Source organism: bacterium, assembly GCA_019912885.1.
Taxonomy (GTDB): Bacteria; Lernaellota; Lernaellaia; order JACKCT01; family JACKCT01; genus JAIOHV01.
Genome location: JAIOHV010000184.1, coordinates 1 through 41661, shown reverse-complemented (window position 1 = coordinate 41661; position 41661 = coordinate 1). Strand labels below are relative to the sequence as shown.

Genomic DNA, 41661 nt, shown 5'->3' with positions numbered 1-41661 from the left:
GGGAAGCGTGGTCGTCGTGCTCCCGCCCGTTGTCGTTGTGGTGCCCGGAAGCGTGGTCGTCGTGCTCCCGCCCGTTGTCGTCGTGGTGCCCGGAAGCGTGGTCGTCGTCGTTGATCCGCCGGTTGTTGTCGTGGTGCCCGGAAGCGTGGTCGTCGTGCTGCCGCCGGTTGTCGTCGTCGTACCGGAGGTTGAGGTTGTGGTGCCGCCACCCGTGGTCGTGGTCGTGCCGGGAATCGTTGTCGTGGTGGTCGTCGAGCCGTCCGTATCGTCGTCACCGGTGTCGTCGTCACCCGTGTCGTCGTCGAATTCGGTGTCGTCGTCGGCGTCGTCGTCGGAATCCGCGTCGTCGTCCGTATCCGGATCAGGCGCGTCGTCGTCGTCGTCGCCGCCGTCATTGCGGCCCGGTTCGTCCGACGAGCCTTCCTCGCCGCCGCCGCCGCACGACGAGCCAAGGGCCACAAACGCCGCCACGAGCAAAGCGACAATCGCCAGCGCACGGTTTTTCCGGAACATTTCCCCCAACCCTCACATAAAGATGCAAAGCACCGATTTTTTGGGCGACGGGATCATATCATTGCCGCAATTTGGCCACAATGTCGCCGGCCGTCTTGTGCGAGCGCTTTTTTCCCCTCGTCCTCCGGCCCGGCCCCGACTGGCGGCGCGCGGGATCTGTCGCGCTTCATCGATTTTTCTGGTCATTTGAACGATGAAAAACATACAATATCGTCAAATTCGTGACCCGCGCTGGAGTCTGGAATGCGAATCGTACAACGGCGGCATCTACCGATCCTGTCGATCATCGCGGCGCTGACGCTTCTCCCGATGTTGACGGGTTGTTCATGCGCCGAAAACGAACCGATGCGCTCCGTGTCCGACAACGATGATGTGGTTCCGCGGACGTTCAATGACGACGAGGAACCGTCCGAAGATGAAGATAATGGTGAAATCTACGATGACGACGAACCCTCGGACGCGGAGGTTCTCTGGTTCGACGACGCCCCGCTGAGCGCCGATCTGTTGACCTTCGACCTCGTCGCGGGCGGCGCGATCGGTTATTGGGGCACGTCGGCCGTTGTCGACTCCGAAGATCGCCTGGTCGTCGCCGCGATTCACGGCCGCACGCTCTATCTGTTCTATCCCGACGACGAGCGCCCTTACGAACGCGTGGTGGGCATGGCCGAATATCCCCATCTGGCGATTGGATATCTCGACGACGCTCCGCGCCTGGTCTACCACGATCCGCTCCGCCGTCAGGCCGGATTTGCGGTTCGGAAAGACGGGGTCTGGTCGATTTCAACCATTTCCGGCGCGGATCGTTGCTCCGCGATCGTTCAGACCAACCGAACGCACGCCGCCTGCACCGCGGGCGATGAGGTGCGCGTCTATACGCTCGAAAACGTCGAATGGACTTACGAGGTCATCGAGTCCTACGCCGGCGATCTGTGGCCCGCTCCCGCGTTGACCTTCGATTCGGTCGGCGCCCTCCATCTCGCGTATATGTACGGCGCCGACGAACTTTACACGTTGCGTTACGCGACGAATTTCCTCGGCGAATGGAACGTGGAGACGGTCGATACGCGCGAAAAACTTTCCGCCGTCGCCATCGCCATAAACTCGCACGACCAACCCGGCGTCGCGTATCTCGGCGAAAACGGTGGCGAGAGTATTCTGAGTTCCCAGGTTCACTTCGCGCGACGCGACGGTCGCGGCATTTGGGCGCGATACACGATCCAGGACGCCGATCACGCTCCGTTCATTTCGATGGCGTTTCTGTCGGAGGATCGCGCGTCCATCGTGTATTCGAACTATTACAGCGATCTTGAAATGATCTGGCAAACGGATGACGGCGAGGGCGACCCCTTCTTCCGTCCGTGGGACGCTAGCAGAATTCATCCGGCTCTCGGCACAGTCTGGCCAAACGTCGTCGTGGACAGCGAAAAACAAGCTCGCGTCGTTTATTCGTCCTATGAGCAATTATGGCAAAGTGACGTCGCGCACTGGGGCTTTGGTGAAGCCACACTCATCCAGCCGTCGCCGACAACGGCGCTCGAAAGCGGCATCGCCGTCACTCCTTCGGGCGATCCGCGAGTCGCGTTCGAGGGATTTCTCCAGGCGACGCCCGCGTGGTCGGCCGAATACATCCGCATATATTCGGCGTCGGAAAACGCGGAGGAGCTGTCCGGTTGGGAGCGAGACGTCGTCGTGGAAAGTCCGTGCGGAATCGTGGACCCGGATCTGGCCATCGGACCAGACGGCGCCGAACATATCAGTTTCGGAGAATGCGTTGCCGCAGGCGAAATCAAGCTGGCTTACGCCACCGACCGCACCGGCGATTGGGTCGTACACCGGGACGAGGAACGTGGAGATCAAACCGCCATTGCGGTCGGACCGGGCGGAACGCCTCATATTGCTTACGCGCGCGGCCGCGAATACCAACGTATTGATCTGAGATACGCCGCCGGAAGCGCCCGCGGCGGCCTCGATTTGTTCCCCGTGTTTTTGGATGCGGCGCCGTTGGGTCCCGGCGCCATCGACGTCGATCAAAGCGGAAATCCGCATATCTGTCATGAATCGTACCCCTATGGCGTATTGTCACACGCCTGGTTGCAACGCGGACACTGGCAATCCGAAACCGTGGCGGACACCTATTCCTGGTGGTGCACCCTACGCATCGACGCGAACGATCACGTTCACGTGCTCTACGAGAACGACGTCCAGAAACTGGTTTACGCGAACGACGCAAGCGGAACATGGGTCAGCGAGCCGGTCAGTGATCTACGCGAATGGGGCGACTTCGTTCTCGACGATCGAGGCATGGCGCACATCGCGGCGTTTCACTGGCCGACGCGGGAGATCAACTACGTGACGAACGCCTCGGGATCATGGACGCGGCGCCTCATCGATCGCGGAGACGGGCTTTCGGGATATATCTCGCTTGCGATCGCGCCGGACGGGATGCTGCACGCCTCGTGGGCCGGGTACGGAGGCATATGGCACACGGCATGGCCGGCCGACCGGATCGTGCCGCCGGAAATGGTCACGGAATGAGCGAAATCAAGATCCGAAAAGCGACCGACGACGACCTCGAGCGCCTGGGCGTTTCCGATTGGGCGACTTGGACCTGCAAACCCAGCACGTTCGATTGGGAATACCGCGACAAGGAAACCTGCTACGTGTTGGAGGGCGAGGTCCGCGTGAAGACCGGCGCCGGGGAGGTCTCGTTCGGCGCGGGCGATATCGTCACGTTCACGAAAGGTTTGCGCTGCGTGTGGACCGTCATCAAGCCGGTGCGGAAGGTCTACAGGTTCAACGTGCCGGGGGAGTAAGGCCACCGGCGAGCGGCTTCCGGCTCGAATTCGCTCCATCCCAAGACGGGTTACTTGCGATGACCTTCCAGCCTTCCAGTCTTCCAGTCTTCCAGTCTTTCAGTCTTTCAGCCTACCTGTAGTTGTTCCGAATCTCCTCCGCGCGACGTACCACCTCCTCGCCGACATCCTCCGGCAGGTGCGCGAGCGTCTCGCTGACCTGCTCCGGACTACGGAATCCGACGATGGCGCTTGTCACCTCCGGGCGACGCAGCACCCACGCGACGGCGATGGCCTGCACCGTCACGCCGGTCTCGCGCGCGAGCGCGCGCAGTTCGTCCACCATCGTCAGGTTCTGTTCGAGCCTTTCACCGTAGTTGACGTTTTTCGTGCGCCGCCAGTCTGTCGGGTCCAGACTCTCCACCTTCTCGCGCGAAAAACTTTCGGTCAGTACGCCGCACGCGAGCGGCGAATACGCCACGACGCCCATGCCGTTCTCACCGCAATACGGCAATATCTCGTCCTGCACGCCGGGGGCGAGCATGCTGTAGGGCGGTTGCAGGCTCGCGATTTTGCCGATCCGCGCGACGCGGCTCATCTGCGCGACGTTGAAGTTCGACACACCCCCGAAACGCACCTTTCCCTCCTTCACCAGGTCGCACACGGCGCGCCATCCCTCCTCGATGTCCTCGTCCGGGTCCGGCCAATGAATCTGGTAGAGGTCGATGCGCTCGAATCCCAGGCGCGAAAGGCTCGCCTCGCATTCGCGTTTCACCGAGTCGTATTTCATGCCGCCACGAACCTTGCGATTCTCATCCCACTGCAGCGCGCATTTGGTCGCCACGAAGGGGTTGTCGCCGCGCTCGCGCACCGCGCGGCCGACGATCGTTTCCGAATGCCCGAGGCCGTACACCGCGGCCGTGTCGATCCAGTTGATTCCCGAATCCAGCGCCTTGTGGATCGCCGCGATCGATGCCGCGTCGTCCTGCTCGCCCCACGTGAACTCCCAGTTACCGCCGCCGATCGCCCAGGCGCCAAATCCGATTTCCGTCAATTCGATGCCCGAATCGCCAAGCTTGCGCGTGCGCATGTCGTCTCCTTAAAGAATCCGGGGTTGAAGGCGCAACAGGCCCGCGAGTATAAACGACTCTTGGCGCGGCGGTGTGCCGCGCGTCACGGAGGGATCGCATGAAACTGCGCGCCGAATACAACTCGATCCGGCTGCGTTTGTCGCCGAAAGAGGCCGAGGTGCTTGCGGCCGGCATTCGCGTGGACGGCATGGTCTGCTTCGGCCCGCGCGAGGCGGATCGCCTGACCTTCACCGCGGACCGCGGCGGCGACGCGCCGCTGGCGATCGATTACGTGCCGGGCAAGGTGCACGTTTTCGTCTCCGCCGCCGAATGCGAACGCCTCGCGAATAAGGACGGCGCGTCCGTATCCGTCGACCACGACGCCGGGGAAGGCACCACGCTTCGCGTTATCCTCGAGCGGGACCTGCACGGCTGATGGCAAAATATCCCCGCATCTATTCCTGGAACGTGAACGGCATGCGGGCGTGCGTCTCGAAGGGCTTTTGCGAGTGGATGGAACGCACCCGAGGCGACATCGTCGCGATGCAAGAGGTGCGCGCCGGCGCCGACAGAATTCCCGAAGCGGTCCTTTCTTTCGACGGCTATCGCACGCACTTCTACCCGGCCCAGCGCGCGGGCTATAGCGGCGTCGGGCTGATGTCGCGCCGCGCGCCGGACGAGATCGTCACCTCGATCGGCGAGACGCGGTTCGACGCCGAAGGCCGCGTGCAGATGGCGCGTTTCGGCAAGCTGCTTATCGTCAACGTGTACGTCCCGAACGGCAACGGCAAGGACCGCGATCTTTCGCGCATTCCGTACAAGCTCGATTTTTCGCGCAGGCTGTTCGATGTGCTTGAACCCGAGCGGCGCGCTGGCGGTCGAATCCTCGTCATGGGCGATTTCAACACGGCGCACGAGGAGATCGACATCGCGCGCCCAAAGGACAACGTGAAAAACAGCGGCTTTCGCCCGGAGGAGCGCGCGGAGTTTGGCCGCTGGCTCGAAGGCGGCTGGATCGACACGTTCCGCGCGTTCGAGAAAAACGGCGGGCACTACACGTGGTGGAGCCAACGATTCGGCGTGCGCGAGAAGAATATCGGCTGGCGCATCGACTACATCCTCGCGTCGCCCGCCGCGATGGAGTTCGTAAAACGCGCCGAAATTCATGCACACGACAAGGGTTCGGACCACTGCCCGATCAGCGTGGCCGTCGTACCGGGAATCTTCAAGTAGGCTGGAAGGCTGGGAGACGGGAAGGCTGAAAGGTCGTCGCAATTCCGGGATGTGCGCGTGCCCGACTCAATCCTCAATCCTCGATCCTCGATCCTCTCCTTTTCTATCCGCGAAATCCGCGTAATCTGCGGACGAAACCCGCGATTCGTTCGGAGGCTCCATGCGTTACGCCGTTTTGACCATCAGCGACAAAGGCTCCATCGGCGAGCGGGAGGACACTTCCGGTCCCGCGCTGCGCGAGATCATGAACGCCTCCGGCTGGACGTGCGCGTACCACGGCATCATCCCGGACGACATCTCGCGCATCGAGTCCGAATTGCGGCGCCTGGCCGACAACGAAGATGTCGGACTCATCCTCACCACGGGGGGTACAGGCCTGGCCCCGCGCGACGTGACGCCCGAGGCGACGATGGCCGTGGCCGATCGCGAAGCCCCCGGATTTGCCGAGGCGATGCGCATGACGACGTTCGCGAAGGTGCCCGCGGCGATCCTCTCGCGTGGTGTGTCCGCCGTGCGCGGCCGGACGCTCATCGTCAACCTGCCGGGCAGCAAAAAGGGCGCGACCGAATGCCTGGAGGTGATCGAAACGGTGCTCCCGCACGCCGTTCGCCACCTGCGCGGGGAAACCGATCGGCACGACAACGCACCGGCGTGCGTGGACAAATGACAATGTCGAATGGGAAATTTGGAATGGGGAATGGAACACACCGGCGTCTTCACGCGGAGACGCGAATGCGCCGACGACGAAACGGGCCGCGGATTTCGCGCCATGAGCAACGGCGAACCCACGCAAACGCATTGGGACTCAATCCTCTATCCTCTATACTCCATCCTCTTTTGCGATTTGCGATTCCACTATTTTCTATTTCCTGTTTCCTGTTTCCTGTTTCGCTAGCATCCGCAAGCGAAACCCCCTGGGTCCAGTCCGACACCATCGCCGTCAGTCCGCGCCCCTTGGTGACGATCGACGTCGCGGGCGACGTGGAAGTGGTCGCGGGCGACGCGGCCGAGGTGCGCGTGCGTTCGCTGGCGCGTAAGCGCGGCGAGACGAAGGGCGGCAAGCCGGCCGCATCCTTGTCGCCAACAGCGGAGGGCGCGAAGATTTCCGTGCGCGATCTTTCCACGTCGAAGTGGGACGTGCGCGTGGAGATTCGCGTGCCAAAGGACGCGACCCTCGAGTTGCGCATCGACTCCGGCCGCCTGTCCGCGCGCGGCCTTACGGGCGACGTGCGCGGCGAGATCGACGGCGGCGCGCTTGCCCTGGCGCAGCACGAGGGCGGCGTGGACATCCGTCTCGATGAGGGCGCCGTCGCGCTCGAGGATTATCGCGGCGAACAAAAGCCGGTGAAGATCGTCGGCGACGAGGGACGCGTCACGGTTTCGCTTGCGGGCGTCACCGCGGGGATGGGGCTGATCAAGCTCGACAAGGGCGACGTTTCGCTATCCCTCGAACGCAAGACGAAAATCGCGATTTCGGCCGCCGTCACCACGAAGGGTGCGGTTTCGACCGATCAACCGATATCGCGCCCGGACCCGACGGCGGCCGTCTTCACGGCGAACAAGGGCCGCTACCTCTGGGATCTCAAGGTCGAGGAAGGCCGCATCGACCTGAAGCTGCCGAAGCCGTAAAAAAAAGGCTGAAAGACGGGGAGTCTGAAAGGCTGGAAGGTCATCGCAAGGAGCCGCGGATTTATGCGACGACCTTTCGGACTTTCAGCCTTTCAGCCTTCCGGTCTATTCCTGCGATGTTCAGAAACGGAGAGAGAGGGATTCGAACCCTCGGTACGGCTCAACACCGCACACACGATTTCCAGTCGTGCACCTTCGGCCGCTCGGTCATCTCTCCAAACACGTTTATCCCTGGGAACGCCGAACCCCAGTTCGGCATTCGTTTCTCCTGGGAGCGCCGAACCCCAGTTCGGCAAATAAAAAATCGGAGAGAGAGGGATTCGAACCCCCGGTACGGTAAACCGTACAACGGCTTTCGAGGCCGCCGCAATCGACCACTCTGCCATCTCTCCGTGGTCTTCGGCTCGCGGGCGCGCGCGCCGCGTGCGCCGTTCGATTTTCAAGTCAGGGCGTTGCCACCCGCTCCCTTACGGTCGCGGCTCCGACGTCCTGTCGCGTTTCGCGCGAAAAAATTCCGTCAACAACTCGCCGCACTCCTCGGCCAGCACGCCGCCCGTTACCTCCGGGCGATGGTTCAGCCGCGGATCGGCCAGAATATCATACAAGCTCGTCACCGCACCCGCCTTCGCGTCCGTCGCGCCGTACACCACGCGGTCGATCCGTGAGAGCACGATCGCCCCGGCGCACATCACGCACGGCTCGAGCGTGACATACAGCGTGAGCCCCGACAGCCGCCACGCGCCGGTCGCCCTCGCCGCCTCGCGGATAGCCAAAAGTTCGGCGTGCGCCAGCGGATCGCGATCCGTTTCGCGCCGGTTATGCGCCGTCGCGATAACCTCGTCGCCGGCCGCGATGACGCACCCGATCGGCACCTCGTCAAGCGCAAGCGACGCCTTCGCGGCCTCGATCGCCGCGCGCATCATGCGCGTATCGCGCGCCGCGGTATCGTCGGCCATCATCGCGCGGGGATTTCTAGCAACGGGCATCCGATGGGTCAAGGAGGAATGTGGAATTGCGAATTGCGAATGGGGAATGCCGTCGCAAGAGGCGGTATGCGATTTCGTTCGCAATTCGGTCAAACGATTGCGGCAAACAGATCATATTCGGTCGAGTCCTCGACCTTCGCCGGGACAATATCGCCAAGGCGGATGTCCGTACCCTCCGGCGCGTGGAGATACGTCACGCCGTCGATCTCCGGCGCCTGGGCGATGGTGCGCCCGACGTGCGTGTAGCGGTCGTCGCCCGTCGCGGCGAGCTCTTCCTCGACAATCACCGGCAGCGTTAAGCCGCGCCGCGACGCGAGGATTTCGCGCGAGATGCCCTGCTGCAGCGTCATCAGCCGGTCCATGCGCTCGTTCGCGATTTCCTCGTCCACCTGCCCGTCGAAGCGATACGCCGGCGTATTCTCCTCGCGGCTGTACGGAAACACGCCCAGGTTGTCGAAGCGCTGCTCCCGCACGAAATCCATCAGTTCCTCGAAATCCGCTTCGGTTTCGCGCGGCGAGCCGACGATGAACGTCGTGCGGATCGCGATATCCGGCATCGCGACGCGCAGCTTCGCCAGCAGACGCTCGTGCCCCGCGCGGTCGAGGTGCCGGTTCATCGTCGCCAGCATCGGATCGCTGATGTGCTGAAACGGGATGTCGATGTACGGCACGACCGCCGGAATCTCCGCCATCGCCTCGATCATCGCGTCGTCCAGATGCGCGGGATGCGCGTAGAGCAGGCGAATCCAGCGGATGCCGTCCACGGCCGCAAGGCGCCGCAACAGCTCCGGCAGCCGCTTTTCGCCGTAGATATCAAGCCCGTAGGAGGTCAGATCCTGCGCGACGAGCGACAACTCCACGGAACCGTTTTCGGCCAGATAGTCCGCCTCGGCGACCAGGTCGTCGATCGACACGGAACGGTGCGCGCCGCGGATGCGCGGGATGACGCAGAACGTACAGCCATTGTCGCACCCGTCGGAAATCTTGAGGTACGAGCGCCAAGGCGGACCCGCGATGAGGCGCTCTCCGGCGACCGGCTCGTTGAGCGCGCGCGAACTGAACTCCCAGCGCCGCGTGCGGTCCGTGAACCACGTGCGGACCATTTGCGGCAGCCCGGTCATCTCGCGCACGCCGACGATCAGGTCGAGCTCGTCCATCTCGCCGACGAGCTCCTCGCGGTAGCGATCCGGCAGGCAGCCCGCCGCGACGACCATGCGCGTCTCGCCGCGCTTTTTCGCTTCGATCTCCTCGAGCAGCGTGTCGACGGACTGCTGCGCCGACGGGCCGATGAAGCCGCAAGTCGTCACCACGACCGCGTCCGCGGGACCGTCGGACACGAGCCGCCACCCTTCGCGGGCGAAATTGCCGGCGACGCGTTCCGTATCCACAAGGTTTTTCGCGCACCCGAGCGCCACGATGCGCACGCTCCCGCGCGCCCCCGGCGCGGCCGGGTTGCCGTTGTCGGCGATATCCATAGCCATGATGGTTCCCGCGCGGGCGTGGAAATCGCCCGCGAAAAAAGGCCGTGAATTATCGGAAATGCCGCCGGCGTATGCAAGGCCGGGTTTGTTTTATGCGGTACACGGAAAACACGATGAAAACACGGAGGACACGGCGGATGCCGAATATTCGCGGCCGTGCCTACGCGTCCATTCGGCCCATCCTGTCCATTTTGTCCATTGAAACCGGATCAGGAACGGGAATAGGTCCGCGGGCGGCTAATCTTTGTAAAACACGAAATAAATGATCGCGATCGAGGACGCCAGGAAACCGAACGTAAAAACGACGATCGGTACCAGTTCGTTGAACTCGAAGTCGCCGAGCGTGCTGATCGATTCGGTGTGCGTGCCCCAACTGTAGTGGTAGCTCAGCGCGTATCCCCAAAAAGCCAGGGCCAGCGTGATGACCTTCGACGAACGCACCCACATCCCGAACGCGACCATCAGCGCCGTCGCGGCAAGGACGAAGGGATTGGTCATGATCGCCAGGACGTTTTTCGCCGCCCACGCCGCCTCGAGCCCCGCGAGGTTCCTGGCGAAAAAGCCCGTGTCCGTCGCCTCGGCGGCGCGCACGACGAGCGACAGGAAGATGGTGTCGATTGTCATCAAGGTTACGTTCTCTTTAGCCGATCGAAACGGGTTTGAAAACGCCACAGTATCGGCATGCAGGCGTACCTTACCTTCGATTCACTTTTTTCGCACGAAAGCCGCGAAAAGTGATAGGGTTTGGCGCCTTTCAACTTGAACCTGGACGGTCGACCGGAGACTCTTCCCGGCCGACCGCCCCCCGAATGGGAGATTTCCATGCTGGAGCATCGGTTCTTTCTGGTCTTCCTTCTGGCTTTCGCCGTTGCCCTGGCCGGCGGTTGCGGGTGCGGCGATGACGATGACGATGACGATGACGATGACGACGACGCGGGCGATGACGATGACGACGACGATGCCGGCGACGACGACGACGCGGACGATGACGACGCGGACGACGACGACGCGGACGACGATGACGCGGATGACGACGACGCGGATGACGACGACGCGGACGACGATGTGGCCGACGACTGGTTCCCGCCGCCGGACGGATGGTCCGCTGTCTATGAGGTCTTCGAGTACCTCGGCAACACCTATGATTTTACCGCCACGGTGATCGGTGAGGAGATGATCGAAACCGAGCCGTTCACGCGCATCGATATGGGCAACTTTGGCGGGGCGGACAAGGTCGGCCTTCGCGGCTGGTTCGATTTTTCGACGCCATTCCAGATCGGCTTCCGCCGAGGCGAGGTCTACTGGACGAATCAGGTAAAAGGCGGCGGAGGAGACACGGAACCCGACGGCGAATTCGACATGACCGATCCGCCGTATATCCTCGGAAGCGCCACGCTGAACGATCCGCAGGTGGACGAGGGATCCGGCACCTGGACGATCTTTGGCGACACGACGGCCTACACGATGGAGTTGACGACGACGACGCTCGATCTGGACGCCAGCGTTGACGTGCCTTTCGGCACCGTGGACGGGTGCGTCAAATTGCAGGTGGACAGTTTCGAAACGTTCGACGCCTACCCGGACTCGAACATCACGGCGATTTTCTACATTCACCCCCAGTATGGATTCGTGAAGATGGAAAGCGCCAGCTCGTTCGCGTTCGCGGGTTTCGCGCCGCAGCTCAAGGAAATCCTGACGCGCTGACAGCAACGCCTGAAAAGAAAAGACGGGGCTCCGGCGACGGGGCTCCGTTTTTTTTCGTGCGGCCCCAGGACAAGCCCCGGCCCCTTGCGAGCGCACCGGCCGGCGTGTATATAAACCCGTCCGTTTTTCCACGCGCGCGCACCGGGGCTCATGCTTTTCGACTCGTTCATCGGGATGTTCTCCCAGGACATGGCCATCGACCTGGGAACGGCCAACACGCTCGTCTTTCTGAAAGGGCGCGGCATCGCCTTTTCCGAGCCGTCCGTCGTCGCCGTGACGAAGGATTACCGCGGGATGAAGCGCGTCCTTTCGGTCGGGAAAGAAGCGAAAATGATGGTCGGACGCACGCCCGGCCACATCGTCGCCATCCGCCCCATGCGCGAGGGCGTCATCGCGGATTTCGAGGTGACGCGCGAGATGCTGCGCTACTTCATCCGCAAGGCGCACAACCGCAAGACCCTCGTCCGCCCGCGCATCATCATCTCCGTGCCCTACGGCATCACCGAGGTCGAAAAGCGCGCGGTGAAGGAATCGGCGATGAGCGCCGGCGCCCGCGAGGTTTATCTCGTCGAGGAGCCGATGGCCGCGGCGATCGGCGCGGGCCTGCCGATCACCGAACCCTCCGGCAACATGATCGTCGATATCGGCGGCGGCACGACGGAGGTCGCGGTCATTTCGCTGGCCGGCATCGTGCTTAGCCAGTCGGTGCGCGTGGCCGGCGACAAGATGGACGAGGCGATCATCCAGTACCTGAAAAGGAAGTATAATCTCTTCATCGGCGAAGGCACGGCCGAGCGCATCAAGCTGACGATCGGCACGGCGTATCACACCGACGAACTGATGACGATGGAGGTCAAGGGGCGCGACATGGTCGCGGGCGTCCCGCGGACGATCGAGATCAACTCCGACGAGATCCGCGACTCGATGATCGAGCCGATCAACGCCATCGTGCAGGCCGTGCGGCAGGCGCTCGAGCGCACGCCGCCCGAGCTCGCTAGCGACATCGTCGACAAGGGCATCGTGCTCGCCGGCGGCGGCGCGCTTTTGCGTCATGTGGACGTGTTGCTGCGCGAGGAGACGGGGCTGCCCATCACGATCTGCGACGATCCGCTGTCGGCCGTCGTGCTCGGCGCCGGCAAGATGCTCGAGGAAATCGACCTGCTGCGGCAGGTCGCGCTACAGACTTAGGGCGCGCGACGCCTTGGGCGTCGCGCCCGGGCGATTCGCCCGAAACGGACGCGATGCGGGGTTTTCTTTCCCAACACCGGGCCTTTCTGCTGGCCGTTCTGCTGGTGCTGCTTGGCTTGCACCTGGCCACGTCCTCGCTCGACAAGGGCGAGGACACCGGCCAGATTGGCCGCATCATCCTTGACGTCTACACCCCCGTGCACGCCGCGATCGCCTGGCCGATCGAGCGCGTTGCCGATTATCTCGAGGAATACGTCTTCATCTTCGGCGCGGGCCGCGAAAACAAGCTCCTGCGCGACCGCGTCGAGGAGCTGACGCTCGAGGTCGCCCGGCTGCGCGAGGCCGAGCGCGAGAACGACCGCCTGCGCACCCTCGTCGCGTTCCGCGAGGAGCGGGCGAAGGAGGCGATCGTCGCCAAGGTCATCGCCCGCAACGTTTCGCAAGAATTTCGCACCGCGATCGTCAACAAGGGCCGCAACGACGGCGTCGAACGCAACATGATCGCCTACACGCCGAACGGCCTTGTCGGCCACGTCACCGAGGCGACGGCGCGCGCCGCGAAGATCCTGCTGATCGTTGACGGAACGTCCGTCGTGGACGCGGTGGCGCAATCGACCCGCGCGTCGGGCCTCGTGCGCGGCCGGGGCGCCGCGACGTGCGTCATGGAATTCGTGCAACGGACGGACTCGGTCGAAATCGGCGATTCGGTCGTCAGCTCCGGCGTCGGCGGCGTTTTCCCGTCCGGCTTTGTCATCGGCGCCGTGACGTCGATCGACAACGAATCCAACGACATGTTCCAGAACGTCGAGATCACGCCCGCGGTCAATTTCGCGGACATCGAGGAAATCCTCATCGCGCCCGGCATACCCGCCCCGCCGCCGGAACTCGCGGAGACCGTGCGATGAGCGGTTGTTCTGTCGCGCGAACCGCAGGCGGCCTCTGATGCAGGCGCTTCTCTTCCTCGTCGCCGGCGTCGTGCTTCTCGTGCTGGAAAACCTCTGGCGCGTGCGCTGGCCGATCGCCGAAACGGCGCCCGCGCTGGCCGCGCTCGCCGTGACGTTTATCGCCATCTCCGGCCGCGCGGGCCGGGCGCTGGTGTTCGCGTTTTTGTTCGGGCTTGCGCTTGACGCGCTTGGCGGCATCATGCCGGGCATGCACGCGGTGATTCTCGTCGTCATGGCCTATGCGATTTCCGAAGGCGGAAAGTATTTCTACCTGCGCAGCATTCCCTATCAGACGATCGCCATCGTGCTGATGTCCGCCGCGCTCGTGTTCGGCCGGCGCGCGTTCGTGCTGCTTTTCGAGTGGGGCGAGGCGCCCGGCGGTCTTTTCGCCGCGTTCCTGACGATGACGGCGCTGAATCTCGCGGCGGGGCTTCCGCTTTTCCACCTGCTCGCCGGCCTGGACGAGCGGACAAGCCGCGACCGGCACGAACCCGCGCTGACGCTGCAACCCTGGTAACGCGCATGTGGGAAGCGACCGATTTCGCGGACAGCCCAAGCCGGCCGATGACCGGGTTTCTCATCGCGATCATCATCGGGTTTGTCGTGCTGCTTTCGCGCCTATGGTACCTGCAGGTGATCCAGGGCGACGCGCTCGAGGCGAAATCCGTCCGCCAGCAGATCCGCGAGATCCGCATCCCCGCCGCGCGCGGCATCATCTACGACCGGCGCCACCGCATCCTCGCCGAAAACCGGCCGAGCTATAATGTTTTCTATCACCCCGAAATGCTGCCCGCGGACGAGCGCGTGCCGTTTTTGCAGGCGATGTGCGAGGAGCTCGGCGTCGATTTCGAGGTCGCGCGACGACGCCTTGAGACCGGCCACAACCGCCAGCCGATCAAGATCAAGGCCGACATCGACCGCGCGGAGGTCGCCCGCATCAAGACGCAGGCGATGGCCTACGGGCCGAAGTATCCTCTCGATATCGAGGTCGAGACGACGCGCGTCTATCCGCCGGATGTCGTCGCCGGCCACGTGCTTGGCTACACGGACGAGATCGATCAGGACCGCCTGGACCTGCCGCGCTACGCCGACTATCGCCCCGGCGACCTTGTCGGCAAGACGGGCGTGGAGGAAGGCTACGAGGAATACCTGGCCGGCGTGTACGGCCGGCACCGCGTGGAGGTGAACGCGCGCGGTGCCGCGATCCGCGAACTGGAGGTCGAAAAGGGCCTGCCCGGGCGCGATCTCGTGCTGAACATCGACGCCGACCTCATGAAGGCCGCGGCCGAGGCGATGGAAGGCCGCGCCGGCGCGATCGTTGCGATCGATCCGCGAAACGGCGCGGTGCGCGCCGCGCTCTCCACACCGGGATTCGCGCCGGATCTGTTCTCGAGCCCCATCTCGCGCGAGACGTGGCAGGGGTTGCTCAATGATCCGAAAAAACCGCTCGCCAACAAGTTCCTGCGCGGCATGTACCCGCCCGGCTCGACCTTCAAGGTCGTCACCGCGCTCGCGGCGCTCGAAAACGGCGTCATGACGCCCTGGGACGTTGCCTACTGTCAGGGGTGGTGGAAGTTCGGCGGGAGACGATTCCGGTGCCACAACGAAAAAGGCCACGGCTTCGTCAATCTGCAATACGGCATCGTCCACTCCTGCGACGTGTATTTTTATCGCATGGCGTATCAGGTCGGCATCGACACCATCGCGGAGATGGCCAATCGCCTGGGCCTCGGCGTGCCCGTGGGCATCGACATCGTCGGCGAAAAGACCGGCCTCGTCCCGACGCGCGCGTGGAAAAAGCGCGTGCACAATGTCGAATGGTATCCCGGCGACACGCTGTCCGCGGGCATCGGCCAGGGCTCCGTGCTCACGACGCCGCTGCAAATGGCCGTCGCCTACGCCGCGATCGCCAACGGCGGCACCGTCTTTGCTCCGCGCGTCGTGAACTACGTCGAGGATCCCTACGGCGAGCCGCTCCAGATGCAGGATCCCGTCGTCATGCGCCAGCTCAACTTCAAGGAACGCAATATCCGCGCGGTGCAGGACGCGCTCGCGGGCGTCGTCAACGACTGGGGCGGCACGGGCAAACGCGCGAAAATGAAAAAGGTGCGCGTCGCCGGAAAGACCGGCACCGCGCAGGTCCGCAACATGAAAGCGCGCACGCACTGGAGCCTTCTGCCTTACGAGGCGCGCGACCACGCGTGGTTCGTGGGTTACGCGCCGGCGGAAGACCCGGAGCTTGTGGTGTCGGTCATCGCCGAGCACAGCGGCCACGGCGGCGTGTACGCGGCGCCTGTCGTCAAGGCGGTGCTCGAGCGCTATTTCGAAACGCGCGACATGCCCGACGCGCGCGACGTGGACGAACCCGCGACGACCGTCGCCGCGGCGCATTGATGGGGCTTCTCGCCGCCAAGCCGCGCTCGCCGTATCGCCTCGCGGGCCAGGCTTACAGCGCGCGCGTCGGACGGGGCGTGCGCGGGCGATTCGATTTCGCCATCGCCGCGGTCGTCGCCATCCTCGTCGGCATGGGATTGATGACGCTCTACTCCGCGGTCATGGGCCTTCCCGGCAAGGAGGCTCTCTTCGCGACGCAACTTCGCTGGGTCGCCGTCTGCGCCGCGATGATGTTCTTCGTGTACCTCATCGACTACCACGTCTATTCCGCGGCGGCGTATTCGATCTTCGCGGTCAATGCGCTTCTTCTGGCCCTGACGCTCCTTGTCGGGCAGGAGGTGAAAGGCGCGTCGCGCTGGCTCGGAATCGGCTCGTTCACGTTCCAGCCGTCGGAGCTATCGAAGATCACCCTCGTGCTGGCGCTCGCGCACTACTTCGCGAACACGCCGCGCGTGTCGGGCTATCGCCTTGTCGATCTGCTTCCGCCGCTTGGCATCACGCTCGTCCCGACGGTCCTCATCCTGCTTGAGCCCGATCTCGGCACGGCCGTCTTGCATCTGGCGATCTTCGCCGCGATCTGCCTGTTTGTCGGCGTGCGCAAAAAATCGCTCGTCGGCGCGTTCGTGTCCGGCGTGCTCGCCCTGCCCGTCCTGTGGTTTTTCGTGTTCCACGACTACCAGCGCGCGCGCATCCTGACGCTGTTCAACCCCGAGGCCGATCCGCTCGGCACGGGCTACCACATCCGCCAGTCGCTCATCGCCGTCGGCAGCGGCAAGATGTTCGGCAAGGGGTTCCTCGATGGCTCGCAAACCAAGCTGCAATTCCTCCCCGAAACGCACACCGATTTCATCTTCTCCGTTGTCGCGGAGGAATGGGGTTTCCTCGGCTGCCTCATTGTACTCGCCCTGTTTTTCACGCTCGTCATCTGGGGCGTGAACGTCGCCGCGTCCTCCAAGGACCGCTTCGGCTCCATCGCCGCGTTCGGCCTCGTCTCGATCCTCTTCTGGCACGTCATCATCAACGTCGGCATGGTCCTGAACCTCCTGCCCGTCGTCGGCGTCATCCTCCCGTTCTTCTCCTACGGCCGAACGTCCGTGTTCGTCATGCTGTGCGTCGTGACGATGCTGCTGAATATCAATGGGAGGAGGTATGTGTTTGAGTAGCTGCCTTGGGTCCGCCGGGCGCCAGCTCGGCCTGCGATTCCCTGGGAACGCCGAACACTAGTTCGGCATAAAAAACATCCGATGCCGAACTGGTGTTCGGCGTTCCCAGGATCGGCGCGAGCGGCAAAATCCGCCCGCCCACGCGTCAAAACGCCGTCATTCCCTGCGCTGGCCGATTTGAAGTCAACTGCGCAACTAATTGATATCGCTTCGTTTTATCGTAGTACCACTCGGCCAAGAAAATTGGCCGAAAAATTGAAAGGGAATACGTCCGGACAACCATCGTTGGGAGCGGACGTATGCGTTCTGCGCGGATTCAACGGATTTTCTTTTCGCTTGCCATCGCCGCGGCGGCGGTGTTTTCGGCGTGGGTCGCCCTCGCGGCGGCGCCAAACGTCTGGTCGATGCGGGCGATTTCCGACGAGCCCTATTTCTGGTCGTGGCGGCCTTGCGGCGCGTCGGTCACCAGTGGCGGCACGCTTTTCGTCGCGTACGCCGGCGACGCGGTTTATCTCGCCTCGATATCGGCGTCCGATGTCGAAATCGTCACCGTGGACGAGACCTCCGGCGCGACCGGCGCGGTCGCCATCGCGGCGACGGGCGACGGCGCTCTCGCGATCGCATACGCGGTACGCGACGAGATTCGCGTGGCGCTCGTGGACGAATCCGCCATCACGGTGGCGACCGTCGCTTCCGCCGTCGATCCCACGGGCGACGTTTCCATCGCGTCCGACGCGGCGGGGCTGCACGTCGCGTATTTCGACGGCGGCTCGTCCGCGATTTTGTACCACGCGGCGGCAAGCGGCCTTGCGTTTAGCGGGGCGACGACGATCGCGGCGGGCGCGGGCCCGTTCGCGCGCCTTTTCATCGAAAAGAGCGGCTACCTCGCCGTCGCGTATGGCGACGCCGCGGGCGTGCAGCTTCGACGCAAGGTCGCCGGAAACTTCCTGTCGCCGGAGCTTGTCGGCATTGCGTCAAACGGCGTTGGCGCGCTCGATGCCGTCAGCGAATTCGCGGTCGCGGATCACGTCGCGTATCTCGACGGCGACGATCTCGTCCACGCGCAATCCGGCCCGTCCGGCTTCACGCAAACGCGCTTTGACGACACGCCCGCGCAAGCGCCGATCGACCTGGCGCTTCTCGACGGCGCACCGCGCGTTCTCTACCACAGCGCGCTGACGACGCGCCTGCGGCTTTATTCCGACCAGTGGTACGACGCGCTGTTTTCCGCGCCCGGGCGCACGCCCGCCGGGGTGCTGGCGTACGACGAAAACGGCGAGCGCATCATCGTGCGCGTCGTCGAGGCGGAAAAGGCGCATCGCCTGACGGTGCTGTTTCAGGGCAACGAAACGATCATCGACACGGGCCGCGCGGCGGGGCGCAATCCGTCCATCGACGTGTTGCCCGATGGGCGCGTCGCCGCGGCATACGTCGCCGTGTCCGCGCCGGACGGATACGAGCGCCTGATGCTCGCGCTCGATGACGGCGACGCGGTGACGGAGCGCGAGATCTTCGATTTTCTCGGCGGCTCCGGCGACGTGCATATCGCGTCGCGCGCGGACGGCGAACTGCTCATTGCGCATACCTCCGTGCCGGCGCTCGGCTCGCGTCGCGTGCTGCGCCAGAAGGGCATGCCCGACGATCCGCTCGACGTGACGGAGGTTTTCAAGACGAGCTGCGCCGGCAACGGGCCGTTCGTGAAGTCGGCCATCGGTCCGGACGCGGACTGGATCGTGTACGCTTACACCTGCGGCCTCGCCGACCTGGGCGCGATCGAATACGGATTTTCCGAGGGCAAGGGCCTCATCGCCGAGGCGGGTGTGAACCTGAAAAAGGATATCGCCGTCGCGATCGACGCGAACGGCTACCCCTGGGTCGCCTACGTCGATCCGGCGACCAATCCGCCGACGCTGCGCGTCGCCGCGCACACGGGCGCGTCCTGGACCGTGTACGATCTTGCGGCCGGGTGGTTTGACGCGCCGGGCGCGGCTTTTGACGCCGCCGGGCGCTTTCACGTCGCGGCGAACGAGACGGGTTTCGGTATACGCGGTTACGCGCTCGACGACGCCGACGTGTCCGCGCAACCGGTCGTCGCCGGCGCGTTCGCGGGGCCGGTCACGATGGTCCCGGGCCGCAACGGCCACCCGGTTGTCGCCTTCCGCACCGTGGGGCAAAGCGTGCGTTTCGCGTTTCGCGACGTGGCCGGATGGCGCACGACCAACGTGGAGGTTGACGCGCGCTCGGTGGACCGCGTCGCGCTTGCCGTGGACGCGGACGGCTTTCCCGTGATCGCGTTCTACGATCTGTGGGACAAGGACATCGTCTCGGCGTCGCCGGACCCGTGCCGCGATTTCGACGGCGACGGGCACCTGCACGATTCCTGCGCGGGCGGCGACGATCCCAACGACCTTCGTTCGGATATTTACGACGGCGCGCCGGAGCTTTGCGACTCGGTCGACAACGACGGCGACGGCCAGATCGACGAGGGTTGCCCGTCGGGCGATGACGACGACGATGACACGGGCGACGACGACGCGGCGGACGACGATGTCGCGGATGACGATGGATCGGACGACGACGCGGCGGACGACGACACGTCGGATGACGACGCGACGGATGATGACGCATCCGACGACGATGCGACCGATGACGACGCAGCCGATGACGACACGGACGCGGACGACGACGTGACCGACGCGGCGACAAGCGCGGATGGCAGCGGTATCGCCGCGCCCGGCGACGAGGCCGCGTGCGGCTGCGGGTGCTGAGGGGAGCGGTCAGCGGTCAGCCGTCGGCCGTCAGCCGTCAGTTGTCAGCCGCCAACCGTGAACAGCTGAAAGCTGATTGCTGATCGCTGAAAGCCAACGGCTTCAGGGCACAATCGTCAACAGCACGGAATCGGCGCCTTCCGTGCGCGCGCCGCACACATCCTCGAGACCGACGAACACGCGGTGCTCGCCTTCGGTCAGGCGGATGTTGAACCCCAGAATGAACTGGTCGGGATCCTCCGACACCGCGCCTTGGCAGGCGACGATGCTGGGGATGTACGCGGCGGGCTTGTAATCGTCGATGGCCTGCGGATCGACCGCGGCGAAAATCTTGCCGCCGGCGAGGTTGCAGTCGTCGTCGCGATAGTCCATGCCGATGCCGATCGTCTCGTTGACCTCAAACACCGAGCCCGGCGGAAAGGCGTGAATCTCGTCGCCGATCTTCTTGATGATCCAGAGTTTCACGATTTGCGGTCGCTCGTTGCCGCGGCAGACGGCAAGGCTCTCGTCCTCCGGTTCGCCCTCGCCTTCCTCCTCGCACGACGCAATCGCAAATACGGCAGCGGCAAGCGCAAGCACGAGAACAAGGCGCACAAACCTGGCCGTGAAATGTCGAATGGATGGAAGCATCGGGGGATATTCTAGGTAAGCGCCGGTACGGCGACAACCGGTCTTCGCGGACTTTTCGATAATTTGCCCGGTCCCGCCCGCGGACGGAAATCGACGCGAAACCCCTTTCGCGGCGCGCTCAAACCAGTAGAATGCGCCTTGATGCCCAAATCCTTTCGATCCGTGCCGCTTCTCGCGCTTCTCGCCGCCCTGTCGCTTCTTGCCGCGGGATGCGGCTGCGGCGACGACGATGACGACGGCGGCGGCGCGCCCATCGACGACGACACCGGGACGGATGACGACACGGACGGCACGGGCCCATCCGACGACGATAGCGACGACGACGATAACGATGACGACGACGACGACGACGATTTTGAGTTCGACGACGACGCGGACGACGATGACGACGACGACGCCGACGACGACACGAGCGATCCCACCGTCGAGAGCCTGATCGCCTCCGGCAAGGACTGGCTTTCCATCGGCGAGGGCGACAAGGCGCGTCTCGACTTTCTCGCCGCGTACGCCCTTGACCCGGCGCACCCCGAGACGAGCTTCGGCGTGGTGATGTCGAACGCCGTTCACGAATTCGACGTGTTCGGCATCATCTACGACTACGTGCTGTCCGTGCTCGATTACGGCGGCCCGGTCGCGGCCGAGGAAGACAATCTGCTCGACACCGTGCTGCAGATCGTCGCCGACGGCCTGGTCGTCGATCGCGCGGCGGAGCTTGCCGATTATGCCGGCATCGCGCTCGCGCTTGGCGATCCGCAATTCACGCACGACGGCATCCCGATCTTCCTGCACTTCGAGCATGTCGCCACGCTTTCGACGCAGTTCGACTCCGGCGAGCTGCACGCGGCGCATGCGTTCGCGGCGCTGTTCTCCGGCGTGTTCCGCCACCTGACCGCGATATCGCTCGACACCGACGTGTCCGCAGTCTTTGTCATCATGGACATTCTCGACAGCGGCCTGCCCGACGACGAGAAACTCGGCGCCATCGTCGACCTTCTGATCGATATGCTGACCAACGACGCCTTTCCGGATTTCCTGACGCTGCCGCCGGCGAATGTTCCGGACTTTCAGCTCGCCGGCCTGACGCTCGGCGACGGCTTCGGCGCGTTTGCGGCGATGGCCGACGCGATCCGCGTGGAGACCGACAACCCCGAGGACGACGTGTTGTCGTATTTCGACGCCAACGGATCGTTCACATGGGACGACGGCGAACCGTTCGTGTTGCCGTCATACGGCGCGTTGTCCGACGACGAGATGCTTCTGTTCGAGGGACTGGTCGAGATGTCGCGCGACCTGCGCGACGCCTTCTGGGACGACACCGCCAAGGACGTCGATCCGGCGAACGACAATCCGTTCCCGCTCGCGGACCTCAACCCGATTCTGCGCTACTTCGGCCTGCCGCCAGTCATTCCCGACTGGGCCATCACGCGCATCGACATCGGCGACTTCTACGCCGACCCCGGCTACGACGGAATCAAGCAGCTTCTGCTCGACGTTCTATTGGCGCTGGATCAGACGCTGCCCTAGTGTCGAATTCCGAGTGTCGAGTGACGAGTGGTCGTCGCAACAAGCCTCAGCGTGACTTCGCTGTTTTTCGGGAAGTGACGACAATCTTTAGTATCTCCGATGTCTCGTTCACCAGGTCCGCAATTCGTTCGTCTTTAACGAAACCACTTTTTATCAAGAGTTCCATCCAGAACAGCGATTCGTCACACTCTTCCTCGACGATGCCCAACTTGAAAATGAAATCGTTCTTCGATTTCGCGCGGCATGCCGCGCGATAGTTCGCCGCCACCGACGTACCCGAACGCAATAGTTGCCGGGCCATGACATCCGCCGAGCGGGACTTCGGGAGTGATTCGGCAAGGCGAACGATGCGCAACGCCATCGCCGATGTTCGCTCGCGGAGATTGTCGTGTTTCATGGACCACGTCCTTGAAATTTCTAGTCGCTCGCCCGTTCGACACTCGACACTCGACACTCGTAATTCGTCACTGACGTGGGTGCGCCTTTCGCGACACCGCCGTGCCCGCCATCGCCGGCTGGCTGAGGCGCTCCACGAGCCGGCGTCCGCGCGCATAGATGCGTCCCACGGGCGAAAGCGAAAATGGCGTTTCCAGAAGTTGCAAGATCGCGCCGTCGGGATCGCGAACGAACGCAGCGCGGTGGCCGGGCCGATCGCTCGCCGGCTCCGTGAGAACCTCGCCGCCAAGATGCGCCACGCGGCCGAGCGCGTCGTCCAGATCGTCCACGCTAAGCGCGACGAACTGAATCCCGAGGCGGTCGAAATCGTCGCGGATCGGGTCCTTGCCGCCGGAGGCGAACCAATAGAGCGTCAACCGCCCGGTGCGCCCCGCGCGCAGGTCCGCGCGCACGACCTCCACGCCCGCGAGGCCGAAAACCCGATGCACGATGCGCGGATCGAGCGTCTCGGAACGCAGAAGGCGAAGCCCGAACGCGCCGCGATAGAACTCGACGCTGCGCGCGAGATCCGACACCGTCAGCGCCGCGTGGTCGACACCGGTCACCGCCATAGGGGGGAAGCCTCCTTGCGGCGCATTATAGGAAGGGCGCGCGCGCGCGTCACCCGGCGGCGGATGGATTGGAAAGCTGGAAGTCGCACAGTCTGGAAGTCTGGAAGTCCGAACGGCTGAAAGGTCATCGCAAGATCACGGCGGCGCGTCCTCGCACGAAAAAAGCGAACGCCGTGACCCCGCGCGTGCCCGATGGACACGATGGACTTGATGGACAGGATGGACAAAATGGACTGCGCGAACGCAGATCCGCGCGCCCATTGCGATGGCCTTCGAGCGTTTCAGCCTTTCAGCCTTCCAGCCTTCCAGCGTCCCAGCCTTCTCCGTCACACCGCGAGGCCCGCGGCCTTGTCCTTGTCGCGGCAGCATTTCTTGTACTTTTTCCCGGAGCCGCACGGGCACGGATCGTTCGGGCCAACCTTCGCCGCCGCGCGCCGCACGGTGACGCCCTTGGATTTTTCCGGCGTCGCTTCGCGCGCTTGCTGCCGTACCAGCGCCTCGCGCCCGTAACTGAGAGGCCGGGCCGGCGCGCGCCGCCGCCGCTGAAACATTTGTTCGTCCGGCTCTTTCACCTCGAAGCGCAAAATCTTTTCGAGCGCCTGTTCGCGGATGCGGTTGCCCATATCCTCGAACATGTCGAAACCTTCCTTCTTGTACGCGAGCAGCGGATTGATCTGGCCATAACCGCGCAGCCCGATGCCGTCGCGCAGATGGTCCATATTGAGCAGATGGTCCTTCCAGTTGACGTCGATCGTCGTCAACAGGAAGAAGCGCTCCGCGTCGCGCATGATCGTCTCGCCGACTTCCCTTTCCTTGGCCTGGTAGGCCGCCTTTACCGCGGCGATGGCATCCTCGCGCACGGCCTCGGGCGTCATGCCAAGGCGCGCCTCCTCGTCGTAGGCCGGAAGCTCCGCGCCAAAGCGCGAGCGGAACACCTCGCGCAATTCCTCCCACGGCCATTCCTCGGGATATGTCTTCTCGTCGATGAACTCCGCCACCTGGCCTGACGCGATGTCCTCGATCGCGCCGAGATACTCCTCGGCGAGATCCTCGCCGGTCAATACGCGCCGGCGCTGCTCATATACGACCTCGCGCTGTTTGTTCATGACGTCGTCGTATTCGAGAAGGCGCTTGCGGATGTCGAAATTGTGGCCCTCGACCTTCTTTTGCGCGTTTTCGATCGCCTTGCTGATCCACGGGTGGAAGATCGGCTCGTCTTCCTTCACGCCGAGGCGCGCGAGCATGCTGTCCATGCGCTCGGAGCCGAAGATGCGCATCAGGTCGTCGTCGAGCGCCAGATAAAACACCGACGCGCCCGGATCCCCCTGGCGCCCGGAACGGCCGCGAAGCTGGTTGTCGATTCGGCGCGACTCATGGCGCTCCGTGCCGATCACGTAAAGCCCGCCGAGTTTCAGCACCTCTTCGCGTTCGGCGTCGCAGAGCTTTTTCTTCTCCGCCAGGATCGCCTTGTACTCGCCGGAATCCTCGTCGAGGACCGCGCCGTCGTCGTGATCCTTGCGCCACTGGCTGATCGCCATGAACTTCGCGTTGCCGCCAAGCACGATGTCCGTGCCGCGGCCGGCCATGTTCGTCGCCAGCGTCACCGCGCCCTTGCGCCCCGCCTGCGCGACGATCTCCGCCTCGCGCCCGTGGTTCTTGGCGTTCAGAATTTCGTGGGGCACCCCCGCGCGTTTGAGCATCAGGGAGAGCATCTCGTTTTTCTCGATGCTGATGGTGCCGACGAGCATCGGCTGACCCTTTTCGTTCGTCTCCTTGATGTGACGCACCACCGCGTTGAATTTCTCCTTGGCGCTGCGGTAGATCGTGTCCGCCTCGTCCTCGCGGATCATCGGCATGTGCGTCGGAACGACAACGACATCCAGGTCGTAGATTTTCTTGAACTCCACCGCCTCCGTGTCCGCCGTGCCGGTCATGCCCGAGAGCTTGTCGTACATGCGGAAGAAATTCTGGAACGTGATCGAGGCGAGGGTCTGCGTTTCGTTCTCGATCGTGACGCCCTCCTTCGCCTCCAGCGCCTGGTGCAGGCCGTCGGAGTAGCGCCGACCGGGCATGAGACGGCCGGTGAACTCGTCGACGATGATGACCTCGCCGTCCTTGACCACGTAATCCTTGTCGCGCGCGAAAAGCGTGTGCGCCTTCAGCGCCTGCTGCACGTGGTGAAGCGTCTCGATCTGGTCCGGGTCGTAGATGTTCTCGACGCCGAGCGCGCTTTGCACGCGCTCGACTCCGGACTCGGTGAGAATCGAGGAGCGGTGCTTCTCGTCGACGGTGTAATCCTCGTCCTTGCCAAGGCGCGGGATGACGCGGTCGATGACGTAATATTTGTCGGTCGAATCCTCCGTCGCGCCGGAGATGATGAGCGGCGTGCGCGCTTCGTCCACCAGAATCGAATCGACCTCGTCCACCACGGCGAAATGGAATCCGCGCTGCACGAACGACGTGGGATTCAGCTTCATGTTGTCGCGCAGATAGTCGAATCCCAGCTCGTTGTTGGTGGCGTAAGTGACGTCGCACGCGTACGCCTCGCGCCGCTCCACGTCGGAAAGACCGTGATAGATCGTGCCGACGGTGAGCCCGAGAAAGCGGTAAACGCGCCCCATCCACTCCGCGTCGCGGCGGGCGAGGTAGTCGTTGACCGTCACGACGTGCACGCCCTCGCCGGTCAGCGCGTTGAGATAGACGGGCAGCGTGGCGACAAGCGTCTTGCCCTCGCCGGTTTTCATCTCGGCGATCCGGCCCTCGTGCAGGACGAGGCCGCCGATGAGCTGCACGTCGAACGGCCGCATGCCGAGCGCGCGTTTGGCCGCCTCGCGCACGACGGCGAACGCCTCGGGCAGGATGTCCTCGACGGTTTCGCCCCGGGTCAGGCGCTCGCGAAACTCGTCCGTCTTTTTTTGAAGCCGCTCGTCGGAAAGGGACTGGATATCCGGCTCGAGCGTGCCGATCTGCTCGGCGATCTTGCGGAGCCGCTTGATCTCGCGATCGTTTTTCGTGCCGAAGATCGAGGAAATGATGGAAGCCATGGTCGAATCCGCCTCGTTGAGGTCGCGTCGGGTTTTGGGTTGTCGAACGGAGTGCGCGCCGCGATCCGCGACGGACGGCTACGGGCCTTGCGGACTCGCGGGCGCGATTTCGGCGAGGTACGCCGGCAGGTATCCGTGCGGGTTGACGGGGATATCCATGACGCGCACCTCGTAGTGCAGGTGCGGGCCCGTGGACCGGCCCGTGCTTCCGACAAGGCCAAGCGGCGTGCCGCGCTCGACGGGCGCGCCTTCGGTCGCCAGCGTCTGCGCCAGATGCCCGTAATGCGTCGTGACGCCGCCGCCGTGATCGACGACGATGTAGTTGCCGAATCCCGGATGATGGCCGACGAAAATCGCGCGTCCGGCGGCCGGTGCATTGATGACGGTGCCGATCGGCGCGGCGATATCGAGCCCTTCGTGCATTCCGATCTCGCCCGTGAACGGGCTGGAGCGCACGCCGAACTCGCTGGTCACCCATCCGCGCACCGGCCACATCGACGGGCGATCAGCAATCTCACCGCGCCGGCTCCGGAAATAGCGGCGAAGCTTCGTCAGGCCCGCGAAATTTTCCTCGCTGTCCCGGGCGATCGCCGCCATCGCCTGTCGCATCCGCACGATGTCGTGCGTCTCGAAGCTGTCGTCAAGCGGGAGTTTCGCGTCCACGCCGCCGGTGGCGATCAGCGGCTCGCCGTAAGCGGCGATGCCCTGCTCGCGGCGGATGTCTCGCTCGAGGCCGGCCGTCGCGGTGACGGCGCGGCGCAGTTTCATGACCTCGTCACGCAGTACGGCGAGTTGGCGCTGGCGCTCTTCCACGCCCTGGCGCTCGCGGCGCACCTGCTTTTTCAGATCGCCCGTCTGGCGCTCGGCGACAGCCAGCTCCATGCGCGCACTGACGTAATCCAGCACGCCGACGCCGAAACCGAGCGCCGCAAGACCCGCGGCCATCGCCACGCGCGTGATCGTCGAACGCCGGATCTCAAGACGCCGGGGCGCACCCTCGCCCTGCGGGAGGATCAGGATGGTCAGGCGATCGTTGGGCTTTTTGCTCATGCGTGAATGGAACCCGATGGACAATATGGGCACGATCGGCCAAATGGACAAGATCGCGCGCCCAATCGAAAAAACCTTCAGAAAATCCGCGTCATCGGCGTCACCCGCGGATACCCTGCCGACTGCAAAATCAGGACGCCGCGTCCGTCGAGGCCGGCGGCCGGCGGCGGCGCCGTCCGCGCCCGCCGCGCGAGCGGGATCGTTTTGGCCGCTCGCCGGGATCGTCGTCTGCGTGCCCGTTGGCAAGACGCGATTGACGCAGGCGCTCTTCCGCCTTTGCCGCCGCCTGGGCGACGCGCGGCCCGATCGGCTGGTCACGCCCTTCGGCTTCGATGCGATAAAGCGTGAAACCGTCGAGAAAGTAGCTCTTGGCCCAAAGCGAACGCGGGATTTCCCTGTCCAGGTCGGCGTAGTGCGTCAGCAGCATCTTGCCGGTGATGTTCTGGCAGATCGCCTCGGCATGGCCGCGGGAAAGTCCGAAATCGCGGATGATCGGGCGGATCGTCTCGCGCACATCGTCGTGCACGAACGACGCGAGGCGCTTGACGCCCTCGGCGCGTTCCATCACGTGATGGTGCACCACAAAGGGCGCGACCAAAGCGGACACGAGCATCGGGTCGGGCAGGTTTTCGCCCGCGGCTACAAGCCGGTCGATCCCCTGGAGATTGGAAAGCAGGTAATCGGTGGTCTCGGCGCCGTCGGGTCCGGAGAGGATCGGCGCGTACGCCGGGAACAGGTGCGCGAGAAAGCCCGTTTCCATCATCAGTTCGAAGCTGCGGCGCGACACGCCCCCGCGCAACTCACGCAGAAATTCCTCGCGCACGCGCGCGGCGGCGCAACGGCAGATCTTTTCGCGATGCATCGCGATGGCGTCGCGCGTGTTGGCGTCGATCTCAAAACCCGTGCGCGCGGCATGGCGGATGACGCGCAACATCCGGACGGGGTCCTCGCCGAAGCTGCGGTGCGGGCAGCCGACCGCGCGGATGACGCCCGCGCGCAGATCGTCCATGCCGCCCACGTAATCGATAATGGAAAAATCTTCGATATTATAAAAAAGCGCGTTGATCGTGATGTCGCGGCGCATCGCGTCTTCATACGCCGATCCGAATGTATTTTCCGTCGAGGGCAGTTGGCGTTTTTTCTGCTCGCTCTCGGGGCACGGATCCTCGTCGTCCGCGAAGGGAACGGACCTGCGAAACGTCGAAACCTCGATGATCTTGCCGCCGAAAAAAAAGACGTGGACAAGCTGAAAACGCCGGCCGATCAGCCGCGAGTTGCGAAAGATCGCGCGCACCTCCTCGGGCCGCGCGTCCGTGGCGATATCGAAGTCCTTGGGCCGGCGTTCAAGCAGGATGTCGCGCACGCCGCCGCCGACGAGATAAGCGAGGTAGCCGTGCTTGCGAAGGCGGTACATGACCTTCAGCGCGTCCTCATCGATGTCCCGCCGGGAAATCGAATGACGGCCACGCGGAACGATCACCGGCCGCGGCTCCTCGCCCTGACTTTCTAAAGCGCGTTCAAGTTCCAAAAATCCGCCTTTCCGGCGGTCAAATCCCAACCGCCGAACGCGCAAGTTTATAACACGTTAATACATGATTTTTCAATCGAATCGGCCACATTTCGCCGATTTTTCCGACAAGGACCGCCTTTTGGGGCTGGGCCTGACCTCTGAGCCGTGGTTCCCGGGCGGCCGCGGCGCGTTTCGCCTAGTGCTTGAACAGGCGCTCGCCGGTGAAAACCATCGTCGCGCCGACCTCGTTGCACGCCTCGATGACCTGATAATCGTTCACCGATCCGCCGGGCTGGATCACGGCGCGAACGCCCTCGGAAAGGCCCACGTCGACGCCGTCGCGGAACGGGAAAAACCCGTCGGAGATCATCGCCGCGCCGTCGATCCCGCCGCGCAATTCCGCCGCGTCGGACTGAATCTGCCGCGCACGCTCCGGATCCCTGGCCTGCAATTCGTAAAACGACATACCGAGGCGCTGAAAGCAGATGCGATCGGCGAGTTTGCGATACGCCTTGTCGCGCGCGATCTCGGCGACGCCCACGCGGTCCTGCTCGCCCGTTCCGATTCCGACGGTCACGAGATCCTTCACGTACACGACCGAGTTTGACGTGATGCCGGTTTCGAGCAGCCAGCCGAAGAGCATGTCGTCCTTTTCCTTCGTGGTCGGCTCGCGCTTGATCGCGTGTTTCGTGCCCTTGTGCTCGGTCGCCGCGGGCTGAAGCTGTTCCGTCGTGCGGATCGCCGGCGCGTGCGACCACTGCAAAATCAGCCCGCCGTCGATGAGGCTCTTGAAATCGACAAACCGCTGCGTCGCGAATTCCGCGAGCCGGTCCATGCGCCCGATGCGCATGATGCGCAAATTCTTGCGCGCCGCGAGGATCTCGAACGCGCCGTCCTCGTATTCCGGCGCGACGACCACCTCCGCGTAACGCCTGGCGATCTCCTGCGCGGTCTCCTTGTCAACCGGGCGCGTCAGGCCGATGCATCCGCCGAACGCCGCGACGCGGTCGGCCATGTCGGCCTTCACGTACGCGTCGGCGAGCGACGTGCCGATCGCCGCGCCGCACGGGTTGTTGTGTTTCAAAATCACGCACGCCGGCCTGTCGGCGAACCAGCGCAATATCGCGAGCGCGTTGTCCGCGTCGGTCAGATTGATCTTTCCGGGGTGCTTTCCGGATTGCAGAAGTTCGACGTCCGAGGCCAGGTGCCGGCCGGGCGCGATGGAGGTCACCTCGCCAAGCGCGAGCTGCCCGTTGACGAGGCGATACATCGCCGCTTCCTGCCCGGGGTTTTCCCCATAGCGCAGCCCGCGCATTTCTCCGTCGATCTCCCAGCCCGCCTTTTCGTAAAAAAGCGTTTGCTCGCCGGCGCCCTCGCCATACACGACGCGCAGCTTGTCGGGAAAGTGATCGCCCAGGATCTCGCGGTACGCCTTTTTCAGATCGGTCATGCTAATCCTCGAACGTGTAGATGCCGGCGACGTCGGGTCCCTCGTGCTTGAACAAATACGAGGCGATGCGCGTGTCGTAAGCGGCGGTGTAGGCAAAAGCCTTTTTCGCCAGTTCGAATCGATACGCCGCGCGCGTCGCGCCGCCGTTTTCGGCAAGGTGCGAAAGCAGCCCGCCGTAGTCCGCCGCGCTGGTGACGCTCGCGACGCGCAGGTAATTCTTGGCCGACGCGCGGATCATGCACGGCCCGCCGATGTCGATGTTCGCGCGCGCCTCCTCCACCGTCGTTCCGTCGCGCGCGATCACGTCCCCGAACGGATAGAGGTTCACCACCGCGAGATCGATCGGCGACGCGCCCGTGCGCGCGATGTCGGCCTGGTGCGCATCGTTGTAGGTCTCCGTCAACAAGCCGAGGTAGATCCTGAAATCGAGCGTCTTGACGAGGCCCCCCTGTGTCTCGGGCTGGCCGGTGTAATCGCTGACCTGCGAAAGCCGCGCCGCCGCGCCGTCGCCAAGCGCCCTCGCGATGAAAGCATGCGTGCCGCCGGTCGAGAGAATGCGCACGTCCGGACACGCGGCGACAAGCCCGGCGATCAGATCGTCAAGGCCGGTCTTGTCAAACACGGAAATCAACGCGGTGCGTACCGGAACACGATCATCGATGCGGTCAACGATATTGCCGGGCATGTCGATTCTCCGGATCAGAGGCGATCGGCGTCGGCGTCCTGCTCGAGGGCCACGCCCTCGGGGATCGGCCGCCCGTCGAAAAGAAGCTGTCCGTTTCGGTCGAACGCGAATCGCCCGCGGGCGACGAGCTCGAGCGTTTTCGGATAGATCACCCAGTCGCCCACACGTTTCAACATGTCCTGATTCTCGTCGGCGATCTCGCGCAGCAGTTCCTTTTTTTCCGGCTGGGCGAGTATCAGGGGCGTCACGCCCTCGGGCAGATCCACGCGCATCGGCCGCGAGAGCATGAGCAGCTCGCCGTAGTCCACGCGCTCGCGCACCAGGTGCACCGACGACCGCAAAAAACGCTCGCCCGCGCGGATGGCGCGGGCGACGGCGTTGGCGCCGGTGTAGCGCCGGTGTCCCGCGTCGCGGACGCGCAAGTCCCCCGGATGCACGTTCAGCATGCGGCCGGGAAAGTCCGTCAAAAGCGGCGCGGTCACGATGCTCATGTAGCCGGCCAGCGCGACGACGTCGATCGGAAAATCCGATATCGCCGCGAGCGTCGCGCGGTCGAAATCCGGGCGCAGCGACAGGTCCTTGCGGTCCGTCTTGCCGCGCGCGGCATAGAACTCGGCGATGTCGTTGATGACGGCCGGGATGCCGTAGCGCTTGCCGATTTCGTCGGCGCGACTGGCGCGGCGATCCGTCACGATGAGCGTCACCGCATACGGCGCCTCGCCCTCGCGCGCCGCGAGAAGCTGCTGGTATTCGAGGATCTTGATGAGGTTCGTGCCCGTGCCGGACATGAACGCCGCGACGCGCATCGGACGACCGGATTGCGGCGCGTAAATCGGGGTGATGCCGGTGGGCGCGGAGTCGTTTTCCATGGGGGTCAAAGGCGGGCGGAACTTAGCACGCGACCCCGCCCCCGTAAAGCCGCGCGAGGCCCCGAGCGGACTTAAAAACCGGGAACCGAAAAACTCACGCCCATCGCCGCCGAAGCGGCGATGGGCGCGAAAATTGGCCGACGGCTATTCCGTACACCACGTCCCGGTTGGATTCGCTTCGAATTCGGGGGCTTCGAAATACTTGATCGTCAACGCGACGGCGCCGGCAGGAATATCGGGGAAGTTTGCCTCGAGCGTCCCTCCGTCAGCCGCGACGTCGACGTCATACTCGCCCGGCGTCATGTTGAAGGCGACAAAGACCGGCGTCTCGATCCATGTGCCTTCGCCATTGTACGGACCTCCCGACGTGATGTCGCGAGCGGTACTGAGGCCGTACCCGTCATCGTACAGATAGAGGATCGACGAGACCGACGGGTCAAAGATCGCTTCGGCACATCCAACGGGTTCGTAATCCAGCCCGTCGAAATAGTACGCGGCACCGACCATGAACCCTTTGTTCTCGTAGTCCGGAGTTACGCCGCGGATGCCCGCCAGCAAGCTCATATCGTCTTCGCCCACGAGGTAGAACTCTCCACCGTCGTCCCGCGTCGAGACGTGGTACGTGTAGGTGTCGAGGTAGTCGGTCAGCGATGTCAGGATTGCGACACGCTCGCGCGCCGATTCAGGGATATTTTCGAGTTCGAAATACCCGTTCGCGTCTGTCTCGGCGGTAACCTGCGGATCGAAGGAACTTCCATCGACGTTGCTTACCGCCTCCACGGTCACGCCTTCCAGCAGTCCTTTCGGGAAGAGATCGACGATCGTTCCCGACAAGTCCGTGTCGAGGGGGCACCAGCCCGGCGTGTGGTTGGACGTCGAGACGGAATCGACGCGATATTCGATCCCGACCTCCACCAACGATCCGGCGGGAACGGCGGGGACGAGCACGTCAATCGTGTGCCCGGGAATCGACGCGGACGCCAGGTACATTCCCGGATCGACGTCGAACACGAAAAATCCCGACACATCCGGGTGCGTGCCTTCGCCGGTCTGCGGCCCGTCGTCGCCGGGATCGCGTAGCGTCGTCAGGGCCGGCGTTTCACCGTCCAGTCCCGCGTAGTACACGTCCGGATGGCTCGTTTCGAAGCGTATCTCGGCGCATCCGATCGGTTCGTCGCTCGTGTCGTCGACGGCGATCGTGTATCCGAAAATGACGCCCTTGTAGACGAGGTCCGGATCGACCGAGACCTGATCCGCAAATCCCTCGATGACATCCACTGGTGCGGAGATATAGGCGAAGTCGCTCATTCCCGTTTCCCGATGGAATATATACGTATCCAAATGTCCGGAATAGGATACTTTGATTCCGACGACTCCCACACCATCCGGGATTCCGGACAGGTAGAAATCGCCTTGCGCATCGGTTTCCGCGGTGACGGGCGTCGCAAACGACTCTCCGGTTTCGTTATTGACCGCCTCCACGACGGCGCCTTCGATCGCCTCGTCCGTTATGAATTCCACGACGTACCCGGAAATCCAGTCGTCCGGTTCTTCCGGCGGATCGTCGTAATAGTTTCCGGCCAGGAAGAAGTTGTTGATTTGCTCGTCCATGCTCTCGTCTTGCGGTTTGGGCCGGATGCACGAATCCAGCGGCGGATCTTCGCCGGACATCGCCTCGATCAATTCACCAGTCGTGACCAAATATTGAAACTTACCGCCCGATTGCGGTAAGAAATACCGGAATTCCGGCCAGGCCCAAAAGCGCGTCGGCGCCGTCGTCCCGTTATCGAATTCGATCGTGTAATCGCGGCACGTGTAGCCCGTCGGCGGTGCCGGCTGCCCGGAGATTGCCTGGTTCACTCCCTGAAAAACGTCACGAGTATCCAGCCACAACGGATCGACGCACTTGTCGATATACGCGTCACTTTCGTAGCATCCTTCGTTGTAGGCGTATTCCCCCGCGGACGAAGTACCGTCCTCTGTTACGATGTACCGGCCATTGTCGTGAATTCCGCCGCAGGCCGGCAAGACATGCCAGAATTCGTCGACGGAAACGTTCCACCGGACGGAGATGGGCGCCGGCGACTGGTTTGACGGATAGCAGGATCGGAGGTGGTACAGCGTTTCGCCGGCTTGCGTCGTTTCCACGTCAACGTCGCTGTAAGCGGGGTCGGGCGACGGTAAATACGCCTGGCTCGCGATCTTCCTTTGGTAGAACGCCGCGATCGTTTTCCTCGAACGATTCGCCGCGAATTGAAGTTGAAACAACGGAAGACTCAATGGATCGAAATTTCCGAAAACCTCAAAGGTGTTCGGATCAATGTTCCATTGGGGAATTCCGCCCGGAGGTATTTGGAGGCGCCACGGCGGAACTTTTATAAAATAACCGTGATCCAGATCCCCAATCAGGAACCTTTCGATATCGACCTGCGTGCCGATCGTCTCGATGGTTTTGCGATATCCGGCGACCGGATAGGCCTCGTCGAGAGCGCCTGAAACGAGCAGCACGGGGTTCTGGTGCGTGAATCCCGGATCCGGACTCTGTGCAATCCGCGTGGGATCGAGATAGAGTCCGGTACAACACGCACGATTGTCGGCGGCCGAAAAAGACTGCGGATTGCTCGCGAGGTCTTCGCAATCCAGGCTGTCGTCCGGCGTGTAGGTCGCGCCGTAACTTGCGCTGCGCAAAACGTGCCCCCACCACGCGCCGCCCTGGTTGATCACGTCCCACAACGCGCCGCCGCCCGATACGGCGATCGTCGCCAAGGGACGGTTGTCGAAGGTGTTGAGCAACAATCCCGTCACCGCGCCCGCGCTGTAGCCGATCGTCTGAAGCTGCCCGTTCGTCAGGTGCAGGTCGGCATCCGAGCCCGCGTCGAAGACCTTGTCGAAGAGGTTGACCGCGCGGGCGGCGACGCTCGTGAAGTTCCAGAGCATGCTGTGCTCGTAATTGACCGTACCGCCGACGCAATCGTCAAAGTCGTCCGGAAATCCCTCTGTATATTCGGTCGGCGATTCCCACATGCTGTCGCCGGCGCTGATCTGGTCAAAGCAGATCGGATTTTGCTCCTGGTCCTCGCACGAATAGTCATCCGGAGACGGATTCGCGGGATTTCCTTGCGCGTCACCGCAGTCCACCGGGAGAATTGGTCCGACACCGACCAGCATTGAACATTCCGGTTTCGGCGCGATCCAGTGACCCTCGTCTTGATCCCAACGGCATTTCGCATCCGCCCCTCGCTTCAAACTGTCGGATGCGTCGTAACAATCGACCCCCTGCCCGGGCGCGGAAATGCCGAACGCCACGATGTCCTCGCCACCGGATTCCGCGATCGACCACGCGTGCAGCGCGGAAGAAGCCAAAGACGCACCGTATGGATTCGTCATGTTGCCGTGGAGGATCAGGAGGCCGGGAGTTTAAGGTAATCATCTGGATCGGTCTGCACGGCATAGTGATCAATCCAACCTTTTTCTGTGGATGGATTATAACACGTCACGTTGTCTTCCCTCTTCGTCGCAAGGTAGCCATAAATGAGCGCACTGTCGTTGAGGCTCCCATTTTCTTCGACGGTAGCAGTAAACTGGACGATCGCAAGGCAAAGATCGATTTGTTGTCCGAGAGCCGGATAAAAAGTGTCTCCGCCTTGCCAATTAATGCTCCAGTCGCCCCCAGTCAGATTGCCGAACGCGTCGGCGTTATCCCAATTCGCCGGCGGAACGGTCGCTGTAGATATCGCCGGAAATGCTATCATGATAACTACCGCAAGCGCAATGGACTTTACAAGAGAATTCATGATTTCCTCCCCTGTTTTTATGTCGCCAAAAGATTCATTCTCTATCGATTCACACATGCGTCTGTCACATATCCTCCCTTCTAGTTTGCGACAGGTAAATCGTTGCGAAAGCATTATATGCCAGAACGTCATTGCCGAGTGTGGACCGCCGGCAATCGAGTCGCGAACCATAGGGGCTTAAAATAGACCAATCGAAATCGGCTATCTGCCATGTGCCGTCCATTGGCACAGCCTTTTGTAAGCCGAGTATCAGATCCTGATCCCAGTGCGGCACATAATATACCGACGCGTTCAAATTATTGTTTGACGATTCGCTATCAAGGGCGATACACGGCCTAGTGCCGCTATCGAGACGAGCATCTATTACTTGTAACTCCCATTGACCGGATTGATTCGTCGCGTAAATTGGATACCAATCCCATATACGACTGTAAACTACATGTGCGAAACCACTCTGATCAATTTCATATTTGGCGCCAGCCGTCCCGCCAATATTCACTTCTGTATCGATAATTTGTTCGTTTTCCCATTTGCTTCCCGTGTAACGAGTGTATTTTAACACATAATCGGATCCACCATACGCGAAATGAATATTGTCGAAAACATCGATTTTCAATTGGTAAAATAAACCAAAACGGCCCGGGACGGCCTTTGTCCATTGATCGCCTTTATTCGTTACGTAAACGAGCCCTTGCTCGTCGTCAGCAAACGCCAGATGAATTGCATCGTTCGCATCGACATCCAGCATCGGGTCGCCTGTCATGGTTTCGCCTTCGACGATGAGCGGTTCTCCCGCCGTCCATTGGGCGGCTTGGTACTCGTAAAGCTTCGTTACCCCGTCGTCGAGGTCCTCGCCAACCAGGACCAATGTTCCGGAAGATAGAACCGCGGCTGGCCTTTGCGATAGCAGAATATTGCCCATCGAAATTGGCGACCTGCCGGCGTTCACATCGAGATGCTTTACGACCGAATCCTGTTCGTAAAAAATATGCACCGAACCGTCGGCGCCGATTGCGATCCGCGGCCATTCAGCGGGGCTTTCGCTGTCGGCATGTTCCATAATATTTTGGCCGTCATCAGAGATTAAGATTTTTAAGATCGGATAATCGCCGTCGAAGTATGCGATGCGAAAATCCGTTCCGCTCACCGCTAACGATAAGTAATCGATGCCGTTAACACCGGCAGGAATTATACCTGTCTGCCACGAGCCTTCGAGATTGTCGTGATAATATATATCTTTCCCGCTCGACCGTAGCGTTACGATATGCACGCCGCCTTGATCGTCCACGACGAGGTCCATGACGTAGCTGTACGAACCCGGTAAATTGAAGCTCGAATCGATGACCCATAGACCCGACTGATTTGTTGCGTATCGCGTGTCCACATCGACGAAGCTAGAGGAAACGTACCAGGCGGCGTGAACGAACCCTCCCGGATCCGTCGCCAGCAATACCTGGAAACCCCTCGGAATGTATTTCTCGAGGACCCACGCTCCCGTTCGATTGCCGATGATGGCGGAATACCCGGACGAGGCGCCGGCGGCGATGTAGGCGATTCCGATAAAGACGTTGCCCGAGCCGTCGACCGCGAGGCTCGTCCCGCAAAAGTCGCCCGTGGGCGGGCCCCAGGCAAGCTCATCCGTCCAATGCCCGCTCGCGTTCGTGACATACCGGACCCGGCCGACCCAGAGATCAAACCCCGTGAAACCATATCCCAGGCGCGTATACGTGACGTGGACGGCGCCGTCGGCGTCGAGCGCGATAAACGCCTGGGCGGAGCCGGGATTGGGGAGCTCGAACGGCCAACGCATTCCCGCGTCGCCGATCGTCTCGATCTCCCATTTCCCGAATGCGTTCGTCGCGTATTTGACGGCCCAGTTCCAGAGGTCCGTATAAACGAGGTGAAGGTACCCGTCCTCATCGATCGCCATTTCCGGGGCGGCGCCCATGTGGTCCACGAACTGGCTCGCCCAGGTGTTCGCGCCCTGGGCCTTCGCGTACACCATGATCTCGCGGCCCTTCGCGGCGGCGACGTACGTCGTGCCGTCCGGCGCGATGCCGATGGACGTGCCGTTGTGCCCCGGCGCGCCGCCTGCGATCTGCGTGATGCACGCGCCTTCCGGTGTCAGAAAGCCCTTGGCGCAAAATGGAGGTTCCGTGTCGTCGTCCGCGTCATCGTCCGAATCGTCGTCGAGATCGTCATCCGAATCATCGTCAACCGACGAATCATCATCCCCCGCGTCGTCGTCTATTGCCGAGTCGTCATCGTCCGCGTCGTCGTCGGGCGGACCCGTGTCGTCGTCGTCAATTGTTGTGTTTCCGGAGTCGGAATCGCCGCCGCCGCACGTGCAGCCGGGCAAGGCGAAAAGGAAGGAAAGGAGAAGAAGGCCAAGTACCGCGGATATTTGCGCGCGATACATCCGCCACGATGTGAGCGATCCCCTCATGACCGCCACCCCGAATTTCAATTATCAAATTTTACGCGAACTTCGTAAGGATTACAACAAAAATATGAATGTGGCGCGCCGCCGCGAATTCAGACGCCTTCCGGCAGGTTGAAGCACTCCGCCAGATCGCGGCAGCCCTTCGAACGCACGGCGCAGTTCAATAGCCACTCCGACATCTCGTCCGCATACGAAACGCACTCGTCGATCGCGAGGTCGTCGGCGAATCCGCACGCCTCGATCATGTCGCAAAACACCGCGGCGCGATCCTCGTCGGACGGGTCGTCGTCGTCATCGTCTTCGGCGACCGACGAGCCGCCGCCGCTTGAACCGGACTCGCACGAAAGCGCGAACGAAAAGAGCATGGCCGCCGCGGCAAGGACGAGAACGTGGAGCGAAACCCGGCGCATACGAATCCTTTTCGAAACGAATCGCGACGCAATTTGCGCGAATCGGCGCGACGTTTCAAGCGCCGCGCCCGGCGGCTTGCGCAATCGACAATTTGGCCGGATAAACGCGCGATGCGTCCGGCCGTTTCAGGATTTTTCGCCGTCTCACTCACAGCGGCTTTCGCCTTCGCGGCGCCGGCCACCGCGACGACCCTGTGCGTCGTCGTGGATGGCGAACCCGCGGTGCTCGCCGAAAATCGCGCCGTCGAAATCGAGACCGGTCTTTGCGAGGGCGCGCAAGCGACGCGCCTTGCCGGCGAGCGCCAGAAGGAGCTCGCGCAGGTCGTTCTCTTTTCGCTGGCCAGCGGCAATCCCGCGACGATCGCCAAGGCGCTCGAGGTCCACGAGGCCGGCCGCATCGTGTACAGCGTCCACTCCGAGGCGGACGGCCTTGTGACGCACAGCGTCTATCTGCACGACGGCGGGATCGGCGCCACGGTGACCGGCGGGCGCACGTTCGATTCGCCCGGCAAGATCAAAAACGCGACCGGGGCGTGGGCAAAAGCCTCCGCCGCGTTCGCGCTCGACGAATTGGCCGCGCGCGACATCGCGGGAACGCTCGTCGCCGCCGCGGACGTTTTCGGCGCGCAAGCCGCGCAGATGCTGGCGCAGCCTTCCGCTCCCGCTCAATTCCTTCGCCCGCGCGGCGTTTACGACCCTGCGCAGATCGACGCCGCGCGCCGCGTCATCGACGAAGCGGAAAAGACGAGCACAAGGCGCGCGGTGAATTTCGCGCGTGCGGTCACGGCGTATCTTGAAGGCAAGGACGGCGAAGCGATCCGCGCATTCGACGCCTACGCGAAGGACGGCCCCAGGCCGCACGTCGAGATCGCCCGCGTGAACCTGCTGATCGCCCTCGGGCGCTACGACGAGGCGCTCGCGGCGGCGGACGCGGCCGACAAGGCTCTCGGTTTTTCGTTGTTTTCGCTTTCGCACGCGCTCGCGCTGCGCGGTCTTGGCCGCGACACGCAGTCGCGCGAAGCGTTCCTTGCGTTTCGCCGCCGCTCCGGCGCGGACTGGCTCGAGATGACGCACCCGCTTGTCGATGCGGCGTTTGCGAGCGGCGACGCGAATCTCATGCGCGTTTACGGGGAGACCTACCTGTCGGGCGACCCGCCGGCCGAGGAGCGAGCGCGCGTGGAGGCGCTCATCAAGGCTCGCGCGGCTCGCGCGGCCCACGTGCCGCCTTCGCGAACCCCGACAGATAGTCCAGGCAATTGACCAGGAACTGGCCGCCGTTCACGGACACGTCGTCCGGATTGATATCGAATCCCCAGGCCATGTAGCGCGACGATTCGATCGCCACCGCGGCGCGGGTCGCGTCGCCGTCGAGCGTTCCGATAACGACAAGCCCGCCCGCCAGCGCAAGGTCGATCGCGTAAAGGTCGGTCCGGCCGTTGTCGACCGCCACGTCCATGTGATCGCCATCCGAATAGCCGAATTCAAACGGATCGCGGAACACCTGATGCGCGGTATTTTGGGTCACGAAGCCGACCTGGCCGAAATAGGTGAAGGTATGCGTGTTCGACCAGTTCGCCGACAGCCCGATGTTTTCGAAAAACTTGTAACCGCCCGGGCCGATGCCGAGGATCGGCAGAAAGGAATCCGCCACCGCCTGCGAATCCGAGGCGACGAACCACTCCGTATCGGGATCGATGAGGATCACATCCACGCCTTCAAAATCGGTCGCGGGTGCGTCCGGTTCGTTCACGGTGATCCAGTTGAACCCGTAGCTGCCGAGGATCGAACCCCAGGTCTCGGCGGTCGACGTCTCGAAATTGTGGATGATCGCAACGAAAATCCCGTCGTCGTCATCGTCATCCGCGGTGTCGTCGTCGGCCGTATCGTCGTCGCCGCCGCCGCCGCTTCCGCTGCCCGAACCCGGCGGTTTGCCGCCGACCGTTGCGTCGTCGTCATCGTCGTCGCCGCACGTCGCCGTCGCGAAAACCGCCGCAAACATCGCGATCGCGACAAGGACGACAAAGGAAATTTCGTTTCGCGTTTTTGTCATGCATCCTCCGCGCGCCGGCCCCCTGTTGCGCGCCATCACCGTCTTCGTGACGTTTTTTTTTCGCAAAATCAAGGAAACTTTTTAATGGCGAGCCCCGCCGGGCCGCGCTATATTGGCTTTGACACCGCGGATGGGCTGCTGGTATTAACCAAATCCCCTCATCCCGCCACCCCGGAGTACCTGTATGGGCAAGGGCAAGACCGCGAAGTCCGAATCGGCGCGTCAAAAACGCCTCATGAAAAAACGTTCGAAGGATATTGTTCGCCACAAGACGCACACCTCGGGTGTGATGACCGAGAACACGATTCAGCACCAGATGCTGGGCGAATTCGGCAGCGTGCAGAACTTCATCAAGAACGTGCGCGTGCTCGCGGAGATGTTCGGCGAGGAGGAGTCGCTGAAATCGCTGCGGTTTGACGCCAAGGCCATCTACGACAAGATCGACTTGGAGGATCCGGAAGCCAACGCGGCGCTGAAGGACCTGTTTGAAGCGCGGGAGGACATCACCGCTTACGGCGAGGATTTCGAACCCTTCTGGAAAGACACGCGCACCGGGATCCTGCCCGACTTCCTGACCGACGAATTCGTCGACGAGGTCGCGCGCCGATTCAAGGTTTTGCTGGCCAGAAAACGCGGCTTCAAGCGCGAATACCGCGCGGTGCTCGCCGGAAACCTTCTCGTTCAGGCGCACAAGGTGGCGCTGGCGGAATCGCCCGTCGGCGAGAACAACCTTTGGGAACTGATCTTCAACGCAACGCTGAAGGAAAATCCGGTCGACCTTCCCGAACCGCGCGCGGTCAGCGCGTCCGCGGATGACGCCGGCGACGAGGAAAGCGCGGGCGAAGGCGCCAACGAATCGTCGGGCGCCGAAGCCGCCGGAACCGCGTCAAGCGAATCCGAGGAATAGCCGCGCGCACACCGGCCCGCCTCGCGAAAATCGATGGGGGCGCGCCGGTGCCGGACGCGAAATCCGCGGCTTACGAATCGTCACCGAAGACGCGCGCGTTTTCCTTGGCGTCCTCCGCGAGTTCCTTTTGCCAGTCCCGGGCATTCGGGTGGCTCTGCATGAATTCCTCAAACCACGGCCGCGCAAGCTCGCGCTTGTCGACGCCCTCCGGCGCCACCTGAATGTCGATCTGCGCCATGGCCAGGTCGAAATCGGAGTTGAGCAGGGTGTCCGCGTCGATGTGATTGTCCATGAGCGCCTGCTTCAATTCGGCGGGGGAGCACTGAAAGCGGCGCGCCAGGTCATGGATATTCTGCTGGCGATACCCGCCCTCGGCGGTGATGCCGAGGTGATAGGCGCAAAACAGCTCGAAGACGTCGAAAC

The 41661-nt window shown here is 63.0% G+C and carries 36 protein-coding genes and 2 tRNA genes; 16 read left to right on the top strand and 22 right to left on the bottom strand.

Annotated features, from left to right (window positions below; genetic code table 11):
• Window positions 1-513: hypothetical protein (locus K8I61_16205; protein MBZ0273581.1), on the bottom strand; the 513-nt coding region annotated here is incomplete at its 3' end.
• Between the two features lie 243 nt (window positions 514-756).
• Between K8I61_16205 and K8I61_16200 the strand changes: the two genes are divergently transcribed.
• Together K8I61_16200 and K8I61_16195 are read left to right on the top strand one after the other, a co-directional pair.
• The gene (locus tag K8I61_16200) at window positions 757-3048 is read left to right on the top strand and encodes a hypothetical protein (protein MBZ0273580.1); all 2292 of its coding nucleotides are present in this window, start codon (window positions 757-759) and stop codon (window positions 3046-3048) included.
• Entirely contained in the window at window positions 3045-3326 is a 282-nt protein-coding gene (locus tag K8I61_16195) for a cupin domain-containing protein (protein MBZ0273579.1), read from the top strand. The genes K8I61_16200 and K8I61_16195 overlap by 4 nt, the downstream gene beginning before the upstream one ends.
• Before the next feature lie 112 nt (window positions 3327-3438).
• Here K8I61_16195 and K8I61_16190 read toward each other — a convergent pair whose 3' ends face one another.
• Window positions 3439-4395 carry an aldo/keto reductase gene (locus tag K8I61_16190; protein ID MBZ0273578.1) on the bottom strand — a complete coding sequence of 319 codons (957 nt, stop codon included), beginning with the start codon at window positions 4393-4395 and terminating at the stop codon, window positions 3439-3441.
• 98 nt (window positions 4396-4493) lie between these two features.
• On the opposite strand from K8I61_16190, the gene K8I61_16185 reads away from it, so the two are divergent.
• The 4 genes from K8I61_16185 to K8I61_16170 all read left to right on the top strand — a co-directional run bounded on the left by K8I61_16185 (window position 4494) and on the right by K8I61_16170 (window position 7237).
• A complete protein-coding gene (locus tag K8I61_16185; GenBank protein MBZ0273577.1) occupies window positions 4494-4811 on the top strand; it encodes a hypothetical protein in 318 nt (105 codons plus the stop codon).
• Window positions 4811-5608, top strand: a complete 798-nt coding sequence (gene xth, locus K8I61_16180; GenBank protein MBZ0273576.1) for an exodeoxyribonuclease III — start codon at window positions 4811-4813, stop codon at window positions 5606-5608. Before K8I61_16185 ends, xth begins: the two co-directional genes overlap by 1 nt.
• 160 nt (window positions 5609-5768) lie before the next feature.
• On the top strand, window positions 5769-6275 hold the full coding sequence (locus K8I61_16175) for a MogA/MoaB family molybdenum cofactor biosynthesis protein (GenBank protein MBZ0273575.1): 507 nt from the start codon (window positions 5769-5771) through the stop codon (window positions 6273-6275).
• A 290-nt stretch (window positions 6276-6565) separates the two neighbouring features.
• Window positions 6566-7237, top strand: coding sequence for a hypothetical protein (locus K8I61_16170; protein MBZ0273574.1), 672 nt, complete (start codon window positions 6566-6568; stop codon window positions 7235-7237).
• A gap of 127 nt (window positions 7238-7364) precedes the next feature.
• Here the strand turns inward: K8I61_16170 and K8I61_16165 are convergent.
• From K8I61_16165 to K8I61_16145, 5 genes are all read right to left on the bottom strand, one after another.
• Window positions 7365-7454: transfer RNA gene (locus tag K8I61_16165), tRNA-Ser, on the bottom strand.
• Between the two features lie 88 nt (window positions 7455-7542).
• Window positions 7543-7629, bottom strand: a tRNA-Ser gene (locus K8I61_16160).
• 75 nt (window positions 7630-7704) lie between these two features.
• Window positions 7705-8193, bottom strand: a complete 489-nt coding sequence (gene tadA, locus K8I61_16155) for a tRNA adenosine(34) deaminase TadA (GenBank protein MBZ0273573.1) — start codon at window positions 8191-8193, stop codon at window positions 7705-7707.
• A 119-nt stretch (window positions 8194-8312) separates the two neighbouring features.
• The gene (gene rimO, locus K8I61_16150; protein ID MBZ0273572.1) at window positions 8313-9704 is read right to left on the bottom strand and encodes a 30S ribosomal protein S12 methylthiotransferase RimO; all 1392 of its coding nucleotides are present in this window, start codon (window positions 9702-9704) and stop codon (window positions 8313-8315) included.
• A 237-nt stretch (window positions 9705-9941) separates the two neighbouring features.
• Window positions 9942-10328 carry a hypothetical protein gene (locus K8I61_16145; GenBank protein MBZ0273571.1) on the bottom strand — a complete coding sequence of 129 codons (387 nt, stop codon included), beginning with the start codon at window positions 10326-10328 and terminating at the stop codon, window positions 9942-9944.
• 198 nt (window positions 10329-10526) lie between these two features.
• On the opposite strand from K8I61_16145, the gene K8I61_16140 reads away from it, so the two are divergent.
• From K8I61_16140 to K8I61_16110, 7 genes are all read left to right on the top strand, one after another.
• Window positions 10527-11408, top strand: coding sequence for a hypothetical protein (locus K8I61_16140; GenBank protein ID MBZ0273570.1), 882 nt, complete (start codon window positions 10527-10529; stop codon window positions 11406-11408).
• A 174-nt stretch (window positions 11409-11582) separates the two neighbouring features.
• Window positions 11583-12596, top strand: a complete 1014-nt coding sequence (locus K8I61_16135; GenBank protein MBZ0273569.1) for a rod shape-determining protein — start codon at window positions 11583-11585, stop codon at window positions 12594-12596.
• 53 nt (window positions 12597-12649) lie between these two features.
• Complete coding sequence (mreC, locus tag K8I61_16130) at window positions 12650-13501, top strand: rod shape-determining protein MreC (protein MBZ0273568.1); 852 nt, start codon at window positions 12650-12652, stop codon at window positions 13499-13501.
• Window positions 13502-13538: 37 nt separating this feature from the next.
• A complete protein-coding gene (gene mreD / locus K8I61_16125) occupies window positions 13539-14057 on the top strand; it encodes a rod shape-determining protein MreD (protein ID MBZ0273567.1) in 519 nt (172 codons plus the stop codon).
• Between the two features lie 47 nt (window positions 14058-14104).
• A complete protein-coding gene (gene mrdA / locus K8I61_16120) occupies window positions 14105-15934 on the top strand; it encodes a penicillin-binding protein 2 (GenBank protein ID MBZ0273566.1) in 1830 nt (609 codons plus the stop codon).
• Window positions 15934-17097, top strand: coding sequence for a rod shape-determining protein RodA (rodA, locus tag K8I61_16115; protein ID MBZ0273565.1), 1164 nt, complete (start codon window positions 15934-15936; stop codon window positions 17095-17097). The genes mrdA and rodA overlap by 1 nt, the downstream gene beginning before the upstream one ends.
• Before the next feature lie 299 nt (window positions 17098-17396).
• Complete coding sequence (locus K8I61_16110) at window positions 17397-19865, top strand: putative metal-binding motif-containing protein (GenBank protein MBZ0273564.1); 2469 nt, start codon at window positions 17397-17399, stop codon at window positions 19863-19865.
• Window positions 19866-19967: 102 nt separating this feature from the next.
• Here K8I61_16110 and K8I61_16105 read toward each other — a convergent pair whose 3' ends face one another.
• Window positions 19968-20495, bottom strand: a complete 528-nt coding sequence (locus K8I61_16105; GenBank protein ID MBZ0273563.1) for a hypothetical protein — start codon at window positions 20493-20495, stop codon at window positions 19968-19970.
• Window positions 20496-20636: 141 nt separating this feature from the next.
• Here K8I61_16105 and K8I61_16100 point away from each other — a divergent pair, with 141 nt between their 5' ends.
• Window positions 20637-22019 carry a hypothetical protein gene (locus K8I61_16100; protein MBZ0273562.1) on the top strand — a complete coding sequence of 461 codons (1383 nt, stop codon included), beginning with the start codon at window positions 20637-20639 and terminating at the stop codon, window positions 22017-22019.
• A 46-nt stretch (window positions 22020-22065) separates the two neighbouring features.
• Here K8I61_16100 and K8I61_16095 read toward each other — a convergent pair whose 3' ends face one another.
• From K8I61_16095 to K8I61_16040, 12 genes are all read right to left on the bottom strand, one after another.
• Entirely contained in the window at window positions 22066-22416 is a 351-nt protein-coding gene (locus tag K8I61_16095) for a four helix bundle protein (GenBank protein MBZ0273561.1), read from the bottom strand.
• A gap of 67 nt (window positions 22417-22483) precedes the next feature.
• Window positions 22484-23026: a VOC family protein gene (locus K8I61_16090; protein ID MBZ0273560.1), complete on the bottom strand. Its 543-nt coding sequence runs from the start codon at window positions 23024-23026 to the stop codon at window positions 22484-22486.
• A gap of 326 nt (window positions 23027-23352) precedes the next feature.
• The gene (gene secA, locus K8I61_16085; protein ID MBZ0273559.1) at window positions 23353-26070 is read right to left on the bottom strand and encodes a preprotein translocase subunit SecA; all 2718 of its coding nucleotides are present in this window, start codon (window positions 26068-26070) and stop codon (window positions 23353-23355) included.
• Window positions 26071-26148: 78 nt separating this feature from the next.
• Window positions 26149-27120 (bottom strand): peptidoglycan DD-metalloendopeptidase family protein, encoded by a 972-nt coding sequence (locus K8I61_16080; GenBank protein MBZ0273558.1) that lies wholly within the window; start codon window positions 27118-27120, stop codon window positions 26149-26151.
• A 130-nt stretch (window positions 27121-27250) separates the two neighbouring features.
• On the bottom strand, window positions 27251-28600 hold the full coding sequence (pcnB, locus tag K8I61_16075; protein ID MBZ0273557.1) for a polynucleotide adenylyltransferase PcnB: 1350 nt from the start codon (window positions 28598-28600) through the stop codon (window positions 27251-27253).
• Between the two features lie 226 nt (window positions 28601-28826).
• A complete protein-coding gene (locus K8I61_16070) occupies window positions 28827-30080 on the bottom strand; it encodes an IMP cyclohydrolase (protein ID MBZ0273556.1) in 1254 nt (417 codons plus the stop codon).
• 1 nt (window position 30081) lies between these two features.
• Entirely contained in the window at window positions 30082-30765 is a 684-nt protein-coding gene (locus K8I61_16065) for a hypothetical protein (GenBank protein MBZ0273555.1), read from the bottom strand.
• A gap of 14 nt (window positions 30766-30779) precedes the next feature.
• Complete coding sequence (locus K8I61_16060) at window positions 30780-31634, bottom strand: formyl transferase (GenBank protein MBZ0273554.1); 855 nt, start codon at window positions 31632-31634, stop codon at window positions 30780-30782.
• A gap of 144 nt (window positions 31635-31778) precedes the next feature.
• Complete coding sequence (locus tag K8I61_16055) at window positions 31779-34802, bottom strand: carboxypeptidase-like regulatory domain-containing protein (GenBank protein MBZ0273553.1); 3024 nt, start codon at window positions 34800-34802, stop codon at window positions 31779-31781.
• A 233-nt stretch (window positions 34803-35035) separates the two neighbouring features.
• Entirely contained in the window at window positions 35036-35428 is a 393-nt protein-coding gene (locus K8I61_16050) for a hypothetical protein (GenBank protein ID MBZ0273552.1), read from the bottom strand.
• A 64-nt stretch (window positions 35429-35492) separates the two neighbouring features.
• Window positions 35493-37874, bottom strand: coding sequence for a hypothetical protein (locus tag K8I61_16045; protein ID MBZ0273551.1), 2382 nt, complete (start codon window positions 37872-37874; stop codon window positions 35493-35495).
• Between the two features lie 89 nt (window positions 37875-37963).
• On the bottom strand, window positions 37964-38281 hold the full coding sequence (locus K8I61_16040; protein ID MBZ0273550.1) for a hypothetical protein: 318 nt from the start codon (window positions 38279-38281) through the stop codon (window positions 37964-37966).
• Window positions 38282-38392: 111 nt separating this feature from the next.
• On the opposite strand from K8I61_16040, the gene K8I61_16035 reads away from it, so the two are divergent.
• Window positions 38393-39541: a hypothetical protein gene (locus tag K8I61_16035; protein ID MBZ0273549.1), complete on the top strand. Its 1149-nt coding sequence runs from the start codon at window positions 38393-38395 to the stop codon at window positions 39539-39541.
• Here the strand turns inward: K8I61_16035 and K8I61_16030 are convergent.
• On the bottom strand, window positions 39471-40331 hold the full coding sequence (locus K8I61_16030) for a hypothetical protein (protein ID MBZ0273548.1): 861 nt from the start codon (window positions 40329-40331) through the stop codon (window positions 39471-39473). The two genes, K8I61_16035 and K8I61_16030, sit on opposite strands and share 71 nt — an antisense overlap.
• A 184-nt stretch (window positions 40332-40515) precedes the next feature.
• On the opposite strand from K8I61_16030, the gene K8I61_16025 reads away from it, so the two are divergent.
• On the top strand, window positions 40516-41238 hold the full coding sequence (locus tag K8I61_16025; GenBank protein ID MBZ0273547.1) for a hypothetical protein: 723 nt from the start codon (window positions 40516-40518) through the stop codon (window positions 41236-41238).
• Between the two features lie 70 nt (window positions 41239-41308).
• On the opposite strand, the gene K8I61_16020 is transcribed toward K8I61_16025, so the two are convergent.
• Window positions 41309-41661, bottom strand: a 353-nt coding sequence (locus tag K8I61_16020) for a hypothetical protein (protein ID MBZ0273546.1), incomplete at its 5' end; no start/stop codon positions are given.

Bases quoted from the DNA above. Each gene is read 5' to 3' on its own strand.
- K8I61_16200 (MBZ0273580.1), top strand. From the start codon at position 757: ATGCGAATCGTACAACGGCGGCATCTACCGATCCTGTCGATCATCGCG.
- K8I61_16195 (MBZ0273579.1), top strand. From the start codon at position 3,045: ATGAGCGAAATCAAGATCCGAAAAGCGACCGACGACGACCTCGAGCGC.
- K8I61_16190 (MBZ0273578.1), bottom strand. From the start codon at position 4,395: ATGCGCACGCGCAAGCTTGGCGATTCGGGCATCGAATTGACGGAAATC.
- K8I61_16185 (MBZ0273577.1), top strand. From the start codon at position 4,494: ATGAAACTGCGCGCCGAATACAACTCGATCCGGCTGCGTTTGTCGCCG.
- xth (MBZ0273576.1), top strand. From the start codon at position 4,811: ATGGCAAAATATCCCCGCATCTATTCCTGGAACGTGAACGGCATGCGG.
- K8I61_16175 (MBZ0273575.1), top strand. From the start codon at position 5,769: ATGCGTTACGCCGTTTTGACCATCAGCGACAAAGGCTCCATCGGCGAG.
- tadA (MBZ0273573.1), bottom strand. From the start codon at position 8,193: ATGGCCGACGATACCGCGGCGCGCGATACGCGCATGATGCGCGCGGCG.
- rimO (MBZ0273572.1), bottom strand. From the start codon at position 9,704: ATGGCTATGGATATCGCCGACAACGGCAACCCGGCCGCGCCGGGGGCG.
- K8I61_16145 (MBZ0273571.1), bottom strand. From the start codon at position 10,328: ATGACAATCGACACCATCTTCCTGTCGCTCGTCGTGCGCGCCGCCGAG.
- K8I61_16140 (MBZ0273570.1), top strand. From the start codon at position 10,527: ATGCTGGAGCATCGGTTCTTTCTGGTCTTCCTTCTGGCTTTCGCCGTT.
- K8I61_16135 (MBZ0273569.1), top strand. From the start codon at position 11,583: ATGTTCTCCCAGGACATGGCCATCGACCTGGGAACGGCCAACACGCTC.
- mreC (MBZ0273568.1), top strand. From the start codon at position 12,650: ATGCGGGGTTTTCTTTCCCAACACCGGGCCTTTCTGCTGGCCGTTCTG.
- mreD (MBZ0273567.1), top strand. From the start codon at position 13,539: ATGCAGGCGCTTCTCTTCCTCGTCGCCGGCGTCGTGCTTCTCGTGCTG.
- mrdA (MBZ0273566.1), top strand. From the start codon at position 14,105: ATGACCGGGTTTCTCATCGCGATCATCATCGGGTTTGTCGTGCTGCTT.
- rodA (MBZ0273565.1), top strand. From the start codon at position 15,934: ATGGGGCTTCTCGCCGCCAAGCCGCGCTCGCCGTATCGCCTCGCGGGC.
- K8I61_16110 (MBZ0273564.1), top strand. From the start codon at position 17,397: ATGCGTTCTGCGCGGATTCAACGGATTTTCTTTTCGCTTGCCATCGCC.
- K8I61_16105 (MBZ0273563.1), bottom strand. From the start codon at position 20,495: ATGCTTCCATCCATTCGACATTTCACGGCCAGGTTTGTGCGCCTTGTT.
- K8I61_16100 (MBZ0273562.1), top strand. From the start codon at position 20,637: ATGCCCAAATCCTTTCGATCCGTGCCGCTTCTCGCGCTTCTCGCCGCC.
- K8I61_16095 (MBZ0273561.1), bottom strand. From the start codon at position 22,416: ATGAAACACGACAATCTCCGCGAGCGAACATCGGCGATGGCGTTGCGC.
- K8I61_16090 (MBZ0273560.1), bottom strand. From the start codon at position 23,026: ATGGCGGTGACCGGTGTCGACCACGCGGCGCTGACGGTGTCGGATCTC.
- secA (MBZ0273559.1), bottom strand. From the start codon at position 26,070: ATGGCTTCCATCATTTCCTCGATCTTCGGCACGAAAAACGATCGCGAG.
- K8I61_16080 (MBZ0273558.1), bottom strand. From the start codon at position 27,120: ATGAGCAAAAAGCCCAACGATCGCCTGACCATCCTGATCCTCCCGCAG.
- K8I61_16070 (MBZ0273556.1), bottom strand. From the start codon at position 30,080: ATGACCGATCTGAAAAAGGCGTACCGCGAGATCCTGGGCGATCACTTT.
- K8I61_16065 (MBZ0273555.1), bottom strand. From the start codon at position 30,765: ATGCCCGGCAATATCGTTGACCGCATCGATGATCGTGTTCCGGTACGC.
- K8I61_16060 (MBZ0273554.1), bottom strand. From the start codon at position 31,634: ATGGAAAACGACTCCGCGCCCACCGGCATCACCCCGATTTACGCGCCG.
- K8I61_16055 (MBZ0273553.1), bottom strand. From the start codon at position 34,802: ATGCTGGTCGGTGTCGGACCAATTCTCCCGGTGGACTGCGGTGACGCG.
- K8I61_16050 (MBZ0273552.1), bottom strand. From the start codon at position 35,428: ATGAATTCTCTTGTAAAGTCCATTGCGCTTGCGGTAGTTATCATGATA.
- K8I61_16045 (MBZ0273551.1), bottom strand. From the start codon at position 37,874: ATGAGGGGATCGCTCACATCGTGGCGGATGTATCGCGCGCAAATATCC.
- K8I61_16040 (MBZ0273550.1), bottom strand. From the start codon at position 38,281: ATGCGCCGGGTTTCGCTCCACGTTCTCGTCCTTGCCGCGGCGGCCATG.
- K8I61_16035 (MBZ0273549.1), top strand. From the start codon at position 38,393: ATGCGTCCGGCCGTTTCAGGATTTTTCGCCGTCTCACTCACAGCGGCT.
- K8I61_16030 (MBZ0273548.1), bottom strand. From the start codon at position 40,331: ATGACAAAAACGCGAAACGAAATTTCCTTTGTCGTCCTTGTCGCGATC.
- K8I61_16025 (MBZ0273547.1), top strand. From the start codon at position 40,516: ATGGGCAAGGGCAAGACCGCGAAGTCCGAATCGGCGCGTCAAAAACGC.